The sequence below is a fragment of the Pseudomonas sp. MYb60 genome (assembly GCF_002979555.1).
Lineage (GTDB): Bacteria > Pseudomonadota > Gammaproteobacteria > Pseudomonadales > Pseudomonadaceae > Aquipseudomonas.
The window spans coordinates 1-56,374 of record NZ_PCOZ01000011.1; the positions used below are offsets into that span (position 1 = coordinate 1).

At 60.3% G+C, this 56,374-nt stretch carries 55 protein-coding genes, 1 tRNA gene and 1 pseudogene (1 of these 57 cut by a window edge); 31 read left to right on the forward strand and 26 right to left on the reverse strand.

The window, feature by feature from the left end; genetic code table 11:
• The 3 genes from CQ041_RS18365 to CQ041_RS18375 all read right to left on the reverse strand — a co-directional run.
• Positions 1–1,155, reverse strand: a 1,155-nt coding sequence (locus CQ041_RS18365; RefSeq protein WP_105649052.1) for a DUF4129 domain-containing protein, incomplete at its 3' end; no start/stop codon positions are given.
• Complete coding sequence (locus tag CQ041_RS18370) at positions 1,142–2,122, reverse strand: stage II sporulation protein M (protein ID WP_105524038.1); 981 nt, start codon at positions 2,120–2,122, stop codon at positions 1,142–1,144. The genes CQ041_RS18365 and CQ041_RS18370, both read right to left, overlap by 14 nt.
• Entirely contained in the window at positions 2,119–2,811 is a 693-nt protein-coding gene (locus CQ041_RS18375) for an RDD family protein (protein WP_105524037.1), read from the reverse strand. Before CQ041_RS18375 ends, CQ041_RS18370 begins: the two co-directional genes overlap by 4 nt.
• A 165-nt stretch (positions 2,812–2,976) precedes the next feature.
• Here CQ041_RS18375 and sbcB point away from each other — a divergent pair, with 165 nt between their 5' ends.
• Complete coding sequence (sbcB, locus tag CQ041_RS18380; protein WP_105524036.1) at positions 2,977–4,404, forward strand: exodeoxyribonuclease I; 1,428 nt, start codon at positions 2,977–2,979, stop codon at positions 4,402–4,404.
• A gap of 88 nt (positions 4,405–4,492) precedes the next feature.
• Here sbcB and mvaT read toward each other — a convergent pair whose 3' ends face one another.
• Complete coding sequence (mvaT, locus tag CQ041_RS18385; RefSeq protein WP_005790963.1) at positions 4,493–4,867, reverse strand: histone-like nucleoid-structuring protein MvaT; 375 nt, start codon at positions 4,865–4,867, stop codon at positions 4,493–4,495.
• A gap of 350 nt (positions 4,868–5,217) precedes the next feature.
• Here mvaT and purU point away from each other — a divergent pair, with 350 nt between their 5' ends.
• Together purU and CQ041_RS26405 are read left to right on the forward strand one after the other, a co-directional pair.
• Positions 5,218–6,066 (forward strand): formyltetrahydrofolate deformylase, encoded by an 849-nt coding sequence (gene purU, locus CQ041_RS18390; RefSeq protein WP_105524035.1) that lies wholly within the window; start codon positions 5,218–5,220, stop codon positions 6,064–6,066.
• A gap of 87 nt (positions 6,067–6,153) precedes the next feature.
• Positions 6,154–6,324, forward strand: coding sequence for a hypothetical protein (locus CQ041_RS26405; RefSeq protein WP_163001931.1), 171 nt, complete (start codon positions 6,154–6,156; stop codon positions 6,322–6,324).
• Between the two features lie 15 nt (positions 6,325–6,339).
• Here CQ041_RS26405 and CQ041_RS18395 read toward each other — a convergent pair.
• A pseudogene (locus tag CQ041_RS18395) lies at positions 6,340–6,549 on the reverse strand (chemotaxis protein); the annotation flags it as partial.
• Between the two features lie 114 nt (positions 6,550–6,663).
• Positions 6,664–6,807 (reverse strand): hypothetical protein, encoded by a 144-nt coding sequence (locus CQ041_RS26310; protein ID WP_156088631.1) that lies wholly within the window; start codon positions 6,805–6,807, stop codon positions 6,664–6,666.
• A gap of 203 nt (positions 6,808–7,010) precedes the next feature.
• Here CQ041_RS26310 and CQ041_RS18400 point away from each other — a divergent pair, with 203 nt between their 5' ends.
• Positions 7,011–8,489 carry a helicase HerA-like domain-containing protein gene (locus CQ041_RS18400; protein ID WP_105524042.1) on the forward strand — a complete coding sequence of 493 codons (1,479 nt, stop codon included), beginning with the start codon at positions 7,011–7,013 and terminating at the stop codon, positions 8,487–8,489.
• Positions 8,490–8,493: 4 nt separating this feature from the next.
• Here CQ041_RS18400 and CQ041_RS18405 read toward each other — a convergent pair whose 3' ends face one another.
• Entirely contained in the window at positions 8,494–8,949 is a 456-nt protein-coding gene (locus CQ041_RS18405) for a DUF721 domain-containing protein (RefSeq protein WP_105524034.1), read from the reverse strand.
• A gap of 305 nt (positions 8,950–9,254) precedes the next feature.
• Between CQ041_RS18405 and secA the strand changes: the two genes are divergently transcribed.
• The 3 genes from secA (at position 9,255) to CQ041_RS18420 (ending at position 14,296) form a co-directional block, all read left to right on the forward strand.
• Positions 9,255–11,990, forward strand: a complete 2,736-nt coding sequence (secA, locus tag CQ041_RS18410; protein WP_105524033.1) for a preprotein translocase subunit SecA — start codon at positions 9,255–9,257, stop codon at positions 11,988–11,990.
• Between the two features lie 123 nt (positions 11,991–12,113).
• Positions 12,114–13,331, forward strand: a complete 1,218-nt coding sequence (gene argJ, locus CQ041_RS18415) for a bifunctional glutamate N-acetyltransferase/amino-acid acetyltransferase ArgJ (RefSeq protein ID WP_105524032.1) — start codon at positions 12,114–12,116, stop codon at positions 13,329–13,331.
• A 20-nt stretch (positions 13,332–13,351) separates the two neighbouring features.
• Positions 13,352–14,296: a Nudix family hydrolase gene (locus tag CQ041_RS18420; protein ID WP_105524031.1), complete on the forward strand. Its 945-nt coding sequence runs from the start codon at positions 13,352–13,354 to the stop codon at positions 14,294–14,296.
• A 111-nt stretch (positions 14,297–14,407) separates the two neighbouring features.
• Here CQ041_RS18420 and CQ041_RS18425 read toward each other — a convergent pair whose 3' ends face one another.
• The 3 genes from CQ041_RS18425 to CQ041_RS18435 are packed head-to-tail and all read right to left on the reverse strand — an operon-like array spanning position 14,408 to position 17,989.
• On the reverse strand, positions 14,408–14,986 hold the full coding sequence (locus CQ041_RS18425; protein ID WP_105524030.1) for a cob(I)yrinic acid a,c-diamide adenosyltransferase: 579 nt from the start codon (positions 14,984–14,986) through the stop codon (positions 14,408–14,410).
• A gap of 2 nt (positions 14,987–14,988) precedes the next feature.
• A complete protein-coding gene (locus CQ041_RS18430) occupies positions 14,989–17,025 on the reverse strand; it encodes an ATP-binding protein (protein WP_105524029.1) in 2,037 nt (678 codons plus the stop codon).
• Between the two features lie 46 nt (positions 17,026–17,071).
• On the reverse strand, positions 17,072–17,989 hold the full coding sequence (locus CQ041_RS18435) for a putative 2-dehydropantoate 2-reductase (RefSeq protein WP_105524028.1): 918 nt from the start codon (positions 17,987–17,989) through the stop codon (positions 17,072–17,074).
• A 123-nt stretch (positions 17,990–18,112) separates the two neighbouring features.
• Here CQ041_RS18435 and CQ041_RS18440 point away from each other — a divergent pair, with 123 nt between their 5' ends.
• A complete protein-coding gene (locus CQ041_RS18440; protein ID WP_003175814.1) occupies positions 18,113–18,598 on the forward strand; it encodes a YajQ family cyclic di-GMP-binding protein in 486 nt (161 codons plus the stop codon).
• Positions 18,599–18,734: 136 nt separating this feature from the next.
• Positions 18,735–19,571, forward strand: a complete 837-nt coding sequence (locus tag CQ041_RS18445; RefSeq protein WP_105524027.1) for a mechanosensitive ion channel family protein — start codon at positions 18,735–18,737, stop codon at positions 19,569–19,571.
• 175 nt (positions 19,572–19,746) lie between these two features.
• On the opposite strand, the gene CQ041_RS18450 is transcribed toward CQ041_RS18445, so the two are convergent.
• The gene (locus CQ041_RS18450) at positions 19,747–21,045 is read right to left on the reverse strand and encodes an OprD family porin (protein ID WP_105524026.1); all 1,299 of its coding nucleotides are present in this window, start codon (positions 21,043–21,045) and stop codon (positions 19,747–19,749) included.
• A gap of 744 nt (positions 21,046–21,789) precedes the next feature.
• On the opposite strand from CQ041_RS18450, the gene CQ041_RS18455 reads away from it, so the two are divergent.
• Together CQ041_RS18455 and CQ041_RS18460 are read left to right on the forward strand one after the other, a co-directional pair.
• Positions 21,790–22,215 (forward strand): HIT domain-containing protein, encoded by a 426-nt coding sequence (locus CQ041_RS18455; RefSeq protein WP_105524025.1) that lies wholly within the window; start codon positions 21,790–21,792, stop codon positions 22,213–22,215.
• Between the two features lie 3 nt (positions 22,216–22,218).
• Positions 22,219–22,425 (forward strand): SlyX family protein, encoded by a 207-nt coding sequence (locus CQ041_RS18460; RefSeq protein ID WP_010208093.1) that lies wholly within the window; start codon positions 22,219–22,221, stop codon positions 22,423–22,425.
• 70 nt (positions 22,426–22,495) lie between these two features.
• On the opposite strand, the gene CQ041_RS26700 is transcribed toward CQ041_RS18460, so the two are convergent.
• On the reverse strand, positions 22,496–23,098 hold the full coding sequence (locus tag CQ041_RS26700) for a cold-shock protein (protein ID WP_105524024.1): 603 nt from the start codon (positions 23,096–23,098) through the stop codon (positions 22,496–22,498).
• Positions 23,099–23,439: 341 nt separating this feature from the next.
• Between CQ041_RS26700 and CQ041_RS18470 the strand changes: the two genes are divergently transcribed.
• The 19 genes from CQ041_RS18470 to nadA all read left to right on the forward strand — a co-directional run bounded on the left by CQ041_RS18470 (position 23,440) and on the right by nadA (position 38,545).
• The gene (locus tag CQ041_RS18470; protein ID WP_105524023.1) at positions 23,440–23,913 is read left to right on the forward strand and encodes a Dps family protein; all 474 of its coding nucleotides are present in this window, start codon (positions 23,440–23,442) and stop codon (positions 23,911–23,913) included.
• A gap of 182 nt (positions 23,914–24,095) precedes the next feature.
• Positions 24,096–24,398: a ribbon-helix-helix domain-containing protein gene (locus CQ041_RS18475; RefSeq protein WP_105524022.1), complete on the forward strand. Its 303-nt coding sequence runs from the start codon at positions 24,096–24,098 to the stop codon at positions 24,396–24,398.
• A 172-nt stretch (positions 24,399–24,570) separates the two neighbouring features.
• Complete coding sequence (locus CQ041_RS18480) at positions 24,571–24,792, forward strand: FmdB family zinc ribbon protein (RefSeq protein ID WP_105524021.1); 222 nt, start codon at positions 24,571–24,573, stop codon at positions 24,790–24,792.
• Between the two features lie 107 nt (positions 24,793–24,899).
• On the forward strand, positions 24,900–26,675 hold the full coding sequence (gene aspS, locus CQ041_RS18485; RefSeq protein WP_105524020.1) for an aspartate--tRNA ligase: 1,776 nt from the start codon (positions 24,900–24,902) through the stop codon (positions 26,673–26,675).
• A 135-nt stretch (positions 26,676–26,810) separates the two neighbouring features.
• On the forward strand, positions 26,811–27,557 hold the full coding sequence (locus CQ041_RS18490) for a YebC/PmpR family DNA-binding transcriptional regulator (protein ID WP_105524019.1): 747 nt from the start codon (positions 26,811–26,813) through the stop codon (positions 27,555–27,557).
• Positions 27,558–27,714: 157 nt separating this feature from the next.
• Complete coding sequence (gene ruvC / locus CQ041_RS18495; protein ID WP_065908840.1) at positions 27,715–28,239, forward strand: crossover junction endodeoxyribonuclease RuvC; 525 nt, start codon at positions 27,715–27,717, stop codon at positions 28,237–28,239.
• Between the two features lie 69 nt (positions 28,240–28,308).
• The gene (gene ruvA / locus CQ041_RS18500) at positions 28,309–28,920 is read left to right on the forward strand and encodes a Holliday junction branch migration protein RuvA (protein WP_105524018.1); all 612 of its coding nucleotides are present in this window, start codon (positions 28,309–28,311) and stop codon (positions 28,918–28,920) included.
• Complete coding sequence (gene ruvB, locus CQ041_RS18505) at positions 28,921–29,979, forward strand: Holliday junction branch migration DNA helicase RuvB (protein ID WP_015885611.1); 1,059 nt, start codon at positions 28,921–28,923, stop codon at positions 29,977–29,979.
• A gap of 151 nt (positions 29,980–30,130) precedes the next feature.
• Positions 30,131–30,586, forward strand: a complete 456-nt coding sequence (gene ybgC / locus CQ041_RS18510; RefSeq protein ID WP_105524017.1) for a tol-pal system-associated acyl-CoA thioesterase — start codon at positions 30,131–30,133, stop codon at positions 30,584–30,586.
• Between the two features lies 1 nt (position 30,587).
• On the forward strand, positions 30,588–31,283 hold the full coding sequence (gene tolQ, locus CQ041_RS18515) for a protein TolQ (RefSeq protein WP_010208111.1): 696 nt from the start codon (positions 30,588–30,590) through the stop codon (positions 31,281–31,283).
• 23 nt (positions 31,284–31,306) lie between these two features.
• Positions 31,307–31,759, forward strand: a complete 453-nt coding sequence (gene tolR / locus CQ041_RS18520) for a protein TolR (RefSeq protein ID WP_161979898.1) — start codon at positions 31,307–31,309, stop codon at positions 31,757–31,759.
• Positions 31,759–32,832 (forward strand): cell envelope integrity protein TolA, encoded by a 1,074-nt coding sequence (gene tolA / locus CQ041_RS18525; RefSeq protein ID WP_105524016.1) that lies wholly within the window; start codon positions 31,759–31,761, stop codon positions 32,830–32,832. Before tolR ends, tolA begins: the two co-directional genes overlap by 1 nt.
• 17 nt (positions 32,833–32,849) lie before the next feature.
• Positions 32,850–34,130: a Tol-Pal system beta propeller repeat protein TolB gene (gene tolB / locus CQ041_RS18530; protein ID WP_177429401.1), complete on the forward strand. Its 1,281-nt coding sequence runs from the start codon at positions 32,850–32,852 to the stop codon at positions 34,128–34,130.
• A gap of 55 nt (positions 34,131–34,185) precedes the next feature.
• Positions 34,186–34,686, forward strand: a complete 501-nt coding sequence (gene pal / locus CQ041_RS18535; RefSeq protein WP_029300299.1) for a peptidoglycan-associated lipoprotein Pal — start codon at positions 34,186–34,188, stop codon at positions 34,684–34,686.
• 6 nt (positions 34,687–34,692) lie between these two features.
• A complete protein-coding gene (gene ybgF / locus CQ041_RS18540) occupies positions 34,693–35,526 on the forward strand; it encodes a tol-pal system protein YbgF (protein WP_105524014.1) in 834 nt (277 codons plus the stop codon).
• 164 nt (positions 35,527–35,690) lie between these two features.
• On the forward strand, positions 35,691–36,338 hold the full coding sequence (gene queE, locus CQ041_RS18545; protein ID WP_105524013.1) for a 7-carboxy-7-deazaguanine synthase QueE: 648 nt from the start codon (positions 35,691–35,693) through the stop codon (positions 36,336–36,338).
• A 1-nt stretch (position 36,339) separates the two neighbouring features.
• Complete coding sequence (gene queC, locus CQ041_RS18550) at positions 36,340–37,029, forward strand: 7-cyano-7-deazaguanine synthase QueC (protein WP_105524012.1); 690 nt, start codon at positions 36,340–36,342, stop codon at positions 37,027–37,029.
• 63 nt (positions 37,030–37,092) lie between these two features.
• Positions 37,093–37,168, forward strand: a tRNA-Lys gene (locus CQ041_RS18555).
• A gap of 318 nt (positions 37,169–37,486) precedes the next feature.
• Positions 37,487–38,545, forward strand: a complete 1,059-nt coding sequence (gene nadA, locus CQ041_RS18560; RefSeq protein WP_105524011.1) for a quinolinate synthase NadA — start codon at positions 37,487–37,489, stop codon at positions 38,543–38,545.
• A gap of 88 nt (positions 38,546–38,633) precedes the next feature.
• Here nadA and CQ041_RS18565 read toward each other — a convergent pair whose 3' ends face one another.
• The 12 genes from CQ041_RS18565 to arcD (CQ041_RS18620) all read right to left on the reverse strand — a co-directional run bounded on the left by CQ041_RS18565 (position 38,634) and on the right by arcD (CQ041_RS18620) (position 52,938).
• Positions 38,634–39,122 carry an RDD family protein gene (locus CQ041_RS18565; RefSeq protein WP_105524010.1) on the reverse strand — a complete coding sequence of 163 codons (489 nt, stop codon included), beginning with the start codon at positions 39,120–39,122 and terminating at the stop codon, positions 38,634–38,636.
• 93 nt (positions 39,123–39,215) lie between these two features.
• Positions 39,216–39,428, reverse strand: a complete 213-nt coding sequence (locus CQ041_RS18570) for a cold-shock protein (protein ID WP_014339904.1) — start codon at positions 39,426–39,428, stop codon at positions 39,216–39,218.
• Between the two features lie 391 nt (positions 39,429–39,819).
• Entirely contained in the window at positions 39,820–40,944 is a 1,125-nt protein-coding gene (gene gcvT / locus CQ041_RS18575; RefSeq protein ID WP_105524009.1) for a glycine cleavage system aminomethyltransferase GcvT, read from the reverse strand.
• Between the two features lie 38 nt (positions 40,945–40,982).
• A complete protein-coding gene (locus CQ041_RS18580) occupies positions 40,983–42,359 on the reverse strand; it encodes an L-serine ammonia-lyase (protein ID WP_105524008.1) in 1,377 nt (458 codons plus the stop codon).
• A gap of 86 nt (positions 42,360–42,445) precedes the next feature.
• Positions 42,446–45,286 (reverse strand): aminomethyl-transferring glycine dehydrogenase, encoded by a 2,841-nt coding sequence (gcvP, locus tag CQ041_RS18585; RefSeq protein WP_105524007.1) that lies wholly within the window; start codon positions 45,284–45,286, stop codon positions 42,446–42,448.
• 10 nt (positions 45,287–45,296) lie between these two features.
• On the reverse strand, positions 45,297–45,680 hold the full coding sequence (gene gcvH / locus CQ041_RS18590; protein WP_105524006.1) for a glycine cleavage system protein GcvH: 384 nt from the start codon (positions 45,678–45,680) through the stop codon (positions 45,297–45,299).
• 325 nt (positions 45,681–46,005) lie between these two features.
• Positions 46,006–47,514 carry a sigma-54-dependent transcriptional regulator gene (locus CQ041_RS18595; RefSeq protein WP_105524005.1) on the reverse strand — a complete coding sequence of 503 codons (1,509 nt, stop codon included), beginning with the start codon at positions 47,512–47,514 and terminating at the stop codon, positions 46,006–46,008.
• A gap of 176 nt (positions 47,515–47,690) precedes the next feature.
• The gene (locus CQ041_RS18600) at positions 47,691–48,053 is read right to left on the reverse strand and encodes a DUF5064 family protein (protein WP_105524004.1); all 363 of its coding nucleotides are present in this window, start codon (positions 48,051–48,053) and stop codon (positions 47,691–47,693) included.
• An 18-nt stretch (positions 48,054–48,071) separates the two neighbouring features.
• Complete coding sequence (gene arcC / locus CQ041_RS18605; protein WP_105524003.1) at positions 48,072–49,001, reverse strand: carbamate kinase; 930 nt, start codon at positions 48,999–49,001, stop codon at positions 48,072–48,074.
• Positions 49,002–49,148: 147 nt separating this feature from the next.
• Positions 49,149–50,159, reverse strand: a complete 1,011-nt coding sequence (locus CQ041_RS18610; protein ID WP_105524002.1) for an ornithine carbamoyltransferase — start codon at positions 50,157–50,159, stop codon at positions 49,149–49,151.
• A 69-nt stretch (positions 50,160–50,228) separates the two neighbouring features.
• On the reverse strand, positions 50,229–51,485 hold the full coding sequence (gene arcA, locus CQ041_RS18615; RefSeq protein ID WP_105524001.1) for an arginine deiminase: 1,257 nt from the start codon (positions 51,483–51,485) through the stop codon (positions 50,229–50,231).
• A 25-nt stretch (positions 51,486–51,510) separates the two neighbouring features.
• Positions 51,511–52,938: an arginine-ornithine antiporter gene (gene arcD, locus CQ041_RS18620; RefSeq protein ID WP_105524000.1), complete on the reverse strand. Its 1,428-nt coding sequence runs from the start codon at positions 52,936–52,938 to the stop codon at positions 51,511–51,513.
• Positions 52,939–53,385: 447 nt separating this feature from the next.
• Here arcD (CQ041_RS18620) and arcD (CQ041_RS18625) point away from each other — a divergent pair, with 447 nt between their 5' ends.
• Positions 53,386–54,813, forward strand: a complete 1,428-nt coding sequence (gene arcD, locus CQ041_RS18625; protein WP_105649053.1) for an arginine-ornithine antiporter — start codon at positions 53,386–53,388, stop codon at positions 54,811–54,813.
• A 39-nt stretch (positions 54,814–54,852) separates the two neighbouring features.
• Here arcD (CQ041_RS18625) and CQ041_RS18630 read toward each other — a convergent pair whose 3' ends face one another.
• Together CQ041_RS18630 and CQ041_RS18635 are read right to left on the reverse strand one after the other, a co-directional pair.
• The gene (locus CQ041_RS18630; protein ID WP_105523998.1) at positions 54,853–56,202 is read right to left on the reverse strand and encodes a CoA transferase; all 1,350 of its coding nucleotides are present in this window, start codon (positions 56,200–56,202) and stop codon (positions 54,853–54,855) included.
• 40 nt (positions 56,203–56,242) lie between these two features.
• Positions 56,243–56,374 carry the 3' end of a HAMP domain-containing sensor histidine kinase gene (locus CQ041_RS18635; RefSeq protein ID WP_105523997.1) on the reverse strand. It continues 1,212 nt past the right edge of the window, so 132 of the gene's 1,344 nt are visible here — the last part of the coding sequence; its start codon lies off the right edge, out of view — the gene reads right to left on this strand; its stop codon occupies positions 56,243–56,245.

Consider the following 56,374-nt stretch of genomic DNA (forward strand, 5'->3'; position numbering starts at 1 on the left):
CGCTCGGGGTGGGCGCGGCCGGTGTCGACCGACAAACGTGCGCAGCCATTCCCTGTAGCGCCAGGCCAGCAGCGTCAGACCGGCGATCAGCAGGCTCCAGAGCAGGATCTCCAGCGCCAGGGCAATCTGTTTGAAAGCATCGCTGTTGAGGTTGGTCAGCAGTGCTTTAAGCCAAGCCGGAAGTTTGCCATCACTGTGCGGCTTGTTTTCAGTGGCCAGTTTGTCCTCACCAAAACGGTAGCGGGTGACCGTTTCCGGGTTCTTGAAGGGTGGCGCTTGCAGCAGTGTCTTTATCGATTGACTGGCGCTCTGGGTGCTCAGGGGCTTGGCGTCGTCAGCCATCGCAGGCTGGGTGAAAGGCACCAGCATCAATCCGATCACCATCAACAGCGTGGGTGCTACACCACTCAGGCGTTGGCGCAGGCGTCGGAAGACCAGTTCCAGATCCCAGGCTTCCAATACGGTACGGCGATTGAGGTACAGGCTGAAACCGCATGCGACGTAGATCGGTTCCCAGAACACCAGGATCAGCGCATAGAACGCATTGCCCAGGTGCTCAAGCCAGCGTGCATCCGCGCTGGCTACCTGTGCCAGGCGTTGCCAGTCCCAGCCTTGTTCAACGGCTTGGGGAATGAACAGGTAAAACAGTGCCATGCAGCCAAACCATAGCCCGATCTCCAGCACGACGCCGATGGTGGTCAGCCAGCGTGCGGCCCCGGCGTTGCGTTGCTGCAGTACGCCCAGGCGTTTTTGACGGGCCTCGCCAGCCAGGCCTTCGAGTTGGCTGACCGGCATGACGAAACTTCGGCTCAGGCTCAGCCGGCGCCAGGTCAGGCTCGCCAACAGTTGGCCGCTCAGCAGGCGTGGCCATTGGCGCACCGCGTGCTTGAGGCTGGGTGTTTCGCCGAACAGCGCTTTGGACAGTATGTGCAATGGCAGGCGGTCAAAAGCGGGCTTGAGCCACCAGAACAGAAAAAGGGCGATGGAGGGTGATTCCCATAGCAGCGCAGTGAGTACGGCAAATACCGGCAAGGTGATAATTGCCCAGCTACTCATCAACAGCAGGCGGTGTTGCCGAGCCATCAGCACGCCAAGATCCATGGCCTCCCAGGCGGTGCGTGGGCGGATCACGACGCTTGCATCACTCAGGCGCATGGCGAGACCTTCCTGCCAGGCTGAGGTAGGCGATTACCAGCAACCAGAGCGCGGCGCCCACCAGGTATTTGATCCTGGGGGTTATGCCTGTGGTCGATGACCAGTAGGCCTCTATGAACGCGGCAATCAACAGGAACAGCATCACCCCGCACAGCAGTTGCACGCTGCTGTGCGCCGCCAGCCGCAAAGCCTCGCCGCGCGTGAGCCGCCCGGGCGCGATCAGCGCCCAGCCCAGTTGCAAGCCTGCAGCACCGGCGAGGGCGATAGCCGTCAGTTCGAAGGCACCGTGGCCGATGACGAAGGACCAGAAGGTCTGCCCATAACCTATTTCGGTCAAATGCCCGGAGACGGCGCCGATTACCAGACCGTTGAAAATCAGGAAGAACACGCTGCCCAGGCCGAACAGCAAGCCGGCAGCGAACGTCTGGAAGGCAATACCGGTGTTGTGCATCACGTAGTAGCCAAACATCATCCAGTCTTCACTCGAGGCACGTTCGGCGGCACGGCCAAGGCGGCTGGCGGCCGGGTCGTACATGGCCTGCATTTCGGCAACCTGTTGAGGGCTGACGATGCTGTAGATCAGGTCTGGAAACAGGTAGACCAGCAATGCAATGCCCAGCAGGCTACCAAAGAACAGCAGGCTGGCCATCAGCACGAAACGCCACTGCTGGCGCACCACGCGAGGGAAATCGGCCAGCACGAAACCCAGCACCGTCGCTCCCAACTGGCGGCGATGACGGTAAAGCTGTTGATGGCCGCGCAGGGCCAGTTGTTGCAAGGGGTCAACCAGGTAGCTGCTGTAGCCGCGCTCCTGGGCCAAGGCCAGATGCTGGCACAGGCATCGATATTGATGGGGAAAGTCGACCACGTCCCCAGGCTTGGCCTTGCCTTGCTCCAACTGCTTCAGTTGTTCAGCGAAGGCGCGCCATTGTGCCTGGTAACGGCTTTCGAACAGGCTCTGCTTCATGTCGGCCCCAACAGGCCGCGGGCCACGCCATTGAGTTGTTCGACCGCACGGGTCGGGGATACCTGCAGGGGCGTGGCGAGGATCGACGCCAGTTCATGCACCCGTTCGGTGGAAAGCTCGCCCTGGCGCTCGGCAAAACCGAGGATGGCGCGCTGCTCGCTGAGCTCCAGCGCAAACGGCAAGCGCAGGGCCGTTGCCTGAGGCACAGTTGGAGGTGGTTGATGACGTTCGCGATAGATGACCAGGGTACCGCCGGCCAGATCGCCCAGGCGCTTGAAGTGAGGATGCTGCAGGCAACTGATGACGCCAAGGGCGTAGCCGAACGGCAGCATGTCGACAAAGCGCAGCAGGTTGCGGATGAGTGACGCGGACCAGCCGACGGGCGTGCCGTCGTCCTGCACCACTCGCAATCCCATGACCTGCTTGCCGGGCGAGCAGCCCTGGTTGAGCACCTCGAACAGCACCATGTACCACCAACTGATCAGGAACAGCAGCAACGAACCCAGGCCGATACCAATATTGCCCAGCAAGGCCAATGGCACCAGGAGAACGCCCATCACCACCCCGCGTACCCCCAGGTCAAAGGCAAAGGCCAGTGCCCGTGGTACCAGGCCGGCTGGGCGCAGGGGCAGATCAATGCCCTCCGGGGTTTCGATCTGGTAGAGGGTGTCCAATGGGGTCGATGGCATTGCGATCCTTGGCAGTGCGGAACAGGTGGAGACACGGATGCTAGCAGTGTCACGGGTGGAAGCAACCACTCAAGGTTTTACTGGATGTTTGTACAGGTAATCAGCGCTGGCCCCGGACGCTATTGAGCGCCTAGACTTTGCCAATCTTCAGCACAGGAATAGCCCGTGACCTCCATTTTCTGGTACGACTATGAAACCACCGGCATCAATCCGCGCAGCGATCGCCCGCTCCAGGTCGCCGGTATTCGTACGGACCTCGAACTCAACGAGATAGCTGCACCGGTCAATCTCTATTGCCAGCCCAGCGACGATATCCTGCCCCATCCGGCGGCGTGCGCAATCACTGGCATAACCCCCGCGATACTGGCGGAAAAAGGCCTGTACGAGGCCGATTTCATGACCCGGGTCCACGCCGAACTGGCGGCGCCAGGCACCTGTGGCGCCGGTTACAACACCCTGCGGTTTGACGATGAAATGACGCGCTACAGCCTGTACCGCAATTTTTTCGACCCTTACGCGCGGGAGTGGCAGGGCGGTAACAGTCGTTGGGACTTGATCGATGTGGTCCGCACCGCCTATGCGCTGCGCCCGGAAGGGATCGAATGGCCGCAACAGGACGGGCGGGTGACGCTCAAGCTGGAGCGCTTGACCCAAGCCAACGGTATTGACCATGGCCAGGCCCACGATGCGTTGTCCGATGTGCGCGCCACCATTGCCCTGGCTCGATTGGTCCGCGAGAAGCAGCCCAAGTTGTACGATTGGCTGTTTCAACTGCGCAGCAAACAGCGCGTGATGGACCAGGTCCGTTTGCTGCAACCGATGGTGCATATTTCCGGGCGCTTTTCCGCCGAGCGCCATTACCTGGGGATGGTGCTACCTCTTGCCTGGCATCCGCGCAATCGCAACGCGCTGATCGTCTGCGATCTGGGGCTGGACCCCCAGGGCTTGCTGGAGGTCGATGCCGAAACCTTGCGGCAGCGGCTGTACACACGCCGTGACCAACTGGCTGAAGGCGAACTGCCGGTACCTCTCAAGTTGGTGCACATCAATCGTTGCCCGGTGGTCGCGCCACTGGGTGTCCTGCGCCCCGAGGATCGTGAGCGGCTGCACTTGGACGTCAGTGTTTTTCAGGCGCGGGCACTGCGGCTAACTGACGCACAAGAACTTTGGCGGGACAAGTTGTCGGCTATTTATGCCGAAGAGGAATTCGCCCCGAACGATGACCCGGAACAGCAGCTTTACGATGGGTTTATTGGCGACCGCGACCGACGTTTATGCGAACAAGTGCGAACGGCGGAACCCGCACAATTGGCCCTTCAGCAGTGGCCTTTTGATGATCACCGATTGCCTGAATTATTGTTTCGCTACCGTGCCCGGAACTTTCCGGATACGTTGAGCGTTGAGGAGCAACAACGGTGGGAACTTTTCTGTCAGCAACGTTTGTCGGATCCTCAGTGGGGCGCACCGAATACCCTTGAGGCATTTAAACAGGCCCGCAATGAGTTGGCTGTTACTGCAACACCTTTTCAACGCCAGGTGCTGGATCAGTGGCAGGAATATGCTGATTCATTAGCGGCTCGCCTGCAGTTGTAATCCGGGGTGGGTAAAACATCTGGGCAATAAAAAACGCCAGCAAGCTGGCGTTTTTGATCTTCCGCGAATCACGCGGGATTGGCGACGCTTAGCCCAGCAGGGTAGCCCAGCCTTCAACCACATCGCCGCCCCACTTGGCTTTCCACTCTTTCAGGGTCTTGTGATTGCCACCTTTGGTTTCAATCACTTCACCGTTGTGCGGGTTCTTGTATTGCTTGACCTTGCGAGCGCGCTTGGTGCCGGTAGTTTTCACGGCGCCGCGTGGTGCTTTAACTTTCGACTCTGGGTCCAGCAGCGCGATGATGTCACGCAGGGACTTGGAATATTCACCCATCAGGGTGCGCAATTTGCCTTCAAATTCCAGCTCGGTTTGCAGCTTGTCGTCTTGGGACAGGTTCTTCAAACGGGCTTGCAGCTCTTTGATAGCTTCTTCGGTGGCACGGTATTCGTTGATCAGAGACATGTGGACTACCTTATGTAGAGCGCTGATTGTCAGGGGTAAGTAGCCCAATAATAGTCAGGCAGTTTCCTCAAGTAAACATTTAAAGGTCGTATTCGAGAGAATTACTTCAGATGTTTGAAGGCCGACTGCGCCTAGGAGTTAATTATTAGGTCATTGGCGTGGAAACAGCCCGCTTGAAACTCCGCTAAACGCCCGGAAGCGCCAGCGAATTCATATAGGTTGGGTAAAACCCCAAGCGATTAAGGGGTATGGCGCGCACCGGCGATCAGAATAAGCGTTAACGAATACTGCAGTTTTTCTGCGTAATCGCTAGAATGGCGGCCTTTGCGAAGTTCTGGAGTTTCCCCCTAATGCGCACTTTTCGGCTGGTGATTGCTTGCCCGGACCGGGTTGGCATCGTTGCCAAAGTCAGTAACTTTCTGGCCTCCCATAACGGCTGGATCACCGAGGCGAGCCATCACTCGGACAACCTCAGCGGTTGGTTCTTCATGCGTCACGAAATCCGTGCCGATTCGCTGCCCTTTGGTCTGGATGCCTTCCGCGAGGCGTTTGCGCCGATCGCCGAAGAGTTTTCGATGAGCTGGCACATCACCGACACCGAGCAGAAAAAACGCGTGGTGCTGATGGCCAGTCGCGAATCCCACTGCCTGGCCGACTTGCTGCATCGCTGGCACAGCGACGAGCTGGATTGTGAAATTGCCTGCGTGATCTCCAACCATGATGACCTGCGCAGCATGGTTGAATGGCACGGCATCCCGTACTACCACGTACCGGTCAACCCGCAGGACAAGGAACCGGCCTTTGCCGAAGTGTCCCGCCTGGTGAAGCAGCACGAGGCCGACGTCGTGGTGCTGGCGCGCTACATGCAGATCCTGCCGCCGGAACTGTGCCGCGAGTACGCAGGTAAAGTGATCAATATCCACCACAGCTTCCTGCCGTCGTTTGTCGGTGCCAAGCCCTACCACCAGGCCTCCCTGCGTGGCGTGAAACTGATCGGTGCAACCTGCCACTACGTCACCGAAGAGCTGGACGCCGGCCCGATCATCGAGCAGGACGTCGTGCGTGTCAGCCACAGCGACAGCATTGAAGACATGGTGCGTTTCGGCCGTGATGTCGAGAAGATGGTCCTGGCCCGTGGCCTGCGCTACCACTTGGAAGACCGCGTGCTGGTGCATGGCAACAAGACTGTGGTGTTTTGATACCACGCTTTCTGATTGAAGAATGAAGGGCCTGGGCGTTAAATCGTCCCAGGCCCTTTTTCTTTGCCTGCCGTTGAGGATTGATCGATGAGTGATCCGTTGGACAAAGCCACGTCAAAAGCCCCGGCGACCCTGGGGGAGGGGTGCTTGAGCCGCTATGACCCGGATGACCTCGACAGTGACGACGGCACCGAGTTTCCAGGTGCCGCCGAGTTGTGGGAGCGCGAGCAGGGCAAGTCCGAGCCTGCGCAGGAATAATGGCGTCGCAACGCGTCAGATGCGGAAACTGCCCACCAACTGTTTCAGGCGTCCGGCCTGTTGCTCAAGGTCAGCGCAGGCGCGCAACGTGGATTGAAGGTTTTCCACGCCTTCCTGGTTAAGGGTGTTGATCTCGGTGATGTCCATGTTGATCGACTCCACCACCGAGGTCTGCTCTTCGGTGGCGGTCGCCACCGACTGGTTCATCCCATCGACCACGCCGATGCTTTGGCCGCCCTTGGCGCTGGGGGGGGGCGATGGAGATGATCAGTTTGCCGGGGGCGGCGTCGATGTACGGCTCGGTCAGGGTTGAATGTTGCTGGCGGTAACATCGCTCATTTAGTGCAGGTAGCTATTGAGGTCGTCGCGAATTGCGTTGCGTTGCAGGTAGTCGTTGTAGAGGGTAAACAGCGCTAAAGCGGCAATAACGATAAGGGAGGCTGCAAGCAGGATTTTGTGGCTGAAGCGCAGATTTTTATTCATGGCTTGTAGTGTCCGCTAAGGTCTTAATGTCCGAGGCGCGTGCTTGTGAAAGGCGCAAATGGCAGCTTTGAAAAAGGTGTGATACTTCTTGTGACAGCTGCGCGGCTCCCTGCAGGAACTGTCTGACGTATTTTTTGACTTTGTGGGTCTCACATCTGCCTGTATCGACCTGGCGACATTAAAGATTAACCATGGGTGACGAAATGCCTGATTCCCAGCAACTTACTATCGGCGCCGACCTCAACGGCCAGCCAATCGCTCAGTCCATGCGCCTGGCCAACCGCCATGGCTTGATCGCCGGGGCCACGGGCACGGGCAAGACCGTCACATTGCAGCGCTTGGCAGAGGCGTTCAGTGATGCGGGCGTGGCTGTGTTTGCCGCTGATATCAAGGGCGATCTCTGTGGCCTGGGTGCCGCCGCCAACCCGCAGGGCAAGGTGGCCGAACGTATCGCGGGCATGCCCTTCCTTAATTACACGGCCAAGGCGTATCCGGTCACGCTGTGGGATATCCATGGCCAGTCGGGTCATCCCTTGCGCACCACCATCAGTGAAATGGGGCCCTTGCTGCTGGGCAGCCTGCTGGAACTGACCGACAGCCAGCAGTCGGCCCTGTATTCGGCATTCAAGGTGGCTGACCGCGAGGGCTTGCTGCTGCTGGACCTCAAGGACCTCAAGGCGCTGCTGAACCACCTGCGCTATCACCCGGAACTGCTCGGCGACGATGCCGCCCTGATGACTACCGGTTCGAGCCAGGCCCTGTTGCGTCGCCTGGCGGTGCTGGAGCAGCAGGGCGCCGAGGCCTTGTTTGGCGAGCCGGCCCTGCAGCTTGAAGATATCCTCCAGCCGGCAAGCGATGGACGTGGGCGTATCCACCTGCTGGATGCGAGTCGCCTGGTGCACGAGGCCCCCAAGGTGTATGCAACCTTCCTGTTGTGGCTCCTGGCTGAATTGTTTGAACAGTTGCCTGAGCGCGGGGATGCGGAAAAACCCCTGCTGGCACTGTTTTTCGACGAGGCGCACTTGCTGTTCGCCGACACCCCGAAGGCCTTGCAGGAGCGCCTGGAGCAAGTGGTGCGGTTGATTCGCTCCAAAGGCGTGGGGGTGTATTTCGTGACCCAGTCGCCGGGCGATTTGCCGGACAGCGTGTTGGCTCAGCTTGGGCTGCGTATCCAGCACGGGCTGCGCGCGTTCACGACCAAGGAACAGAAGTCGTTGAGGGCGGTGGCGGACGGCTTCCGGCCCAACCCTGCCTTTGAGGCCCTGGCGGTGCTGACCGAACTGGGCACGGGTGAGGCGCTGGTGGGCACCTTGCAGGAAAAAGGCACCCCGGAGGTCGTCCAGCGGGTGCTGGTCGCGCCACCGCAATCGCGGATCGGGCCGCTCAGCGAGGCCGAACGCGCCGCGTTGGTCGCCGGTTCACCGTTGCAAGGGCGCTATGACAAGCCGATTGACCGCGAATCAGCCTACGAAGTGCTGATGGCCAGGAAGGCGCTGGGGCCTGCCGAAGAGGCCAAGCCTGCCGCCGAGGAGCCCAGTTTCACTGACAAGGCCGGGGCGTTTCTTGGCACAACGGCAGGCAAGGCGCTCAAATCGGCGATGCAGCAGGCGGCCAATCAGATGGGCCGCCAGCTGGTGCGCGGTCTGTTGGGGTCGTTGCTGGGCGGCAGCAAGCGCAAGTAGCGCGTCAGGCCTTGGGCCTGGCATGCCCGGCCAGTCGCTCGAGGGCAGCGCGCAAGCGCGGATCGCTGATGCCATCGGCGGTTGCCTGGAGGGTTTCGGCCGCACTCGTTGACAGGTCCGGAGCATGCCCCACCACGCCGGGCTGGGTGGTGGGCGGTTGCACCTTGAACTGGATGCGCGTCAGGCCGGCGAACTCATCAAAGGCCATCAGTTGCCGTTGCAGGCGCTTTTGCTGATAGCGCAGACGAGTCGCCCAATGGCCATCGGTGACAATCAGCAACAGGTTACCTTCGCGCCAGGACGCCACGCGGCAATGTTCGCGGGCTGCCGGTTGCAGTTGGCTTTCGAGCAGGCGTTGCAGGTGGTCCAAGCGTTTGGCGTGGCCAAAAATCGCACGCAACGGCTTCGCGTCGCGAAGCAGCACGGCGGGCGCTCGGGCTGAAAGAGGGCGAAACGCCATTATTGGACACCTTAAGTAACAGAGCCGCCATCTTAGCAGAAAGCGCCTGTACGCCCCCGGGTAGCGCTTCGATGGGTCTTTGCCCATGAAATCAATAGGTAACTTCTGCATGCCATGGGTTGAAGTTCCAGGAAAAGCCCTTATTTTAAACAAGCCCTCTCACAGCACCATGCCAGCATCGGGGAACAACGCCACTTTCCTCACCCACGAATCCGGGTAGAATGCGCGTTCGCATGCGGCCGTGAGGGCTGCTCGGGCCACTCACGGTGCGCCCTCCATCCCTATGTGTGGAAGAACCTGCCGATATGTTTGCGCCTTTGTTAAAGAAACTTTTTGGAAGCAAGAATGAGCGCGAAGTCAAACGCATGCTCAAGACGGTGCAGCTGGTCAATGCCTTCGAAGAGCAGATGGTTGCCCTGTCGGACGAGCAATTGCGCGCCAAGACCCAAGAGTTCAAGGCCCGCATAGCCAAAGGTGAAACCCTCGACAAGCTGCTTCCAGAAGCCTTTGCGGTCGCCCGTGAAGCCGGTAAGCGTGTCATGGGCATGCGCCACTTCGACGTCCAGTTGATCGGCGGCATGACCTTGCATGAAGGCATGATTGCCGAAATGCGTACCGGTGAAGGCAAGACCCTGGTAGCTACCCTGGGCGTTTACCTCAACGCACTGTCCGGCAAGGGCGTGCACGTTGTGACGGTGAACGACTACCTGGCGCGCCGGGACGCCAACTGGATGCGCCCGCTGTATGAATTCCTCGGCCTGACCGTTGGCGTCGTATTGCCGTTCCAGCCGCCTGAAGAGAAGCGCGCTGCCTACGCGGCCGACATCACCTACGGCACCAACAACGAATTCGGTTTCGACTACCTGCGCGACAACATGGCGTTCAGCATGGAAGAGAAATTCCAGCGCGAACTCAATTTTGCCGTGATCGACGAAGTCGACTCCATCCTCATCGACGAAGCCCGTACCCCGCTGATCATCTCCGGCCAGGCCGAAGACAGCTCGCGCCTGTACACCGAAATCAACAAGTTGATTCCGCGTCTCGAGCAGCACATCGAGGAAGTGGAAGGCGTAGTGACCAAAGAAGGTCACTTCAGCATCGACGAGAAGACCCGCCAGGTCGAACTCAACGAAGCCGGTCACCAATTCGTCGAAGAGATGCTGACCCAGATCGGCGAGCTGGCCGAGGGTGAAAGCCTGTACTCGGCACACAACCTGGGCCTGTTGACCCACGTGTATGCCGGCCTGCGCGCCCACAAGCTGTTCCATCGCAACGTCGAATACATCGTGCAGGACGGTCAGGTCGTGCTGGTCGACGAGCACACCGGCCGTACCATGCCGGGTCGCCGCCTGTCCGAAGGCCTGCACCAGGCCATCGAAGCCAAGGAACACCTCAACATCCAGGCTGAAAGCCAGACGTTGGCGTCCACCACTTTCCAGAACTACTTCCGTCTGTACAACAAACTGTCCGGCATGACCGGTACGGCCGACACCGAAGCGTTCGAGTTCCACCAGATCTACAACCTGGCCGTGATGGTCATTCCGCCGAACAAGCCGTTGGCGCGTAAAGACTTCAACGACCTGGTGTTCCTGACTGCCGAAGAGAAATACGCGGCAATCATCAATGACATCAAGGATGGCATGGCCCAGGGGCGTCCGATCCTGGTGGGTACCGCCACCATCGAGACTTCCGAGCACGTATCGAACCTGCTCAACAAGGAAGGCATCGAGCACAAGGTCCTCAACGCCAAGTTCCACGAAAAAGAAGCCGAGATCATTGCCCAGGCCGGTCGCCCAGGCGCACTGACCATCGCCACCAACATGGCCGGTCGTGGTACCGACATCCTGTTGGGCGGTAACTGGGAAGTGGAAGTCGCGGCACTCGAAAACCCGAGCCCTGAGCAGATCGCCCAGATCAAGGCTGACTGGCAGAAACGCCACCAGGCCGTGCTGGAATCCGGTGGCCTGCAGGTGATCGCGTCCGAGCGTCATGAATCGCGCCGTATCGACAACCAGCTGCGAGGCCGTGCCGGTCGCCAGGGTGACGCCGGTTCCAGCCGCTTCTACCTGTCCTTGGAAGACAGCCTGATGCGCATCTTCGCCTCTGACCGGGTGAAGAACTTCATGAAGGCCCTGGGCATGCAGTCCGGTGAAGCGATCGAGCACCGCATGGTCACCAACGCCATCGAGAAGGCCCAGCGCAAGGTTGAAGGCCGCAACTTCGATATTCGTAAGCAACTGCTCGAGTTCGACGACGTCAACAACGAACAGCGTAAAGTGATCTATCACATGCGTAACACGTTGCTGGCCGCCGACAACATTGGCGAGACCATTGCCGATTTCCGTCAGGACGTGCTCAACGCCACCGTCAACGCGCACATCCCGCCACAGTCCCTGCCTGAGCAGTGGGATGTTGCCGGCCTGGAAGCGGCATTGAAGAGCGACTTCGGTGTGGACTTGCCGGTCCAGCAGTGGCTGGATGAAGACGACCACCTGTACGAAGAAACCCTGCGCGAAAAACTGATGGCCGAATTGCTGGCCGCGTACAACGAGAAAGAAGAGCAGGCGAGTGCCGAAGCACTGCGCACCTTCGAGAAGCAAATCGTACTGCGCGTGCTGGACGACCTGTGGAAAGATCACCTGTCGACCATGGACCACCTGCGTCACGGCATCCACCTGCGCGGCTACGCCCAGAAGAACCCGAAGCAGGAGTACAAGCGCGAGTCGTTCACGCTGTTCTCCGAGCTGCTGGATTCGATCAAGCGCGATTCGATTCGCGTGCTGTCCCACGTTCAGGTGCGTCGCGAAGACCCGATCGAGGAAGAAGCCCGCCTGCGTCAGGAAGCCGAGGCACTGGCTGCGCGCATGCAGTTCCAGCACGACGAAGCGCCTGGCCTCGAGCAACCCGAAGTGTTGGGTGAGGAGGTCGATGTGGCCCTGGCTCAAGCGCCGGTTCGCAACGATCAGAAGCTGGGCCGCAATGAGCTGTGCTACTGCGGCTCGGGCAAAAAGTACAAGCACTGCCACGGCCAGATCGAATAAGATTTTTGCCTGAGGCTGTAACACCCGCGCCGCGACCGGCTTTAGCCGTCGCGGCGTTTTGCCATTAATTTCACCGTCAATCACGACGGTACAGACATCACCTAATTTTTGAGGAGCGCATTCATGGCTGTTGGTCTTGGTCCTTTGCCCACATTGCACCCGGTTGCCGGCTTTGAACTCGGTATCGCTTCGGCCGGCATCAAGCGCCCGGGGCGTAAGGATGTGGTCGTGATGCGCTGTGCCGAAGGCTCGACCGTCGCCGGTGTGTTCACCCTCAACGCCTTTTGCGCCGCGCCGGTCATCCTGGCCAAGCAACGCGTTGCCGGTACTATCCGCTACCTGCTGACCAACACCGGCAATGCCAACGCTGGCACCGGCGAGCCTGGCCTGGTGGCGGCTGCACGCACCTGCGCCAAGCTGGCCCAACTGACCGGCGTCGATGCCAGCCAGGTCCTGCCGTACTCCACCGGCGTGATCGGCGAGCCGTTGCCAGTCGAGAAGATCGAAGGTGCGCTGCAAGCCGCGCTGGATGACTTGTCGGTGGACAACTGGTCGGCAGCTGCCACCGGCATCATGACCACCGACACCCTGCCAAAAGGCGCGAGCCGTCAGTTCGTGCACGACGGCGTGACGGTTACCGTGACCGGCATCAGCAAAGGCGCGGGCATGATCCGCCCGAACATGGCCACCATGCTCGGCTACATCGCTACCGATGCCAAAGTCTCCCGCGACGTGCTGCACAGCCTGATCCTCGACGGCGCCAACAAGTCGTTCAACCGCATCACCATTGATGGCGACACCTCGACCAACGACTGCTGCATGTTGATCGCCACGGGCCAGGCCAACCTGCCGGAAATCACCGAAGCCAGCGGCGCGCTGTTCGCCGCGTTGAAGCAGGCCGTCTTCGACGTGTGCATGGAAGTCGCCCAGGCCATCGTGCGTGACGGTGAAGGCGCGACCAAGTTTGTCACCGTTGAAGTCAACGGCGGCGGCAATCACCAGGAATGCCTGGACGTCGGTTATACCGTGGCCCACTCGCCGTTGATCAAGACCGCGCTGTTTGCTTCCGACCCTAACTGGGGCCGCATTCTCGCCGCCGTTGGCCGTGCCGGCGTGCCCGACCTGGACGTGAGCAAGATCGACGTGTTCCTGGGCGACGTGTGCATCGCCAGCCGTGGCGCCCGCGCCGAAACCTACACCGAAGCCCAGGGCTCGGCGGTGATGCAACAGGAAGAAATCACCATCCGCATCGAGCTGGGCCGCGGCGAGTGCAGCGAAACCATCTGGACCACCGACCTGTCCCACGAATACGTGAAGATCAACGCGGAATACCGGACCTGATCGCAGAGAGGATAAGCGCGGTGAAACGAGTGCATGTAGCAGCAGCGGTGATCCGCGGTGCCGACGGCAGGATCCTGCTGGCGCGCCGCGCAGACACTCAGCATCAGGGCGGTCTCTGGGAGTTTCCCGGTGGAAAGGTCGAGGCCGGTGAATCGGTCGCCACGGCGCTGTCCCGTGAATTGCAGGAAGAATTGGGCATTCAGGTCATTACGGCACGGCCGTTGATCAAGGTTCAGCACGATTACCCGGACAAGCAGGTGTTGCTGGATGTCTGGGACGTCTCGGCCTTTACCGGCGAGCCCCGGGGTGTCGAAGGGCAGCCGCTGGAATGGGTCGCCCCGCGGGATCTGATCAATTACGAGTTTCCGGCGGCCAATGCGCCAATTGTGGCGGCTGCGCGTTTGCCTGCGGAGTATTTGATCACCCCCGGCGAGCTGGAAACCCCGACGTTGCTGCGTGGCATTCAGAAAGCCATTGCGGGCGGCATCAAGCTGATTCAGTTGCGCGCACCCAATGGTTACGACCCCAAATACCGCGACCTGGCGGTGGATGCGGTCGGCCTGTGTGCGGGCAAGGCGCAATTGATGCTCAAGGGACCGTTCGAATGGCTGGGAGATTTTCCATCGGCCGGTTGGCACATGACGTCGGCGCAATTGCGCAAGTACGCGAGCAAAGGCCGGCCGTTGCCTAAAGATCGCTGGTTGGCGGCGTCTTGCCACAATGCCGAGGAGTTGGCACTGGCGCAAATGATGGACGTGGATTTCGTCACGCTGTCGCCAGTGCAGCCGACGCAGACCCATCCCGATGCACAGCCGTTGGGCTGGGAGCAGGCGGCTGAGTTGATCCGTGGGTTCAGCAAACCGGTGTTTCTGTTAGGTGGGGTCGGGCCCGCTGAGCGGGAAAAAGCGTGGGAGGCTGGGGCTCAGGGGGTAGCCGGGATCAGGGCGTTTTGGCCGGAAGTTTGATGGTGTTCTGAAGCGCCTTATCGCGGGCGGGCCCACTTCCACAGGTTGATTGCGTTCCATTGTGGGAGCGGGCTCGCCCGCTAAGAGGTCAGGCCAGGCACTGCATAATGGTCAGTGTGGCTTGGCCGCCGCCTGCCATAACACCTCAGCAACACCTTGGCGCTTGGCAATCACCCGCGCCGCTACAAACAGCAAATCCGACAGTCGATTGATATACGCCAGCCCAACCCCTTCCAACGGCTCCACAGTATTCAACTGCTGGCACCGCCGCTCCGCACTGCGGGCCAGGCTGCGGCACACATGGGCCTGAGCGATCAACGCCGAACCACCGGGCAGGATGAAGTTTTCCAACGGCCCCACTTCTTCATTCCAGCGATCGATCGCCGCTTCCAGGCGATTCACTTCGGCTGCATTCAGCGCCTTGTACACCGGCATTGCCAGTTCACCCCCGAGGTCGAACAGGCGGTGTTGGCAGGGTGTCAGCACCTCGATCACATCCAGCAGTTCCGGATGCTTGCCGCTGTGTTCTTCCAGGTTAGCCAACAGCAAGCCCAGCTGGCTGTTCAGCGTATCCACCTCGCCAATGGCTTCCACCCGCGGGTGGTCCTTGGGGACGCGGCGACCGTCACCCAGGCCGGTTTCGCCCTTGTCTCCGGTACGGGTGTAGATCTTCGACAGGCGAAAGCCCATGGTCAGTGCTCCAGTTGGGTGAGTTCGTAGGGGGGCAGTTGGCTGCCGGCCAGGGGCAGGCGCAGGGTGAAGCAGGTGCCTTGGCCGAGGGTGGAATGTACCTCCATCTGACCCTTGTGGTTGTTGGTGATGATGAAATACGACACCGACAGCCCCAGCCCGGTGCCCTGGCCGATTTCCTTGGTCGTGAAGAACGGCTCGAAAGTACGTTTGCGCACGTTTTCGCTCATGCCGATGCCGTTGTCTTCCACCTGGATCTCGGCCCACGGCGGGTTGAGGCGCGTGCGCAGGATAATGCGCCCTGGCTCGCTGTCGTCTTCACGCAGGTGAATGGCCTGGGCGGCGTTTTTCAGCAGGTTGAGCAACACTTGCTCAAGCTCGTTGGCCGTGCCGGGCACTGGGCCCAGTTGCGGATCGAATTGGCGGGTGATGGCCTGGCCCTTGAAGTCGAAACCGATCGCCAGGTCGAAGTCATTACCGGCGATTTCCACCGCCTGGTCAATCAGCGCCGGGAGGTCGCACGGCGCCATCTGCCGGTTGCTACGGCGGCTGAAGCTGAGCATGTGGGTGACGATCTTCGCCGCCCGCGCACCGGCCTGCTGGATGCCATCGAGCAGTTGCGGCACTTCACGGCCTTGCAGGTAACGGTTGACCGTTTCCAGCTCGATGCCTGCCATTTCCGCGTGTTCCAGGTTTTTGGGCAGCTCGGGGGACAGGCGCCGGCGAATGTTCTGCACGTTGTGCAGGATCGCCCCCAGTGGGTTGTTGATCTCATGGGCCATGCCGGCGGCCAGCCCGCCGACGGAGAGCATTTTCTCCGACTGCACCATCATTTCTTCCAGGGACAGCCGCTGGGTGATGTCATCGATCCGGATCACCACGCCGCGCCCCGCGCCGCCCATCAGCGGGTAGAACGTCAGGGCGTAATGCTTGGGCTCATCGTCCTTGACCCAGGTGACCCGCTCGATGCGTTCCACGGTGTGTTGCTCGACGGCGGCCTTGATCTGCGGCAGGTACGGCTTGAGCGGTTGGAAGGCCAGGTAGATCGGCTGGTTCAAGGCTTCATCCAGGCGCGTGCCGGACAGAGCGCTGGCCTCCTGGTTCCACTGGGTAACATAGAGCTGTTCGTCCAGGGCGATCAGGGCCGAGGGCATGGAGTCGATGATGCTGTTCAGATAATTCTGAAAGCCTGTGAGTTTTTTCTCGATCTTGCTGCGAACCTGAACTTCCAGTTCAAGCTTGCGATTGGTGTGGCGAGTCTCTTCGGCCAAACCCTGGGCCTGATCGTAAGCCGCCTGCGAGTCGTCCCGCGCGCGCTTGAGTTGCTGCTCGCGGGCTTCGATGCGCGACAGCATGGTATTGAAGGCTTCGGCCAGGCTGCCGATTTCATCGTGGTTGCCACGTCCGGCACGCAGGGCGTAGTTCTCTTCGCGGGTGACCTGGCGGGACAGTTCTTCCAACTCGTGGATCGGCCGGGTGATCAAGCGCTTGATCTGGCGCGCGATGATCAGCCACAGCAGCACGCTGAAAATCAGGATGCCCAGGCTGGCAGTCAGCGTGCCGGTATAGAACGCCACCGGCAGCTCACTGCTGGCGACCAGCAGTAAATGCCCGGCTGGCTGGTTGGCGCGGGGCAGGGTAATGATTTGGTTGCTGCGAAATTCGGTGACGCGCCAGGCTTCGATGTGCCGGTAGTGTTCCGGCAGCTGCAGGCGGTCGCCATGCTGCATCTGCGCCAGGCGGTTGCCTTCGCCGTCGTACAGGGCGGCGGCGCGCAGGGGCGAATAGCTGGTCAATTCATTGAGCAGGGCGTTGGCCTTGTCGGGCGACTCGAGCGCTTCGGCGGCCAGGCCGGGGTTGGACACCAGTCGACCAATGGCCTGCAACGCCTGGGGCGCCATACTTTCCTGGGAAATCCAGTAGGCGGCACTGATAAAGGTCAGGTTGGCCACCAGCAATACAGTGGTCAGCAACACCAGCAGGGCGGCCAGCAGTTTCTGCCCGACCGGTAGATTTTCTAGACGCTGGCGCAGCGGCATCAGGGCTTTCCCAGGAGATAGACAGGCGGGCAGGGTAGCGCGTGGCTCAGTCGCGGGGCAATCCGCGTGCGGTCAACTGCTCGACCAGGCGCACGTGCAGTTGTTGTAAATGTGGCAGGCTCAATTGGTGACGGGTCGCCGCCTCGCAAGCATAGCCCAACAGGTAGCTGATTTCGGTGCGCCGGGCGCTGGCCACGTCCTGGTACATGGAGGAGAAGTTGGCTGCGGTGGCCTGGATCACCCGTTCCACTTCGCTGTGGAGGTCTTGTGCTGCGCAGGGCTGGCCACAGCATTCAAGCAGCTCACTGAGTTCGGCGCAGAGGGTCGCGACTTCGCACTGATGATTTTGCAAGCCGCCGTTGCGGCATGCGTACAGCACGGTCAACGGGTTGATCGCGCAATTGAGCGCGAGCTTGCGCCACAGGCGCGTGAGAATGTCGGTGCTCCAGTCGTGGGGGATGCCGGCGGCGTGCAAGTCGTCCAGCCACAGGGGAGGCGTGGGATGGCTGGCATCCCCCAGCCAGGTGTAGCCGTGTCCGGCGAACACCACGCGCCAGTCGCCATCGCGAAATGCGCCTTCGGTGCTGGAAGCAAAGATGCAGCGGGCTTGGGGCAACCGGGCGGCGACGGCGTCCTGGCTGCCGAGGCCGTTTTGCAGCAGGATCAATTCTGCGTCTGGCGCAAGGCGCGGTTGCAGTTGGGCGACGGCGCGTTCGGCGTCGTAGGCTTTGCACGCCACGAGCAGGCGCTGTATGGGTTCCGGGCTGTCAGGTGTTTCGCCGGGTACCGGATAGGTGTGTGCCACGCCCTGTTCCACCAAGGTCAGGCCTTGCCCGGCGTTATAACTGGCCAGGCGCGCGTCATCACGAAGGATCAGCCGCACGGGCACTCCGGCACGCGCCAGCCGTGTGGCCCAGAGTGTGCCCAGGCTGCCGGCGCCGAGGATATGCCAGGTGGTCGACATCAGTTTGTACTCCGTTGGGGCGCCCGCAGTGAACCGGACGAAAGAACCGCTATAATGCCCCGGCATTTTAGCTCGGGCGCGCTCCATCTCTACTGAGCCCGCCCCTTATATTGGAGAAATGGCATGCCTTCGTTCGACGTGGTATCCGAACTGGACAAACACGAAGTCACCAACGCCGTCGAAAACGCCGTCAAGGAACTCGACCGCCGCTATGACTTGAAAGGCAAGGGCAGCTTCGAATTCAAGGAAAAGGAACTGACCGTCAACCTGACCGCTGAAGCCGATTTCCAGCTGGAAGCGATGATCGAGATCCTCAAGCTGTCCCTGGTCAAGCGCAAGATCGATGCCCAGTGCCTTGAAATCAAGGACGCCTACGCCTCCGGCAAGCTGATGAAGCAGGAAGCGGTACTCAAGGAAGGCATCGACAAGGAGCTGGCGAAGAAGATCGTCGCACACATCAAGGATGCCAAGCTCAAAGTCCAGGCCGCCATCCAAGGTGAGCAAGTGCGTGTCACCGGCAAGAAGCGTGACGACTTGCAAGAGGCCATTGCGGCCCTGCGCGCCAAGACCTTCGACATGCCGCTGCAGTTCAATAACTTCCGCGACTGATGGCACTGCGGGGAACCTGAGGGCGTTTTTGACGTCCCACGCCCCAGAAACAGTGCCTACACTTGAGCCCTACGGGGCTCATTTGCGTTTTTAGGCAGTCAATAAAGCCGCACATCCGCCACACAGGAGAAAATAGATGGATTTCAACGCTGAAGTGGATCACTTGATCAAGACCTCACAGTCGTGGGTGCCGATGATCATGGAATACGGCAGCCGCGTACTGCTGGCCGTCCTCACCTTGGCCATCGGCTGGTGGCTGATCAATATGCTGACCAATCGTGTGGGGCGTTTGCTGGCCCTGCGCAATGCGGACATGGCCCTGCAACACTTCATCACCAACCTGGCCAACATCGCGCTGAAAGTCATGCTGATGGTCAACGTGGCGTCGATGATCGGCGTGGCGACCACCTCGTTCGTGGCTGCAATTGGTGCCGCAACGCTGGCCATCGGTCTGGCATTGCAAGGCAGCCTGGCGAATTTCGCCGGTGGCGTGCTGATCCTGTTGTTCCGTCCGTTCCGTATTGGTGACTGGATCGAAGCCCAGGGCACATCGGGGACCGTGGACAGCATCCAGATCTTCCACACCGTGCTGCGCACCGGCGACAACAAGACGGTCATCATCCCGAACGGCAGCCTGTCCAACGGCATCATCACCAACACCAACCGCCAGCCTACCCGCAAGGTGGTGTTCGACGTGGGCGTGGACTACGAGGCCGACCTGCAGAAAGCCCGTGAAGTGCTGCTGGAACTGGCGAAGGACCCCCGCGTACTGGCCGATCCGGCTGCGGTAGCGGTGGTTTCGACCTTGGGTGACAGCTCTATTACGGTGTCCCTGCGTTGCTGGACGAAGACGGCGGATTATTGGGATGTGATGTTTATGCTCAATGAGCTGGCGCGCGACCGTTTAAAGGGAGCCGGTATTGATATTCCCTTTCCGCAACGCGTCATTCGTGTGGTTCAGGAAACAGCGTAAAAGTGCAGGCTCGTAACTTGACTGAAAGGTCATGTTCACGTCGAGGTATTCAACTTCGTTAGTTAGCTTGCTACTTGTGTAGATCTTGAAATAAAACTGCAATAAAAAAGCCGCTCCCTTGCTGACAGGGGAGCGGCTTTTTGTTTAAGGCCGAGGCCTTATGTCATCCTGATAATTACAGGATGTTCAACGGGTATTGCGCGATCAGACGCAGTTCGTCCAAGGACGGAGAGTTGTAGTAGACCGCATCGCTGGAACGGTAGGTGGCTTGACGCAGGCGCAGGCTCAGGTCTTTCGCTGGGCCCGACTGGATCACGTATTTAGCCTCGATGTCGCGTTCCCACTCTTTACCGTTGGAGGTCAGAGGGGTGTTCGCGCCGCTACCGTGTACGTAGCGAGTCATGAAGCTCAGGCCTGGGATACCGAAGGTAGCCATGTTGATGTCATAGCGAGCCTGGAACGATTTCTCACCTTCGGAGAAGAAGTCCGACCGGGCTACGGAGTTAGCCAGGAATACGGTGCCGCCGCCGTCTACGCCGTAGCCGTACTGGCCGTCGCCGGTGACTTTCTGGGCCGCCAGGGTGAAGGTATGCGCACCGATGGTGTAGGCACCCTGCAAGCTGAACGCCCGGTTGTCGAGCTTGGTAGTGCCGTCTTTGTCAGCACGTACCTTGCCTTCGCCGTCACTTTTGGTGTCGTAGATGTTGAAGTCGAATGCCAGGGACTGATCATCGCTCAGCGCGTGAGTCCAGTTGGCGTTGGCGTAGTATTTGCGCCAGTAGTCTTCGGTCTTCGCATAGTAAAGGCTTGTGGTGAATTCAGGCGTCCATGCATAGACACCGCCCACGAAGTCGGTTTTCTTCAGGCCAAGGCTGTCGTGGTAAGTCTGGTCTTGCGCAACGCTGGAGGTGAAGTGACCACCTTCGAGCTTGAGGCCTTTGATTTCGGTGCTGGTGATCGAAATACCCTGCGGCAGCTCGGGCAGCAGGCGGCTGTCGTCAGACGCATACACAGGAGCAGTGGTGTATTGGTCGCCGACCTTCAGGACCGTATTGGAGAAGCGGAACTTGATGGCCGCGCCGCCTTTGGAGTAATCATCCTGGGAGCGTCCATCGGAGCCTTTTGGAAACAGGCCGGTGCCAACGCGGCCCTTGCCGCTGTCCAACTTGATGCCCAGCAGGCCGATTGCATCCACACCGACACCGATGGTGCCTTGGGTGAAGCCCGACTCGTACAAGGCGTTGAAGCCCAGGCCCGACTCTTCCGAGCGGCTTTGGCGTTTGCCGTTGATGATGGTGTAGCCACCGCCCGGTTCATTGCGATAGTCGCGGCTGAAGTACAGAGCGCGAGTATTGATGCCGAAAGTACTGTCTTCAACAAAGCCTTTGGATTCGTCCTGGGCGGACGCCATTGCGAACTGCGAGGTGCCTGCTGAAACAGCCAGGGCGATCATGCTCCACTTCATCACGCGCATCGTGATTTGCTCCTTTGGTTTTAGGAAGAGTACTGCCGTCCCACCTGTATTTTTATCTGGGCGGCTCTTTCTTTATTGTGTCGGCGCAAAGGTATCTCACGCTGACGATCATTGGCGATAGTTGCCCATCTTTCCTTTCAGCTTCTTTACGAGGCTGTCGTAAATTGCTAGATCCATGTCGCAAATCCACAGTCCTCAATGCACCGGGACTGACAACTTCAATACTGTTTTCAAACGCGTTTATTAGTTTGAAACCGTCCGGGTATGTATTGAAACGCTACTGTTTTTATCGCGTAACACCTGCTTCCTGTCGGGTGTTGTTGCCGACGATAAACAGGTCAATGCAACAAGCGTGCACAAAGCGGTAACCGAATGTCATTTTTTCGTGAAAAATGTCGCCAGGATGTCAAAACCTCATAAGTACGGGCTTTTTGCGCCCTTTGGTTTGGTCATGAGGTGCGACCGTTGGGTCAGCCTTAAGGCGCCAAAACGCGGTTGCGATGGAAAACGTTACCGGTCGACCCTCACGAGTGGGTACTTGGCGGATCCCTATGAAGCACATGTGGGTCATTTTGGTGCATCCTGTCGAGGCCCGGATTAGCCTAGTCGAAATAATCGTCCGCATCGAAAAGGTGCAGGTTTTTTCATCGGCGTGTTTCGAGCGAGGCGCATTCGCCGTGAAGCCGGGGCCATTCGAAGGTATGCTGGGCGCCTGAAATCGACCTGCCGAATGGAGTGCCCGCGGTGTTCGCCTTAGACCAACGCCTGCAACAAGACACACTGGTCATCGGGGACTTCCCCTTGTGCCGCCTGCTGCTGTCCAATGATTCGAACTACCCCTGGTTCATCCTGGTGCCGCGTATCAACGCTATCAGCGAAGTGTTTCAACTGGGTGTCGCCGATCAGCAGACGCTGTGGCAGGAGACGACGGCCCTGGCTGAGCGCTTGAACGAGGGGTTCAACGCCGACAAGATGAACATCGGTGCGCTGGGTAATGTCGTCAGCCAACTGCACGTGCACGTGATCGTGCGCAAGCGCGAGGATGCTGCCTGGCCTGCGCCGGTCTGGGGCAAGCATCCGGCGCAGCCTTATACTGAAGAGCAAGTGGCGGTCATTCGTGCACAACTGCGCGACCTGTTGCCTGCCAACTTTATCTTTACCCAGGGTTGAATCATGGACCTGCAAGACCGCGTCAACGATCTGGAGAGCCGTCTGGCTTTTCAGGACGACACCATCGAGACCCTCAATGACATCCTCGTCACCCAGCAGCGGGCCGTCGAGCGCCTGCAATTGCAGATGACTGCGCTGCTCAAGCGCCAGGAAGAAATGGGCGGCCAGTTCGAAACCTCTGAAGAAGAAGCGCCGCCGCCTCACTACTGAGGTGCGGGCAATAAAAAACCGCGATCCAGCCAGTGCCGGGTCGCGGTTTTTTTTGCTGCGAAGGCTGGGATCAGCGACGCGGCAGTGCTGCGATCACGTCTTCGGCTTGCAGGCCTTTGTCGCGATTCATCACGGAGAACTCCACGCGCTGGCCTTCCACCAGGACGCGATGACCTTCGCCGCGAATGGCCCGGAAGTGGACGAAGATATCGTCGCCCGAATCACGGGAGATAAAGCCGAAGCCTTTGGACGTGTTGAACCACTTGACGGTACCGGTATCCCGATTGGTCATGTCGTAGTGTTGCGACGCGGCCGCTGGGGACGAACGGTAGAAGCTGATGGCCAGGTGCAGGACGATGGCCACTACCGCGATCACCAGGCTGAGCAGGATGGCCGGATGGCCGCCGACTTCAGGCATGGGCGCCAGGAGGGTGAGGGTTTGAACGACAACAGTCAGCACCAGCAGCGCGCTGACCAGGTTTTGCAGTTGATGACGTGTGCCTTTGTTCCAGTAAGGGATTACCGGTGCCAGCGTCAGGTTGAGAAGGCCGAACAAGGCCAGGTAGAGAGCGTCGTGTTGTTCCAGGTAGGGAGGACTTCCCTGTTGCAGGCTCGGTATAAAGGACAGCAGCAAAGCTGCAACGCCCGTTAGCAGGTGGACGATTTTCAACATTTTGATTAACTCACGTTTAGACGGATCACGAGGAAGAGCTGACGGGCACGGTTCGCTTCTGAACAATTGGAGGCGTTGGGCACGTGCACGGGTATCAGCCTATGCCGCTGCCGCGAAAAGTAACGGCGGCGACACGCCGCCTATTTAACAGCAAAGGCTGTGCCTACTCAAATCCCGCATTTATTGGGGCTGCAAGGGTCAGGTTGTTACTGCTTGAAACGCTTGTGCCAGATGGGGGCAGGGGCGATTTGCCGCACGTCGCCCGATGCGCATCGCGGCTGCGCTTGCTAGAGTGGTCCTGCACCTGATCAATGAATGCTTGTCAATTGAAGGGGATAAACATGGCAATCGATATCGGTATCAGTGAAGAAGATCGCAAATCCATCGTCGACGGGCTTTCGCGGCTGCTTTCCGATACCTATGTGTTGTACCTCAAGACCCACAACTTCCATTGGAACGTCACGGGCCCGATGTTTCGCACGCTGCACCTGATGTTCGAGGAGCAGTACAACGAGCTGGCGCTGGCGGTGGACTCCATTGCCGAACGTATTCGTGCCCTGGGTTTCCCGGCGCCGGGGGCTTACTCGATCTATGCCCGTCTGTCTTCCATCAAGGAAGAGGAGGGCGTACCCAGCGCTGAAGAGATGATCCGGCAACTGGTGGCCGGCCAGGAAGCGGTCACACGCACCGCGCGCGGTATCTTCCCGCTGCTCGATAAGGTCAGCGACGAACCAACGGCCGACTTGCTGACCCAGCGCATGCAGGTCCACGAGAAAACCGCGTGGATGCTGCGTTCCCTGCTGGAAGATAAGTAATTCGACATCCCCAAGTGGCGCCGTCTTGGCGCCACTTGCTTGTTTCCGCGCATTTCCTGGCGTTGTCCTACGCCGATCAACTCCGCGTCTTCTGGCCGCCTGTTCCTGCCTGCTGTTTGATAAGGCCATTGCCCGGTGGGAGATCCCCTGGGCTGCTGTTTGGCAATGGAGTGTCAGGTGTTATGGAGATGGGTGGTTGTCACAAGGTTAAGGTCGATCCATTTGAAAAAGGCTTCGACATGGGGCTGGCCAGGCCGTTGTCCCGGTCCGTCAGGCTCAACGGGTTTTCAACCTGCCTGCGGTTGGAGCAGATCTACTGGAATATCCTCGCGGAGATAGCCAGGCTCAATGCCTGCTCTGTCAGCGCATTGCTGTCCTACGTCGACCGGGAAGTGCATTTGCGCCATGGCGGGGTGAAAAATTTCAGCGGGCTGGTGCGGGTGGTGTGCGTGGCTCATGTACTCAAGGGCCGCATCGAAGCCTGAGGCGTGTCAGGCCGCCTGGAGCCCGCCCTCCGTCCTGGCGGGCACGGCTCCGGACAGAAAGCCGGCTGCGCTGCCTCGATTTACCAGATATAATCCCGCGCTTTGCTGCGCATGCCGGGCCTTTGCCGGAACAGGCGTGGCGCAGTAACGTTCTGATCGCCGAGACATCGCCATGCCCATGTACGACTATCAATGTGCTTCCTGTGGTCATCAGTTGGAAGCCATTCAGAAGATCAGCGCCGCGCCGCTGGTCGATTGCCCGGCCTGCCAGGCGCCGGAACTCAAGAAAATGTTGTCCATGCCGGGCTTCCGCCTGAGCGGCAGCGGCTGGTACGAGACCGATTTCAAGACCGGCGCGAAGAAGAATATCGCCGGCGGCGACAAAGCAGACTGAGTTGAACTCTACGCGCAGGCTCCTGCATTATCCGTCCCCTGCTTTAATGTACGGTGACGAGGCGGGCCTCCACCGAATTTCGAATTACGAGAAGTGAAACCACTACCATGATGCGCAGCCACTATTGCGGCCAACTGAACGAGACCCTGGAAGGTCAGGAAATCACCCTTTGCGGATGGGTTCACCGTCGCCGCGACCACGGCGGGGTGATCTTCCTCGATATCCGTGATCGTGATGGTCTGGCCCAGGTGGTGTTCGACCCGGACCGCGCTGAAAGCTTCGCTGCCGCCGACCGCGTGCGCAGCGAATACGTCGTGAAGATCACCGGCAAGGTTCGCCTGCGTCCGGCCGGTGCCGTGAACAAGAACATGGCGTCCGGCGGCATTGAAGTGCTGGGCTACGAGCTGGAAGTGCTGAACGAGTCGGAAACCCCGCCGTTCCCGCTCAACGAGTTCTCCGACGTGGGCGAAGAGACCCGCCTGCGCTACCGCTTCCTGGACCTGCGTCGTCCGGAAATGGCCGAGAAGCTGCGCCTGCGTTCGCGCATGACCACCAGCATCCGCCGCTTCCTCGACGAAAACGGCTTCCTCGACGTAGAAACCCCGATCCTGACCCGGGCCACCCCGGAAGGTGCACGTGACTACCTGGTGCCGAGCCGCACCCACGCGGGTTCGTTCTTCGCCTTGCCGCAATCGCCGCAGCTGTTCAAGCAACTGCTGATGGTCGCCGGCTTCGACCGTTACTACCAGATCGCCAAGTGCTTCCGTGACGAAGACCTGCGCGCCGACCGTCAGCCGGAATTCACCCAGATCGACATCGAGACCAGCTTCCTCGATGAAAAAGAGATCATGGGCCTGACCGAGCAGATGATCCGCAACCTGTTCAAGGAAGTGCTGGACCTGGAATTCGGCGATTTCCCGCACATGACCTTCGAAGAGGCCATGCGCCGCTACGGTTCCGACAAGCCAGACCTGCGCAACCCGCTGGAACTGGTGGACGTGGCCGACCAGCTCAAGGAAGTCGACTTCAAGGTGTTCAGCGGCCCGGCCAACGACCCTAAATGCCGCATTGCCGCCCTGCGCGTACCTGGCGGCGCGAGCATGCCGCGCAAGCAGATCGACGACTACACCAAGTTCGTCGGCATCTACGGTGCCAAGGGCCTGGCGTACATCAAGGTCAACGAGCGCGCCAACGGTGTTGACGGCCTGCAATCGCCGATCGTGAAAAACATTCCGCTGGACAACCTCAACGCGATCCTCGACCGCGTTGGCGCGGTTGACGGCGACATCGTGTTCTTCGGTGCCGACAAGGCCAAGATCGTCAGCGAGGCCCTGGGCGCGCTGCGGATCAAGCTGGGTCACGACCTGAACCTGCTGACCTGCGAATGGGCCCCGATGTGGGTCGTTGACTTCCCGATGTTCGAAGAGAACGACGACGGCAGCTTCAGCGCCTTGCACCACCCGTTCACCGCGCCGAAGTGCTCGCCGGCCGAGCTCGAAGCCAACCCGGCGGGCGCACTGTCGCGTGCCTACGACATGGTGCTCAACGGCACTGAGCTGGGTGGCGGTTCGATCCGTATCCACCGCAAGGAGATGCAGCAAGCGGTGTTCCGCCTGTTGGGCATCAACGAAGCGGAACAGGAAGAGAAGTTCGGCTTCCTGCTCGACGCCCTGAAGTACGGCGCACCGCCGCACGGTGGCCTGGCGTTCGGCCTGGACCGTCTGGTGATGCTGATGACCGGCGCCCAGTCGATCCGTGAAGTGATCGCCTTCCCGAAAACCCAGAGTGCTGCGGACGTCATGACCCAGGCTCCGGGTGTCGTGGATGCCAAGGCACTGCGCGAGCTGCACATCCGCCTGCGCGAGACGCCGAAGGCTGAGTAAGGCTGCTGCGTGAAAGCGCATTGAGTTATACGCAGTCTAAAAAGGCGCATCTTCGGATGCGCCTTTGCGTTACAAGGGTTGCATCCTGCCTGGGGCAGGGTTGACAAGGTTTCTACAGAATTTCGGAGTTGTGTTATGGCTGGCCATTCCAAGTGGGCGAACATCAAGCACCGCAAAGAGCGTCAGGATGCCAAGAAAGGCAAGATCTTCACCAAGTGGATCCGCGAACTGACCGTCGCTGCCCGTCAGGGCGGTGGTGACCCGGGTTCCAACCCGCGCCTGCGGCTGGCGCTGGACAAGGCGCTTGGCGCCAACATGAGCCGCGACATCATCGACCGGGCCGTTGCCCGCGGTGCCGGTGCGGCCGATACCGACGACATGGTCGAGCTGACCTACGAAGGCTACGGCCCGGGCGGCGTGGCGGTGATGGTCGAGTGCATGACCGACAACCGCAACCGTACTGCAGCTGCGGTGCGCCACGCGTTCAGCAAGTGCGGCGGCAACCTCGGTACCGACGGTTCGGTGGCTTACCTGTTTGAGCGCAAGGGGCAGATTTCCTTCGCGCCGGGCACGGACGAAGACGCACTGATGGAAGCGGCGATGGAGGCGGACGCCGACGACGTAGTCACCCACGAAGACGGTTCCATCGACGTGTTTACCTCGTTTGCCAGCTTCTATGCCGTGCGTAATGCACTGGAAGCCGCCGGCTTCAAAGGCACTGACGCTGAAATCGTGATGCTGCCGACCACCAGCGCCGAGCTGGACCTGGAGGGCGCGCAGAAGGTGCTGAAGCTGCTGGATATGCTCGAAGACCTGGATGATGTGCAGAACGTGTATTCCAATGCCGACATCCCAGAGTCCGTTGCCGAACAGCTAGGCTGAAGGGTGACAGGGCTCCAAATGTGGGAGGGGGCTTGCCCCCGATGGCGGTGTGTCAGTCATGGATCAGTTGGCTGAACCACTGCTATCGGGTGCAAGCCCCCTCCCACATTGGATCTTCGCAGTATCAAAAATTGTGTTTACCCAACCCGCAGGCGTTATGACTTTAATCCTAGGTATCGACCCCGGTTCGCGCATCACCGGTTTTGGCGTGGTGCAGCAAACCCCGCGCGGCTGCATCTACGTCGCCTCGGGCTGCATTCGCACCGGCGCGGGCGAGCTGGCCGAGCGTCTGCAGATTGTCTATCGTGGTGTGCGTGAAGTGATCCAGACCTACGGGCCGGTGACCATGGGCATCGAAAAAGTGTTCATGGCGAAAAACGCCGACTCGGCATTGAAGCTCGGTCAGGCCCGGGGCGCTGCCATCGTCGCTGGCGCCGAAGAGGGCATGGAGATCGCCGAGTACACTGCGACCCAGGTCAAGCAGGCCGTGGTCGGCACGGGTGCGGCCAATAAGGAGCAGGTGCAGATGATGGTCATGCACATGCTCAAACTTACCGCAAAACCGCAAATCGACGCCTCTGACGCCCTGGCCATTGCCATTTGCCACGCGCACACCCGTTCCAGCCTGCTGCCTCATGGGTTGGGAACCGCACGCAGTCGTGGCGGGCGGCTGCGTCTCTGATAGCATCAGCGCAATCGTTTTTCCCGGTCAGGCCTTTCAACTGACCCTCAAGCTTTAAGGATTTGAACCGTGATTGGACGCTTGCGCGGCACCCTGGCTGAAAAACAGCCGCCGCACCTGATTCTGGATGTAAACGGGTTGGGGTATGAGCTCGAAGTGCCCATGACCACGCTTTATCGCCTGCCGCCGGTCGGCGAGCCGATTACCCTGCACACTCACTTGGTGGTGCGCGAAGATGCGCAATTGCTCTATGGTTTCATTGGCAAGCGCGACCGTGATTTTTTCCGCGAATTGATTCGCCTCAATGGCGTAGGGCCCAAACTGGCCCTGGCCCTGATGTCGAGTCTTGAAGTGGATGAGCTGGTACGTGCCGTTTCAGCGCAGGATACCTCCGCACTGACCAAGGTGCCGGGTGTGGGCAAGAAGACCGCCGAGCGCCTGCTGGTGGAACTCAAGGACCGTTTCAAGGCCTGGGAAGTGGTGCCGAGCATGTTTGCCCTGGTGCCGAACCAGCCGGACATGCCGGCAGCCCAGGTTGCCAGCGCCGAGAGCGATGCCGTCAATGCACTGATTTCACTGGGCTACAAACCTCAGGAAGCCAGCAAGGCGGTGTCGGCCATCAAGGACAAGAACCTGAGTGCCGAAGACATGATTCGCCGCGCCCTGAAGGGAATGATTTAAGTGATTGAAGCTGATCGTCTGATCGCGGCCACCGGCCCGCGCGACCGTGAAGAAGTCCAGGACCGCGCCATCCGGCCCCTGAGTCTGGCCGACTACATCGGCCAGCCCACCGTGCGCGAGCAGATGGAGTTGTTCATCCAGGCCGCGCGCGGGCGCAGTGAGTCCCTCGACCACACGCTGATCTTCGGCCCGCCGGGGCTGGGCAAGACCACGCTGGCCAATATCATCGCCCAGGAAATGGGCGTGTCGATCAAGTCCACCTCCGGTCCGGTGCTGGAGCGGCCCGGCGACCTGGCGGCCCTGTTGACCAATCTCGAGCCCCACGACGTGCTGTTCATCGACGAGATCCACCGGCTTTCGCCCATCGTCGAAGAAGTGTTGTACCCGGCCATGGAGGACTTCCAGCTCGACATCATGATCGGCGAAGGCCCGGCGGCCCGCTCGATCAAGCTCGACCTGCCGCCGTTCACCCTGGTGGGTGCCACCACGCGCGCAGGCATGTTGACCAACCCGCTCCGAGACCGTTTCGGCATTGTTCAACGTCTAGAGTTCTATAGCACGGCGGACCTGGCGACCATCGTCAGTCGTTCGGCGGGCATTCTGGGCTTGCCCCTGGATCCCGAAGGCGCGTTCGAGATCGCGCGCCGGGCCCGTGGCACGCCGCGGATCGCCAACCGATTGCTGCGCCGGGTGCGCGATTTTGCCGAAGTGCGGGCCAAGGGGCATATCACCAAGGCCGTGGCCGATCTGGCGCTCAACCTTTTGGACGTGGACGAACATGGCTTCGATCACCAGGACCGGCGTCTACTCTTGACCATGATCGAGAAGTTCGACGGTGGCCCGGTCGGCGTCGACAGCCTGGCGGCGGCCATCAGCGAGGAGCGGCATACCATCGAGGACGTGCTGGAACCGTACCTGATCCAGCAGGGCTACATCATGCGGACGCCGCGGGGCCGGGTAGTGACGCGCCATGCTTACCTGCACTTTGGGTTAAACATTCCGTCACGATTGGGCGAGATGCCTGTAGTAGACGAATTCCTCGATGCAGTGGACGATTAAAAGCTTAACGCCAGACGATTTATCCGAGGTTTGTGCTGTCCTAGTGGCTGGTGTCGTCATTCAGTCGTTGGAAATATTCTGCAGAATGCAGCGCGAGAATGAAAAAACAGTTGTGGGCCCGATTGGCAACCTGAGGAGTAAGCACTAGAGTATGCGCGCGCAAAACGGGGATCAGTCGTTCGCACATCGCTGTCGCGTTTATTACGAGGACACCGATGCTGGCGGCATCGTGTATTACGTCAACTACCTCAAGTTCATGGAGCGGGCTCGAACCGAACGGCTGCGGGCGCTGGGCTTTGCCCAGTCCGAGTTGGCAGGGGAGGATCTGTTGTTCGTCGTGCATTCCAGCGAGGCGCGGTATCACGCGCCGGCGCGGCTTGACGACGAATTGCTGGTAAGCGCTGAAGTCATCGAATTGAACCGTGTCAGCCTGCGCTTCAAACAGCAGGTCAGGCGGGCTACGGATGCAACGCTGCTCTGTGAGGGGCAGTTCCTGGTGGCCTGTGTGCGCACCAATAGTTTGAAACCCCGGGCCATTCCCGAAGCTTTACGTGCGGCCTTTGCCGGCGTAAGCGGCGCGGGTAAACAATCAAAGCAGGAGATTTAGCGTGGAACCTACCGTCGTCGACCATTCCTCCATGTGGAGCCTGGTCAGCAATGCCAGTGTCGTGGTTCAACTGGTCATGCTGACCCTGGTAGCCGCATCGGTTACTTCCTGGGTCATGATTTTTCAGCGCAGCAACCTGCTGCGCGCCGGTCGACGTGCCCTGGAGAGCTTCGAAGAGCGCTTCTGGTCGGGTATCGACCTGTCAAAGCTGTATCGCCAGGCTGGCAGCAACCCGGACCCGGATTCGGGCGTCGAGCAGATCTTCCGTGCCGGTTTCAAGGAATTCTCCCGTCTGCGCCAGCAGCCTGGTGTTGACCCGGAAGCGGTGATGGAAGGCGTGGCCCGTGCCATGCGCGTTGCCATCTCCCGCGAAGAAGAGAAGCTTGAGCAAAGCTTGCCCTTCCTTGCCACCGTAGGTTCCGTGAGCCCGTACATCGGTCTGTTCGGTACGGTGTGGGGCATCATGAACTCCTTCCGTGGCCTGGCCCAGGCACAACAAGCGACCCTGGCCACTGTGGCCCCGGGTATCGCCGAAGCCCTGATTGCCACCGCGATCGGCCTGTTCGCCGCCATCCCGGCCGTTATCGCCTACAACCGCTTTGCTGCGCGCGGCGAAAACCTGATTGGCCGTTACTACACCTTCGCCGATGAATTCCAGGCGATCCTGCACCGTAAAGTGCACACCAGCGAAGAATAAGCAGGTACTCCCCGATGGCTTTAATCACTCGAGCTCGAACCAAGCGCAAGCCGGTCGCCGAGATGAACGTAGTGCCTTACATCGACGTGATGCTGGTGCTGCTGGTGATCTTCATGGTGACCGCGCCGATGCTCAACCAGGGTGTGAAGGTTGATCTGCCCAAGGTTTCCAGCGAAGCCTTGCCGCAGGACAACAACACCCAGGTGCTGACCATTTCGATCAAGTCCGACAAGACCTACTACTGGAACCTTGGCAGCGAAGTCGACACCCAGAAGCAGCAGGACAAAGCCCTGACGCTGCCAGCGATGACGGATGCGGTGACCAAGATCATCCGTTCGGGCAACGAAGGCGGCAAGCACACCCAGGTCTTCATCCGCGGTGACAAGTCGGTCGACTACGGCTCCGTCATGGGTGCCATGGGCGGGCTGCAGAAGGCCGGCGTCGGTAACGTTGGCTTGATTACCGAGGCGCCCTGATGCAGCAACAGCGAGAGCCGTCCGCCTCGGAAAGCTACTTCTGGCCTAGCGTCTGGGCAATTGCCCTGCACGTCCTGGTGTTTGGCATGCTGTTCGTCAGCTTTGCCATGACCCCGGACCTGCCGCCAGCCAAGCCGATCGTGCAGGCGACCCTGTATCAGCTGAAATCGAAAAGTCAGGCCACCACCCAGACCAATCAGAAGATTGCGGGTGAGGCCCAGAAGTCGGCTGCGCGCCAGACTGAAGTCGAACAGATGGAACAGAAGAAGGTCGAGCAGGAAGCGGTGAAGGCTGCTGCGGAACAAAAGAAAGAAGAGGCGGCTCAAAAGGCCGAGGAATCGAAAAAGGCTGACGAAGCGAAGAAGGCCGACGAGGCGAAAAAGGCTGATGAAGCCAAGAAAGCCGAGAAAGCTGCCGAAGCCAAAAAAGCCGAAGAGAAACAATTGGCTGATATAGCCAAGAAGAAAACTGAAGAAGAAGCCAAGAAAGCTGCCGAAGAAGAGGCCAAGAAAAAGGCCGCTGAAGAGGCCAAGAAGAAAATAGTCGAAGACGCGAAGAAGAAAGCCGCCGAAGACGCCAAGAAAAAAGCTGAAGCAGACGAGGCGAAGAAGAAAGTCGCCGATGACGCGAAGAAGAAAGCTGCCGCCGATGCCAGCAAGAAAAAGGCTCAGGAAGCAGCGCGCAAATCCGCAGAAGACAAAAAGGCTCAGGCCTTGGCAGATTTGCTTTCCGACACGCCTCAGCGTCAGCAGGCCTTGGCCGATGAACGGGGTGACGAAGTCGCGGGCAGTTTCGACGACCTGATTCGGGCACGGGCAGCAGAAGGCTGGACACGTCCACCTTCGGCACGCAAAGGCATGACAGTCGTGCTGCAGATCGGCATGTTGCCGGACGGTACGGTGACGTCGGTCAGCGTGGCCAAGGGCAGTGGCGATCCATCGTTTGACAGTTCAGCGGTTGCAGCGGTCAAGAACATTGGTCGTTTGACCGAGATGCAGGGAATGAAACCAAGCGACTTCGCTCCCTATCGTTCATTCAAGATGACATTCACACCTGAGGATCTAGCCTTGTGAGAAACCTTCTTCGAGGAATGCTTGTCGTTATTTGCTGTATGGCAGGGATAGCGGCGGCGGATGAAAAGAACATCCTGGTCACCAGCGGTAGCGATCGGGCCACCCCGATCGCTGTAGTACCGTTCGGCTGGCAGGGCGGCTCCGTGCTGCCGGACGACATGGCCCAGATCGTCAGCGACGACCTGCGCAACTCCGGTTACTACGCGCCGATTCCGAAGGGCAACATGATCAGCCAGCCGAACCAGGCGAGTGAAGTCGTGTTCCGTGACTGGAAAGCGGTGGGCGCGCAATACCTGATGGTCGGTAACATCGTACCGGCCGGCGGTCGCCTGCAGATCCAGTACACCCTGTTCAACGTCGCGACCGAGCAGCAAGTGCTGACCGGCAGCGTTTCGGGAACTGCCGAGCAACTGCGTGACATGGCTCACTACATTTCGGACCAGTCGTTTGAAAAGCTCACCGGTATCAAGGGTGCTTTCTCGACGCGTCTGCTGTATGTGACGGCCGAACGTTTCTCCGCCAACAACACCCGTTACACCTTGCAGCGTTCGGACTACGACGGTGCGCGGGCTGTGACGCTGCTGCAATCCCGTGAGCCGATCCTGTCGCCACGCTTTGCACCAGACGGCAAGCGCATTGCCTATGTGTCGTTCGAGCAGAAGCGTCCGCGCATTTTTGTCCAGCACATCGATACGGGCCGTCGTGAGCAAATCACCAACTTCGAAGGCCTGAACGGTGCGCCAGCCTGGTCTCCGGATGGTTCACGCCTGGCGTTCGTGCTGTCCAAGGACGGCAACCCGGACATCTACGTGATGAACATGGGTTCGCGTGCGATCAGCCGTGTGACCAGCGGCCCAGGTATCAACACCGAGCCGTTCTGGGGTAAGGATGGTTCGACCATCTACTTCACCTCCGACCGCGGTGGCAAGCCACAGGTCTACAAGACCAGCGTCGGCGGCGGCGGTGCAGAGCGCGTGACCTTTGTCGGCAACTACAACGCAAATCCCAAGCTTTCGGCTGATGAAAAGACCCTGGTGATGATCCATCGCCAGGAAGGCTTCACTAATTTCAAGGTCGCGGCCCAGGATTTGCAGCGCGGAAGCGTAAAAATACTGACAGACAGCACTCTTGATGAGTCGCCTACTGTTGCGCCCAACGGCACCATGGTAATCTACGCCACCCGCCAGCAGGGCCGGGGAGTCTTGATGCTCGTGTCCATTAATGGACGCGTAAGGCTCCCGCTTCCTACCGCACAAGGCGAAGTCAGAGAACCGTCCTGGTCCCCTTACCTGAACTGACGCGGCGCTACAAAAAGAAGTACTTAACACACTGGGGTTCATTAGGAGTTTCACGATGGAAATGCTGAAGTTTGGTAAGTTTGCTGCTCTGGCTCTGGCTCTGTCCGTAGCCGTTGGTTGCTCGTCTAAAGGCGGCGACAATGCCGGTGAAGGCGCAGCTGTTGATCCAAACGCTGGTTACGGCGCTAACACTGGTGCAGTTGACGGCTCCCTGAGCGAAGAAGCTGCTCTGCGCGCGATCACCACTTTCTACTTCGAATACGACAGTTCGGACCTGAAACCAGAAGCCATGCGCGCTCTGGACGTTCACGCGAAAGACCTGAAAGGTAACGGCGCTCGCGTTGTTCTGGAAGGCAACACCGACGAACGTGGTACCCGTGAGTACAACATGGCACTGGGCGAGCGTCGTGCGAAAGCCGTTCAGCGCTACCTGGTACTGCAAGGTGTTTCCCCAGCTCAGCTGGAACTGGTTTCCTACGGTGAAGAGCGTCCAGTTGCTACCGGCAACGACGAGCAATCCTGGGCTCAAAACCGTCGCGTCGAACTGCGTAAGTAATTCGTCATGCGAACGTGCCGTCGTGCTCTAACTGTATTGGCTCTCAGCCTGGCACCGCTTTCGGTGTGGGCTGCGGTTCCTGTGGAAGATAGCAATTCTGGCTATAACAATAGCGGGAGCAGCTATCCGCCAGCAGGTTATGGCACGAACGGCGCCTATGCTGGGGGGGCGGCTACGGCCGCTCCTTCGGCACAGGGCGAACTGTTCAACCAGCTGCAACGCATGCAGGATCAATTGGCGCAGCAACAAGGCACCATTGAAGTTCTGCAGAATGAAGTGCGCCAGCTGAAGCAAGAAGGCCTGGAGCGTTACCAGGATCTTGATCGACGTATTGGAGCCGGTGTTCAACCTGCCGCAACTCCTGATAATTCTTCTGCCGGTGGTGCGCCAAGTGCGGCCGCCGGTGGTGCAGCAGCGGGCGCGGCCTCCAGCCAAGCCCCTGCCGCGAGCAGCGAACCGGGTGATCCGGCTAAAGAAAAGCTGTATTACGATGCAGCTTTCGACCTGATCAAGGCCAAGGATTTCGACAAGGCCAGCAAGGCCTTTACCGCATTTCTCGGCCGCTACCCCAATAGCCAGTACGCGGGCAACGCCCAGTATTGGTTGGGTGAGGTAAACCTGGCAAAGGGTGATTTGCAGGGAGCGGGCCAGGCATTTGCCAAGGTCAGCCAGCTGTACCCCAAGCACGCCAAGGTGCCTGACTCGCTGTACAAACTCGCCGACGTAGAGCGCCGCCTGGGTCACGCGGACAAGGTCAAAGGCATTCTGCAGCAGGTAGTCGCCCAGTATCCGGGGACTTCCGCTGCCCAGTTGGCCCAACGGGACCTGCAGCGCTTGTAAGCATTGCAACCCGTTTGGAAGAAACCCGCGCCTGGCGCGGGTTTTTTCGTTAGAATCCACGCCCTTTTATGAAACACGCTCCTTGGAGCCTGCGCGTTGGCGGGGTTCCTTGAAGTGCCTGACGGAGGCGGACAGCCTGTTTAGCTGTTACGCCCGTGGCGACTATGCAAGACACATTACGTATTACCGAAGTTTTTTACTCGTTGCAGGGTGAAACGCGCACCGCTGGCCTGCCCACAGTCTTTGTGCGCCTGACCGGCTGCCCGTTGCGTTGCCAATACTGCGACAGCGCCTACGCCTTCAGTGGCGGCACGGTGCGCACCCTCGATGACATCCTGGAGCAGGTTGCCGGTTATCGGCCGCGCTACGTCTGCGTGACGGGCGGTGAGCCCCTGGCGCAGCCCAATGCCATTCCTTTGCTCAAGCAGCTGTGTGACGCCGGCTACGAGGTATCCCTCGAAACCAGCGGTGCCCTGGATATCTCTGCGGTAGACCCGCGTGTAAGCCGCGTGGTGGATCTCAAGACCCCAGACTCTAAAGAGTCGCATCGCAATCGCTACGAGAACATGGACTTGCTGACGGCCAACGATCAGGTCAAGTTCGTTATCTGTTCACGTAACGATTACGACTGGGCCAATTCCAAGCTGATCCAATATGGCCTTGACCGTCGCGCTGGCGAAGTATTGTTCTCCCCAAGCCACCACGACCTGAATGCACGCGACCTCGCCGATTGGGTGGTCGCGGACAATTTGCCGGTGCGCCTGCAATTGCAGTTGCATAAATACCTTTGGAACGACGAGCCGGGACGCTGATATGACTGACCAAACCACTGATCAAAAACGCGCCGTGATCCTGCTGTCCGGTGGCCTTGACTCCGCCACCGTGGTGGCCATGGCCCAGGCCGAAGGTTACAGCTGCTACACCATGAGTTTCGATTACGGCCAGCGTCACCGCGCCGAACTGAATGCCGCTGCCCGAGTCGCCCGCGACATGGGTGTGGCCGAGCACAAAGTGATTGGCCTGAACCTCAACGGTATTGGCGGATCCGCGCTGACCGACAGCAGCATTGATGTGCCGGAAACCCCAGGTGAAGGCATTCCTGTTACCTACGTGCCGGCACGTAACACCGTATTCCTGTCCCTGGCCCTCGGCTGGGCTGAAGTGCTCAACGCTCGCGACATCTTCATCGGTGTCAATGCCGTGGATTATTCCGGCTACCCGGACTGCCGTCCGGAGTTCGTCGAATCATTCGAGCGCATGGCCAACCTGGCGACAAAAGCGGGCGTGGAAGGGCAGGGCTTCCGCATCCTGGCGCCGCTGCAAAACCTCAGCAAGGCCGATATCGTGAAGGCTGGCGTAGGACTTGGCGTCGACTATTCGCTGACTGTTTCCTGCTACCAAGCAGACGATGACGGCCGTGCGTGTGGGAAATGCGACAGCTGCCGACTGCGTGCAGAAGGCTTCCAGGCGGCCGGAATTAAGGACCCAACGCGTTATTTTTGATTTATTTAAAATAAGGTGTTGAATAATCCTTAGAAATCAGTATTATACGCGCCACCACACAGCGGGTCGTTAGCTCAGTTGGTAGAGCAGTTGGCTTTTAACCAATTGGTCGTAGGTTCGAATCCCACACGACCCACCATTTTTGGCGGTTTAGAAAATCCGGAAGGCCCACGCAAGTGAGGATTTCCGGGTTTTTTTTTTGCCTGTTTGAAAACCTGAGAAGCCAAGGCAGATGCAAAGCCTGTGGCTTTTTTGCGTGGACTGAATGCACCTGCCGGGCGCCGCTCTGAAACTCAGATTAGGCTTTTGAATCCATTCGATATTCTGTAGCCTTGCGCAGCTTCAGTTTATTCCCGTGCTTGATGAACAAAAACACTTCGTCCGGCGGCGCCCGAAGGGCTCCAGAGCCGGTGGTACACTCGACTTTCGCGCTACTGCGCCTGCAGGTCTTGCGAACATGACGCAAATCTCTGAACGCCTTCTGGTACAAGCCCACCTCGACGCCAAGCACCCCAAGGCCCTGAGCGCCGACGAAGAGGCGAGCTTGCGCGCCGCCATCGCCGACGAGCTCAAAGCCCAGGATGCGGTGCTGGTTGCCCACTTCTATTGCGACCCGGTTATCCAGGCCCTGGCCGAAGAAACCGGCGGCTGTGTCTCCGACTCCCTGGAGATGGCCCGCTTCGGCGCTGCTCACCCGGCCAAGACCGTGCTGGTCGCCGGCGTGCGCTTCATGGGTGAAACCGCCAAGATCCTCACCCCGGATAAACGCATTCTCATGCCCACCCTCGAAGCCACGTGCTCCCTGGACCTGGGCTGCCCGGTGGAAGAGTTCTCGGCGTTCTGCGACCAGCATCCCGAGCGCACGGTGGTGGTGTATGCCAACACGTCGGCAGCGGTGAAGGCTCGCGCTGATTGGGTGGTGACGTCGAGCTGCGCACTGGAAATCGTCGAAACCCTGATGGACAACGGCGAGACCATCATCTGGGGCCCGGACAAGCACCTGGGTACCTACATCCAGCGCCAGACCGGTGCCGACATGCTGTTGTGGGACGGTGCGTGCATCGTCCACGAGGAGTTCAAGTCCAAGCAGCTTGAAGACATGAAGGCGCTGTACCCGGATGCGGCAATCCTGGTGCACCCGGAGTCCCCGACTTCGGTGATCGAACTGGCGGACGCCGTGGGTTCCACCAGCCAACTGATCGCGGCGGCGCAGCGCCTGCCGAACAAGACGTTCATCGTGGCCACCGACCGCGGCATTTTCTACAAGATGCAGCAGCTGTGCCCGGACAAGGTCTTCATCGAGGCGCCAACTGCCGGCAATGGCGCGGCGTGCCGCAGTTGCGCGCACTGCCCATGGATGGCGATGAACACGCTGGAGCGCACGTTGCAGTGCCTGCGTGAGGGTAGCAACGAGATCTTCGTCGAGCCGTCGCTGATCCCACATGCCGTGCGGCCGCTCAAACGCATGCTGGACTTTACCCAGGCGGCACGCCTGAAGCTCGCTGGTAATGCCTGACCCAGGGCTGGTCAGCTCAAAAGGTGGGAGGGGCGGTGCGACGATTCGACTTGCCCCTCCCACATTTGAATCTCCAGTGTTCTTGGGATCACTTCTTCTGCTTGGGAATCCGCACCAGTTGCGTATCTGAATAGATGTCATGCCAGGTGCGTTTGCGCTTATCGAACAGCGACCAGATAAACCCCAACCCCACGCACAACCACGACGCAATCGACACCACGAAGCGCAGCAACGCCTGCCACAGGCTGATGCGTGAACCGTCGGCGTTTTGCACGCGTACGCCCCACACCTGCATGCCCAGGGTCTGCCCAGAATGGGTCCAGAACTTGGCGAAGAAGCCAAACAGCACAAACAGCAGAATCGTCGACAGCAATGGGTCTGCGTCGAGTGCGCCGGATTCGGTGAGGGTGCGCATCCTGGCCTCACCGATGAAGGCAATCCAGATGAGTTTGTAGAGGAACGCCGTGACGATCAGCAGGGCGGTGCACAGCAGGAAATCGTAGAACATCGCTGCCAGACGACGACCCAGGCCAACGGCGGGAAAGTCGCCTTGGGGGCTCAGCAAGCGGTTGGACATGGCTGGTTCTCGGCGGAAAAAACCCATAGTACGAAATAACGCCCAAAAAAAAGCCCCTGATGTCATGTCAGGGGCTTTTTGTCGCAAAAAGGATCAGCCTTCTGCTTGTACCTCGTCAGCCTGCATGCCTTTCTGGCCTTGCACGGCAACGAAGGTCACTTTCTGGCCTTCTTTCAGGCTCTTGAAGCCGTTGCCCTGAATCGCGCGGAAATGCACGAACAGATCCGGACCGCTTTCTGGAGTGATAAAACCAAACCCTTTCTCGTCGTTGAACCACTTGACGGTACCGCTCTGACGATCAGCCATTTTCTTATTTCCTTGACGCTATAAATTAATGACAGCCCCTTTCACACGAAAGAGTACTGGGCTGGAATGCAGGAAAGTAAGAGACGTCGAACGGGTTGTAGCACAACTACTTCAGCTACTGCCCAGGTCCATGTTCAAAGCGACCCATGCAAACACAGTGGGCAAACTCTACGCCAACTAATACAGAAAAAACAAGCCCTGCCGCAAGCCCAGCGTTTGCTGGGCTTGCGGCCGGTTGAGGGTAAAATTAAATCCCACTTATTCGATAGACTCGGTCACTTGTTATAGGTGGGCTCCTATAAAAAAGACTATCGTCAGTGCACTGTTTTATGGCGGTTACGTTACAGATTAGTGCACGCAAGGCAACTGCGTTACTTATAGAAACAGTGAATCAGCCGCGGAAGTAACGCTGCGGTACGAATGGCATTTTACTTACACGCAGTGGTACCTTTTTCCCACGTACTAATGCCGAGACTTCGGTATCCAGTGCGGTGAATGCACTGTCCAGATAACCCATCGCCAACGGGCCACCCAGGGTTGGACCGAAACCGCCGCTGCACACGCTGCCGATGACGGTGCCGTGTTCGTCAACGATCTCTGCGCCTTCACGTACCGGTGTACGCTCTTGCGGCAGCAGGCCGACGCGCTTGCGGCTCACACCGGTCTGTTGTTGGGTGAAGATACGATCGGCACCCGGGAACCCGCCCGCTCGCGCGCCGTCGGCACGTCGCGTCTTGGAGATTGCCCACAGCAGGCTCGCTTCGATAGGCGTGGTCTGGGTGTTCATGTCGTGGCCATACAAGCACAGGCCGGCTTCCAGGCGCAGGGAGTCGCGGGCGCCCAGGCCGATGGGTTGTACTTCGGTTTCGGCCAGCAGGCTGCGGGCCAGGCTTTCGGCGTTGGCAGCGGGCACGGAAATTTCGAAGCCATCCTCGCCGGTATAGCCCGAACGGCTGACATAGCAGTCCACGCCCAGCAGGCGCAGGGTCGCGAACTGCATGAAGGTCATCTTGGTGACTTCCGGCGCAAGGCGCGCCAGCACTTTTACCGCTGCCGGGCCTTGCAAGGCCAGCAGGGCGCGTTCCTCGAACAGCGGCTCGATGCTGCACTGCTCGCCGATGTGCTGGCGCAGGTGGGCCAGGTCCTGGTCCTTGCAGGCAGCGTTGACCACCAGGAACAGCTCGTCGTTGCCCAGGTTGGCCACCATCAGGTCGTCGAGGATGCCGCCTTGGTCGTTGGTGAACATTGCGTAGCGCTGCATGCCTACCGGCAGGTCGATGATGTCGACCGGCACCAGGGTTTCCAGGGCCTTGGCGGCGTTGGCGCCGGTGAGGCGGATCTGGCCCATGTGGGACACGTCGAACAACCCGGCCTGATCACGGGTGTGTTGGTGTTCCTTCATCACGCCCAGCGGGTATTGCACCGGCATGTCGTAGCCGGCGAAGGGCACCATGCGCGCGCCGAGCTCGATGTGCAGCGCGTGCAGAGGGGTTTTCAACAGGGTTTCGGTGGACATATTCAGCTCCTGAAAAACGTGCTGGCGCGCCTTGGGCGTCAGCACTCGATAATGTTGACCGCCAAACCGCCACGGGCGGTTTCCTTGTATTTGCTTTTCATGTCGGCGCCGGTCTGGCGCATGGTGCGGATGACCTTGTCGAGGGACACAAAGTGCTGCCCGTCACCGCGCAGGGCCATGCGCACCGCGTTGATCGCCTTCACCGAACCCATCGCGTTGCGCTCGATGCACGGCACCTGCACCAGCCCGCCAATCGGGTCGCAGGTGAGGCCGAGGTTGTGTTCCATGCCGATCTCGGCGGCGTTTTCCACTTGGGAAACCGTGCCGCCCAAGACTTCGCACAACGCGCCGGCGGCCATCGAGCAGGCCACGCCGACTTCACCCTGGCAGCCCACTTCGGCACCGGAGATCGAAGCGTTTTCCTTGTACAGAATGCCGATGGCGGCCGCGGTGAGCAGGAAGCGCACCACGCCGTCCTCGTTCGCGCCCGGGATGAAGCGCATGTAGTAATGCAGCACCGCCGGCACGATCCCGGCCGCACCGTTGGTTGGCGCGGTGACCACGCGGCCGCCGTTGGCGTTTTCTTCGTTGACCGCCAGCGCGTACAGGTTGACCCAGTCCAGCACCGACAGCGGATCGCGCAGCGCCGATTCCGGGTGCTTGCACAGTTGGCGATGCAGGGCCGCGGCGCGACGCTTGACCTTCAAGCCGCCGGGCAGAATGCCTTCGTTGCGACAGCCCGCATCTACGCAGTCCTGCATCACTTGCCAGATTTTCAGCAACCCGGCGCGGGTTTCCGCCTCCGGGCGCCAGGCACTTTCGTTGGTCAGCATCACCTGGCTGATGGACAGCCCGTAAGTGGTGCAGTGGCCGAGCAAGTCCTTCGCGTGCTTGAAGGGAAACGTCAGCGGCGTGGCGTCTTCGACGATGCGGTCGGCGCCCGCGGCGTCTTCATCCACCACAAACCCACCGCCCACCGAGTAGTACTCGCGGCTGCGGATCTGGATGTTGGCGGCGTCGAAGGCACGGAAAATCATGCCGTTGGGATGGTAGGCGAGGGGTTTTCGAATCATCGCCAGGTGTTCTTTCTCGTTGAACGCAATGCGGTGTTCGCCGAGCACATTCAGGTGGCCGTCCTTGCGCATTTGCGCCAGGCGGGTTGCCACGGTTTCGGTATTCACGGTGTCCGGGTGTTCGCCTTCCAGGCCGAGCAATACGGCCTTGTCGCTGCCGTGCCCTTTGCCGGTGGCGCCCAGTGACCCATAGAGTTCCACCTTGATGCCGGTGGTGGCGCTCAACAGGTTGTCACGCTTGAGGCCTTCGACGAATCGGGCTGCTGCGCGCATCGGGCCGACGGTGTGGGAGCTGGAAGGGCCGATGCCAATCTTGAACAGGTCGAACACGCTCAGGGACATGGTTGTTCTCCGGTTTCTTATTATTGGACTCGGTCAGTGTGGGAGGGGGCTTGCCCCCTCCCACAGGGGACCGAGTTGATCTTTGGTTAGGCGTAGCTCTCGATCGACGGGCAGGCGCACACCAGGTTGCGATCGCCAAACACGTTGTCCACCCGCCCAACCGGCGGCCAGTACTTGCCTTCGATCAACGACGGCACCGGGTACACCGCCTGTTCGCGGGTGTAGGGATGGGTCCACTCACTCACCAGTTCAGCAGCGGTGTGCGGCGCGTTCTTCAATGGATTGTCGTCCTTGTCCAGCGTGCCGTTTTCCACCGCGCGGATTTCTTCGCGGATGGCGATCATGGCGTTGCAGAAGCGGTCCAGTTCTTCCTTGGATTCGCTTTCGGTCGGTTCGATCATCAGGGTGCCGGCCACCGGGAACGACATGGTCGGCGCATGGAAACCGAAGTCGATCAAGCGCTTGGCCACGTCATCAACGCTGATGCCGCTGCTGTCTTTGAGTGGGCGCAGGTCGAGGATGCATTCGTGCGCCACCAGGCCGTTGCTGCCGGTATAGAGCACTGGGTAGTGCTCCTCGAGGCGACGGGAAATGTAGTTGGCATTCAGGATCGCCAACTGCGAAGCGCGCTTGAGGCCCGCGCCGCCCATCATGGTGATGTACATCCAGGTGATGGGCAGGATGCTGGCGCTGCCGAACGGCGCCGCGCACACGGCGCCTTCCTTGCGCTCCATGGCCGCGTGGCCGGGCAGGAACGGCGTCAGGTGCGATTTGACGCCAATCGGGCCAACGCCCGGGCCGCCGCCGCCGTGGGGAATGCAGAAAGTCTTGTGCAGGTTCAGGTGGGACACGTCACCGCCGAACTTGCCCGGTGCGCACAGGCCAACCATGGCGTTCATGTTGGCACCGTCGATGTACACCTGGCCGCCGTTGTCGTGGATGATCCCGCAGATTTCGCGGATACCTTCTTCGAACACGCCGTGGGTGGACGGGTAGGTGATCATCAATGCCGCGAGGTGATCGCGGTGCTCGACGGCCTTGGCGCGCAGGTCTTCGATATCCACGTTGCCACGTGCATCACAGGCGGTGACCACCACGCGCATGCCGGCCATGTTGGCAGTGGCGGGGTTGGTGCCGTGGGCCGACGACGGGATCAGGCAGATGTCGCGGCGCTCATCGCCACGGCTCTGGTGATAGGCACGGATGGCCAGCAGGCCTGCGTATTCACCCTGGGAGCCGGCGTTCGGTTGCAGGGAGATCGCGTCGTAGCCGGTGGCCGCGCAGAGCATGGCCTCGAGGTCGGAGGTCAGTTCCAGGTAGCCGGCGCTTTGCTCTGCCGGGGCGAACGGGTGCAGGGCACCGAACTCGGCCCAGGTCACCGGGATCATTTCGCTGGCGGCGTTGAGTTTCATGGTGCACGAACCCAGCGGAATCATGGTGCGGTCCAGCGCCAGGTCCTTGTCGGCCAGCTTGCGCAGGTAGCGCATCAGCTCGGTTTCAGAGTGATAGCGGTTGAACACCGGGTGGCTCAGGACGGGCGACTGGCGCAGCAGCGCGGCGGGCAGTGTGGCGTCGACCTTGGCATTGAAATCCGGCAGGGCTTTGCCCTCAGCGAAGATCGCCCACAGGGTTTCGATATCGGCCTGGGTCGTGGTTTCGTCCACCGATACACCAAGACGCTCACCGTCGACCACACGCAGGTTGATGCGCTCGGCCCGGGCCTTGTCGTGCAGGGCGGCGGTGTTGGCGCCGGTGTTGAGGGTGATGGTGTCGAAGAAGTTTTCCTGTTCGACTTTCAGGCCCAGGCTGCTGAGGCCGGTCGCCAGGATCGCGGTGAGCTGATGCACACGCTGGGCGATCTGGGTCAGGCCTTTGGGGCCGTGGTACACGGCATACATGCTGGCGATGTTGGCCAACAACACCTGGGCGGTGCAGATGTTCGACGTGGCTTTCTCGCGGCGGATATGTTGCTCGCGTGTCTGCATAGCCAGGCGCAGGGCCGGCTTGCCGAAACGGTCGACCGACACACCCACCAGGCGGCCCGGCATGTCGCGCTTGAACGCATCCTTGGTCGAGAAGTACGCCGCGTGCGGGCCACCAAAGCCCAGCGGCACGCCGAAGCGTTGCGCGCTGCCGATGGCCACGTCGGCGCCGAATTCACCCGGTGGGGTCAGCAGGGTCAGGGCCAGCAAGTCGGCGGCCACGGCGACCAACGCGTTGGCGGCGTGGAAGCGCTCGGTCAGTGCGCGGTAGTCGAATACGTCACCGTTGCTGGCCGGGTATTGCAGCAGGGCGCCGAAGAACGCACTGACGTCGGTCAGTTCGCGTTCATCGCCCACCACCACGTCGATGCCCAGTGGCTCGGCACGGGTGCGCAGCACGTCGAGGGTTTGCGGGTGGCTGTGGATCGAGGCGAAGAAGGCGTTGCTGCCCTTGTTCTTGCTCAGGCGCTTGCAGAAGGTCATGGCTTCGGCGGCGGCGGTGGCTTCGTCGAGCAGCGAGGCGTTGGCGATCGGCAGGCCGGTGAGGTCGCTGATCAGGGTCTGGAAGTTCAGCAGCGCTTCCAGGCGGCCTTGGGAAATCTCGGGTTGATACGGGGTGTAGGCGGTGTACCAGGCCGGGTTTTCCAGCAGATTGCGCAGGATCGGCGACGGCGTGTGGCAGTTGTAGTAGCCCTGGCCGATGTAGGTCTTGAACAGTTGGTTCTTGCCAGCGATGGCCTTGATCTTGGCCAGGGCCTGCGCTTCGCTCAGGCCGTCTTCCAGGCCGAGCACGCTGGTACCCTTGATGCTTTCCGGGATGACGCTGGCGCTCAGGGCTTCCAGGGAGTCAAAGCCAAGGCTGGCGAGCATGTGCTGCTCGTCGTCCGCGCGTGGGCCGATGTGGCGGGCGATGAATTCGTTGGCGGTCGTGAGATTAACAGTCATGGCGCGCTCCTCAGGCTTCGGCGTTGGCTTTGATCAGGCGGTCGTACGCGTCCTGATCCAAGAGTTTAGCTACCGCCCCGGCATCGGCCGGTTTAAAGCGGAAGAACCAGCCTTCGCCCAGAGGGTCTTCGTTGACCAGTTCGGGGCTGTCGCTCAATTTGTCGTTCACTTCCAGCACTTCGCCCGTCAGGGGCATGTACACGCCGCTGGCAGCCTTGACCGATTCCACGGTGGACGCTTCAGCGCCCTTGTCGTAGGCCTGCAACTCCGGCAGTTGCACGAAAACCACATCACCCAACGCGTTCTGCGCGAAAGCGGTGATACCCACGGTGACGCTGCCATCGGCTTCGGCGCGCAGCCATTCGTGATCTTCAGTGAAACGCAACTCGCTCATGGAAACTCCTCGGTGCCAGCATTCGTCTGGTGGACGGGATTGGAATAATGAGGAATTGATTAGCAAGATTGCGGCCAATGTTTATAAGCCGTTGTAAATCAAGGACTTATAAGAAACGGTTATAGCGTTATGCGCCTTGACTGTAGCGATTTCGCTACAGTCAGAGCCGAGAAAAAAAGCCTATGTGGATCAACGCCTTGCATGGCACGCAAAAAACAGGACTGTAGCGATATCGTTACGCTGTAGCGCTATCGGTACAGCCAATGTCGTTCCTGGACCAAATACTTGGAATGCATCCAGTCATTTGATTGCATTCCACAGTGAGTCAGGGTTTGTTGGGGATGCCGTATTTACGCAGGCGATGGGCAATCGCTGTGTGTGAGGTCTGCAACCGGCTGGCCAGTTGGCGGGTGGAGGGATAGTTGGCGTAGAGTTTTTCCAGCAGGCTGCGTTCGAAGTCCTCCACGGCCTGTTCCAGGCTGTCGACTTCGTTGTCGCTTTGGCGCGCCACCGAGGTGCCGGCGATGTCCAGGTCGCCGATGTCCACCAGGTTGCTTTCACAAATGGCGGCCGCGCGGAAGATCACGTTTTGCAGTTGCCGCACGTTGCCGGGCCAGGGGTTGCCCAGCAGCGCCGGGTAAGTGCCGGGCGCCAGGCGGCAGACCGGGCGCTGGATCTGCGCGCAGGCCTGCTGCATGAAGTAGCGGGCCAGCAACAGGATGTCCTGGCCACGCTGGCGCAGCGGCGGCACTTCGACGTTGAGCACGTTGAGGCGGTAGAACAGGTCTTCGCGGAAGGTGCCTTCACTGACCATTTTTTCCAGGTCGCGGTGGGTGGCGCTGAGGATGCGCACGTTGACCTTCACTTCACGGTCGCCACCGACGCGACGGAAGCTGCCATCGTTGAGAAAACGCAGCAATTTGGCCTGCAGGTACGGCGACATCTCGCCGATCTCATCCAGGAACACCGTGCCTTGGTTGGCCAACTCCATCAGCCCCGGCTTGCCACCCCGTTGCGCACCGGTAAACGCGCCCGGCGCATAGCCGAACAACTCGCTTTCGGCGAGGTTTTCCGGCAATGCCGCGCAGTTCAACGCCAGGAACGGCGCACTGTGGCGCGCACTGGTGGCATGGCAGGCACGGGCCACCAATTCCTTGCCGGTGCCGGTTTCGCCCTGGATCAGCAACGGCGCGTCCAGCGCCGCCACCCGCTGCGCGCGCGCCTTGAGGGTGCGGATCACCGGCGACTCGCCGAGCAGCGCATCGAAGCCTTCGGCGTGGTCATGGTGCAGTGCCGACAGTTGCTCGCCGATTCGGTTGGGCGGGTAGAGGGTGAGCAAGGCGCCGGCATCGGTGATGGGGGTGGCGTCCAGCAATAGGGTCTGGCCGTTGACGCTGATCTCGCGCAGCGGCAGGCGAAAACCGTGCTCCAGCAAGGTCTCCAGCAGCGGCGGGTCGTTGAACAATTCGCTGATGCTTTCCCCGGCAGGTTCACGACCGTAAAGGGCGATCAGCGCCGGGTTGGCCAGCAGGATCTTGCCCGCGCTGTCCAGGGCCAGCACCGGGTCGGTCATGGCGGCGAGCAGGGCGTCGAGTTGCAGGTGGCGGCGTTGGCCGGGGAGTATGTCCACCACGGTGACGGCTTGCACACCGTGCACGCTGAACAGGGCGTCGCGCAGTTCCTCGAGCACGTCCGCGCTCAGGGTCGGCGCGTCGATATAGACGTTGGGCGGCACCATCTCCACGGCATCCAGATTGAGATTGCGCCCACCGAGCAGGGCCAGGACTTCCTGGGTGATGCCGACGCGGTCGATGAAGCTGACGTGGATACGCATGGGGCTGCTGACAATTCTGGGGAGCTGGAGGCGGCAAGTATGCCTTGCAGATGTTGGAGATCAAAATGTGGGAGGGGGCTTGCCCCCGATGGCGGTGTGTCAGTCAGCCAATTTTTAACTGATGCACGGCTATCGGGGGCAAGCCCCCTCCCACTGTTGAAGCTGAGTTGTGACCTTTATTCCAGGTGTTCAGGCTTGACCGGATCCCCAGACTTGACATCCAGTTGATGCCGCACATCCTCGAACATCAGGTCGTACTGTTTGTGCATCGAGCCATTCAACACGGCGATCTTCGGCATCCCGTACTTTTGCGCGATCTTCATCGCATGCCGGGCAAAGTCGAACGCCTGGTCCTTGGGCAAGAAGAACTCTTCCTTGAGGTCCTTGCCCTGCACCGAGCCATGCAGCTTGAACAGCATCCCCTTGCCTTCCTTGGGGTCCTGGCTGACTTCATAGTCGATGCACAGGTTGTAGCTGTAATCCTGGGCATTGAGCGCATGACGTTCGACGTGCAAGTGTCCCGGTTCAAAGGTTGCCATAGGCGTCTCTCCTCTACTTCACAGATAGGTGATGCCAGGGGTTGCCGTGCTGATGCGTGTTCCGGCGCTGCCCTGGACGATGGCTTCGATGTCCGAGAGTGAACCGATGACTGCGGTTTTGCCAGTCTGGCGGGCAAACTCGCAGGCGGCCTGCACTTTGGGGCCCATGGAGCCGGCGGCGAAGCCGAGTTTTTCGATTTCATCCGGGTGCGCCTGGCCGATGGCTTTCTGGGTAGGCTTGCCAAAGTCGATGAAGGCCGCGTTGACGTCGGTGGCGATCACCAGCAAGTCGGCGTCCAGTTGCGAAGCCAGCAGCGACGAGCACAGGTCCTTGTCGATAACGGCTTCGATGCCACGCAGCTTGCCATCCTCGCCATACATCGTCGGAATGCCGCCGCCGCCGGCGCAGATCACGATGCTGCTTTTTTCCAGCAACCACTTGATCGGGCGGATTTCAAAGATGCGTTTAGGCCGGGGGCTGGCGACCACACGGCGGTATTTGTCGCCGTCCGGCGCAATCGCCCAGCCTTTTTCGGCCGCGAGTTTCTCCGCCTCGGCCTTGGAATACACGGGACCGATGGGTTTGGTGGGGTTCTGGAAAGCGGGGTCCTTGGCGTCCACTTCCACCTGGGTGAGCAGAGTGGCGAAGGGCACCTCGAAGTCCAGCAGGTTACCCAGTTCCTGTTCGATGATGTAACCGATCATGCCTTCGGTCTCGGCGCCGAGCACGTCCAGCGGGTATGGCAACACCTGGGTGTAGGCCGCGGCCTGCAACGAAAGCAGCCCGACCTGCGGGCCATTGCCGTGGGCGATCACCAGCTCGTTGCCGGGGTGGACCTTGGCAATCTGTTCGGTGGCGATCCGGATATTGGCGCGTTGGTTGTCCGCTGTCATGGGTTCACCACGGCGGAGCAGGGCGTTACCGCCCAGTGCAACGACGATGCGCATATAGATTGTCCTTCCATAAATTCTGATGCAGGAACGCGGTCAATGTGGGAGCCGGGCTTGCCCGCGATGGCATCACCTCGGTCTACCTGAACGACCGAGTTGCCTGCATCGCAGGCAAGCCAGCTCCCACATTGACGGTGTCGTGCCTTAGAGGTCAGCCAGGGTCGAAACCAAAATCGCCTTGATGGTGTGCATGCGGTTCTCCGCCTGCTCGAAGGCGATGCAGGCCGGCGACTCGAACACGTCGTCGGTCACTTCAATGCCATTGGCGAGGTGCGGATACTGCTCGGCAATCTGCTTGCCCACCTTGGTGTCGCTGTTGTGGAAGGCCGGCAGGCAGTGCATGAACTTGGTGCGTGGGTTGCCGGTGGCCTTCATCAGCTCGGCGTTCACCTGGTAGGGCAGCAACTGCTCGATACGCTCGGCCCAGGCTTCAACCGGTTCACCCATGGATACCCACACATCGGTGTGGATGAAGTCCACGCCCTTGACCGCCGCTTTCGGGTCTTCGGTGAGGGTGATGCGTGCGCCGCTTTCTTCCGCGTATTTCTTGCAGCGACCGACCAGATCGTCATGGGGCCACAGGGCCTTTGGCGCGCAGATGCGCACGTCCATGCCGAGCTTGGAGCCGACCAGCAGCAGCGAGTTGCCCATGTTGTTGCGGGCGTCACCCAGGTACGCGTAGCTGATCTCATGGATCGGCTTGTCGGCATGTTCGCGCATGGTCAGCACGTCGGCGATCATCTGGGTGGGGTGGTATTCATCGGTCAGGCCGTTGAACACCGGCACACCGGCGAACTTGGCGAGTTCCTCGACGATCTCCTGCTTGAAGCCCCGGTATTCGATGGCGTCATACATGCGCCCGAGCACGCGGGCAGTGTCCTTCATGCTTTCCTTGTGACCGATCTGCGAGGAGCCAGGGTCGATGTAAGTGACGTTGGCGCCCTGGTCATAGGCCGCCACTTCGAAGGCACAGCGGGTGCGTGTCGAGGTTTTTTCGAAGATCAGCGCGATGTTGTTGCCTTTGAGGTGTTGCTGTTCGGTGCCGGTGTACTTGGCGCGCTTGAGGTCGCGGGACAGGTCCAGCAGGTAGCGCAGCTCGCGCGGGGTGTGGTGTTCCAGGCTGAGCAGGCTGCGGTTGTGAATGTTGAACGCCATGATGATTCTCCTTGGATTCGGTCATCGGCCCAGTCGGCACCTCATGAGTGCCGCCGGGGGGTGGGTCACTTAGTAGTCGATAGGGTCGCGGATGATCGGGCAGGTCATGCAGTGGCCGCCGCCGCGGCCCCGGCCGAGTTCACCGGCGCTGATGGTGATGACTTCCACGCCGGCCTTGCGCAGCAGGGTGTTGGTGTAGGTATTGCGGTCGTAGCCGATCACCACGCCAGGCTCGACGGCCACCACGTTGTTGCCGTCGTCCCACTGCTCGCGTTCGGCGGCGAAGGCGTTGCCGCCGGTTTCCACCACGCGCAGGGCCTTGAGGTTGAGGGCGGTGGCGACCACGTCGAGGAAGCTGGCGTCTTCACGGCGTACATCGATGCCGCCTGGCTTGCTCTCGTCAGGGCGCAGGCTGAAGGCGACGATCTGCTTGACCACTTCCGGGAAGATCGTGACGAGGTCGCGGTCGCAGAAGCTGAACACGGTGTCCAGGTGCATCGCTGCACGGGATTTCGGCAGGCCGGCAACGATTACGCGTTCCACCGCCTTGTGTTTGAACAGGTTCAGCGCCAGTTGGCCGATGGCTTGGCGCGAAGAGCGTTCGCCCATGCCGATCAATACCACGCCGTTACCGATGGGCATCACGTCGCCGCCTTCCAGCGTGGCGTTGCCGTGCTCCTGGTCGGGGTCGCCGTACCAGACCTGGAAGTCGGCTTGGGTGAACTCAGGATGGAATTTATAGATGGCGGTGGTCAGCAGGGTTTCCTGACGTCGCGCCGGCCAGTACATCGGGTTGAGCGTGACGCCGCCGTAGATCCAGCAGGTGGTATCGCGGGTGAACTGGGTGTTGGGCAGCGGCGGCAGGATAAAGCTCGAATGCCCGAGGAAGTCGCGAAACATCTCGATGGTCTTACCGCCGAAGCTGGTGGGCAGGTCATCGGCCGACACGCCGCCGATCAGGTACTCGGCGACTTTGCGCGGCTCCAGGCTGCGCAGCCACGAACCCACTTCGTTGACCAGGCCGAGGCCGACCTGGTTGGCGGTGATCTTGCGTTGCAGAATCCAGTCCAGCGCGTCGGGTAGGGCGACGATGTCGGTGAGCAGGTTGTGCATTTCCAGCACATCAATGTCCCGCTCGCGCATCTTGGTCACGAAGTCGAAATGGTCGCGCTTGGCCTGGGCCACCCACAGCACGTCATCGAACAGCAGTTCATCGCAGTTGTTGGGGGTCAGCCGCTGATGGGCCAGGCCAGGGGAACACACCATGACTTTGCGCAGTTTGCCGGCTTCGGAGTGGACGCCGTACTTCACTTTTTCCGTGGTCATTACAGATCCTCCAGTGAACAACGAATTACAAGGTCAGGAAGCCGTCGTAGAGCCCATAGGCCGCCACGAGGGCGCCAATGACCACTGCGGCGAAAATCAGCTTCTCGACGTGGGTGAAAATCGGTTTGCCCAGTTCACGCTTGGCCTTGGCGAACAGGATCGCGCCGGGGGCGTAGAGCAGGGCGGAGAGCAGCAGGTATTTGGTGCCACCGGCGTAGAGCAGCCAGATCGCGTAGATCAGGGCGATGGCGCCGATGAACAGGTCTTTCTTGCGTTCGCGCAGGGCGTTTTCGTAGGTTTCGCCGCGTACTGCCAGCAACAGGGCGTAGGCCGCCGACCACAGGTAAGGCACCAGGATCATCGAGGTGGCGAGGTAGATCAGCGACAGGTAGGTACTGGCGGAAAACAGCGTGATGATCAGGAACAGCTGCACCATCGCATTGGTCAGCCACAGCGCGTTGACCGGCACGTGGTTGGCGTTTTCCTTGCGCAGGAACGCCGGCATAGTGTGGTCCTTGGCGGCGGCGAACATGATCTCCGCACACAGCAGCACCCAGGACAGCAATGCCCCCAGCAACGAGATGATCAGGCCGACGCTGATCAGCACCGCGCCCCAGTGGCCCACCACATGCTCCAGCACGGCGGCCATCGACGGGTTCTGCAACTTGGCCAGCTCCGGTTGGGTCATGATCCCCAGGGACAGCACGTTCACCAGCATCAGGAACAGCAGCACGGTGATAAAGCCGATCACGGTGGCCTTGCCCACGTCGGAACGTTTTTCGGCGCGGGACGAGAAGATGCTCGCGCCCTCGATGCCGATGAACACCCACACGGTGACCAGCATCATGTTGCGTACCTGGTTCATCACACTGCCCAGGTCCGGGTTTTTGACGCCCCAGATGTCGGCGGTGAAGATCTCCAGCTTGAACGCGAACAGCGCGATCAACACGAACAGCACCAGTGGCACGACCTTGGCGACGGTGGTCACCAGGTTGATGAACGCCGCTTCCTTGATCCCGCGCAGTACCAGAAAGTGCACGGCCCACAGCAGCACCGATGCGCCGATCACGGCGGCCGGTGTGTTGCCTTCGCCGAAAATCGGGAAGAAATAACCCAGGGTGCTGAACAGCAACACGAAATAGCCGACGTTGCCCAGCCAGGCGCTGATCCAGTAGCCCCAGGCCGATGAGAAGCCCATGTAATCGCCGAAGCCGGCCTTGGCGTAGGCGTACACGCCGCCATCGAGGTCGGGCTTGCGGTTGGCCAGGGTTTGGAAGACGAAAGCGAGGGTCAACATGCCGATGGCAGTGATGAACCAGCCAATCAACACCGCGCCGACATCGGCACTGGCGGCCATGTTTTGCGGCAGTGAAAAGATCCCGCCACCAATCATCGAACCCACGACAAGTGCAACCAACGCGCCCAGCCGAAGTTTTCCGGGAGTTTCAGACATTGCATGACTCCAATGCAGGAGAAGAGAGACCACAGAATAATTCTGTGCGCCAAACAAACAGCTGACTCAGATCACTTCATTGGCACATTCCATTGTGAATTAATGACTTGGCGTGGAAAATCGCGGGCGATAAAGTCCTCGGAAATGCGCGTCGCAGACGCGTTTCTCCATTTGTGGTTAATCATTTAGTCAGGTCTATGGAGGGTTGAAGCTAGCCCTTTTTTACAGATGTGCAACTTTTTTGAGCGAAGTTTCACCGAACGTCTATAACCCCTTGGCAAGCAGAAGTATTTAAAAAACAAATAAGCCAGAACATGAATAAATTGACATGCCATTCGGTTATGAGTGTCCAGGTTTTATCGCAATCGCTAATAAACGCTACACTCGCTGAGTTAATGAGTTGAGTGCACGATTGTTGGCTCAATCGCTTATTGTTCAGGAGTGCCCATGACCCAGCCGGCTCAGAAACTTCGTCTCAGCGCCTTGATCGCCCTGGTGGTGGGTTCGATGATCGGCGGCGGGATTTTTTCCCTGCCGCAAAATATGGCGGCCCGTGCCGAAGTGGGCGCGGTGTTGATTGGCTGGTTCATCACTGCCATCGGCATGCTGACGCTGGCGTTCGTGTTCCAGACCCTGGCCAATCGCAAGCCTGAATTGGATTCCGGCGTGTACGCCTACGCCAAGGCGGGGTTTGGCGATTACATGGGGTTCTCATCGGCGTGGGGTTACTGGATCAGCGCGTGGATGGGCAACGTGGGCTACTTCGTGCTGCTGTTCAGCACCCTCGGTTACTTTTTCCCGGTGTTCGGTCAGGGCAATACGCCGGTGGCCATTGGCTGTGCGTCGCTGCTGTTGTGGGCTGTGCATTTTCTGGTGATGCGCGGGATCAAGGAAGCGGCGTTCATCAACCAGATCACCACCGTGGCGAAGATCGTGCCGTTGCTGATGTTCATCGTGATCGCCGCGGTGGCGTTCAAGGCGGATATTTTCACCCGCGACATCTGGGGCCTGGGCAACCCGCAGATCGGCAGCGTGGTGGACCAGGTGCGCAACATGATGCTGGTCACCGTGTTTGTGTTCATCGGCATCGAAGGCGCGAGCGTGTACTCGGCGCGGGCCGAAAAACGTTCGGACGTGGGGCGGGCGACGGTGATTGGGTTTCTGGGGGTGCTGGCACTGTTGGTGCTGGTGAACGTGCTGTCCCTGGGGATCATGAGCCAGCCGGCATTGGCGGGTTTGCAAAACCCGTCCTTGGCGGGGGTGCTGGAACACATCGTCGGGCCCTGGGGAGCGATCGCGATCAGCATCGGGCTGGCAGTGTCGCTGCTCGGCGCCTTGCTGTCCTGGGCGCTGCTCTGTGCTGAAATCCTCTACGCCACTGCTCGGGACAAGACCATGCCGGCTTTCCTGACGAAGGAAAATGCCAACCAGGTACCGGTCAATGCGTTGTGGCTGACCAACGTGATGATCCAGTTCTTCCTGGTGATCACGCTGTTTTCCCACAGCACGTACACCACGCTGATTTACCTGGCATCGTCGATGATCCTGGTGCCTTACCTGTGGTCGGCGGCCTATGCAGTGCTGTTGTGTGCCCGTGGCGAAACCTACGAAACCGCACCGGGGCGGCGCTCCAAGGATTTGCTGGTCGGGCTGATTGCCCTGGGCTATGCCGTGTGGTTGTTGTACGCCGGCGGCTTGAAATACCTGCTGTTGTCGGCGTTGTTGTATGCGCCGGGGGTGATTTTGTTTGCGCTGGCCAAGCGTGAGCAGGGCCAGCCGTTGTTCACCGCGGTGGAGAAGGGCATTTTCAGCTGCGTGATCGCGGGAGCGGGGTTGGCGGCATACGGGTTGTACAGTGGGGTGTTGTCGTTGTGATGGCGGTGTATCCACTTGCCCCCGATAGCGGCCTGAAGGTCACCACTGAGCCCGATGTGCTCCCAATTCTCCCGCCGGTAAATCCCACTGCAGCGGCGTGCCGCTGATACTCACCGGTGTCAGCAACCGGTGGGCCGGCCCCCAGGCCGTTTGCTCCACCAACAACCCTTGATCGTTCGTTTCCTCCGGGCGCAACGCCGCCTGCTCCGGCACCTGCCCGGCCGCCATCAGCAAGGCGGCCGTACGCGCCAACGACAACCGCGCCGACCCACCCCGCCCGGATTTCAGCCGCTCGCTCAAGGCCCGAAGCGCACTGGCCGCCACCAGATACCCCGTGGCGTGATCCAGCGCCTGCAATGGCAGTGGCACGGGTTTGTCCGCCTGTTTCCAGGCCATGCCCGCGTCGGCGATGCCGCAGCTCATCTGCACCAGGCTGTCGAACCCCCGGCGATTGCGCCACGGGCCGCTCCAGCCGTAGGCGTTGAGGCTCGCGTCGATCAGGCCGGGGGCGAGGGTTTGCAGCGCGCTCGGCGTATAGCCCAGGTGCTCAAGGGCATCGGCGCGGTAGCCGTGGATCAGAATGTCGGCGTCCTTGAGCAGGCGTTCAAATTGCTGCCGGCCTTTGGCGCTCTTCAGGTCCAGGCGGGCGCAGCGTTTACCCAGGGTCATTTCCGGGACGACGCCGGGTTCGTTCCAGTTCGGCGAGTCGATGCGCAGCACCTCGGCGCCCAGCCCGGCGAGAAACCGACTGGCCACGGGACCGGCCAGCACGCGGGTGAGGTCGAGCACCCTGATCCCTGCCAGTGGCCGCGCCACGGAACCGAGCCAGGGTTTATCGCGGCTGTTGCGATGGGTTTCGCGCTGCACCAATGGCTCGGCATTCACCGCCAGCCCCTGAGGATGGGCTTGCCAGGCCTGCCATGTGCGCATCTGTGCGGCGCATCCGCCCTCATCGACAATCGCCTGTTCCAGCTCGGCCGCCTGCCACGCAGCGACGTTGCCCGCCATTTCGGCGCGGTCAGCGACCTTGCCCAGCACCCGCTCTGCGGCAGCTCGATGATGGGGCGCGTTGGTGTGCAGGCGAATCCAACCGTCGGCGCTGGCGTAGTCGCCGGCCACCGGGTCCCACAGCGGCGGCATTTGCCAGCCCACCGGGCGGATCGAGGACGAGAACCAGAACGACGCCAGGCGCCGGTCCACACTGACCATGGGCAGGCGCCCGGTCTGTTGCAGGATCAACTGCGCCACGGCCTGGCCGGCGGCGCCAATGCTGGCGCTGGCCAGGTCGGTGACGGCAAAGGTCGAGGGCAGGGCGCCGGCTTCGGTGAAGATCGGCGGCGTGAGGGGGAGATCGAGTGCGGCTTGGATGGATGTCAGCAGGTCAGTCATCAAAGGCCCTCCGTAAGAGAAGGGCCACTATAGAAGATCATCAGGCGGGTGTGACAACCCCGGGTTCCAATGGCAGGTCGATGCTGGCGACAAAACCGCCATCCGGATGATTGGCCAGGATCAGGCTGCCACCATGGCGTTCGGCGGCACGGCGTGCGATTGCCAGGCCCAG

Coding starts and splice junctions, on each gene's coding strand:
- CQ041_RS18370 (WP_105524038.1), bottom strand. CDS start 2,122: ATGAAGCAGAGCCTGTTCGAAAGCCGTTACCAGGCACAATGGCGCGCC.
- CQ041_RS18375 (WP_105524037.1), bottom strand. CDS start 2,811: ATGCCATCGACCCCATTGGACACCCTCTACCAGATCGAAACCCCGGAG.
- mvaT (WP_005790963.1), bottom strand. CDS start 4,867: ATGTCTCTGATCAACGAATACCGTGCCACCGAAGAAGCTATCAAAGAG.
- purU (WP_105524035.1), top strand. CDS start 5,218: ATGCGCACTTTTCGGCTGGTGATTGCTTGCCCGGACCGGGTTGGCATC.
- CQ041_RS26405 (WP_163001931.1), top strand. CDS start 6,154: ATGAGTGATCCGTTGGACAAAGCCACGTCAAAAGCCCCGGCGACCCTG.
- CQ041_RS26310 (WP_156088631.1), bottom strand. CDS start 6,807: ATGAATAAAAATCTGCGCTTCAGCCACAAAATCCTGCTTGCAGCCTCC.
- CQ041_RS18400 (WP_105524042.1), top strand. CDS start 7,011: ATGCCTGATTCCCAGCAACTTACTATCGGCGCCGACCTCAACGGCCAG.
- CQ041_RS18405 (WP_105524034.1), bottom strand. CDS start 8,949: ATGGCGTTTCGCCCTCTTTCAGCCCGAGCGCCCGCCGTGCTGCTTCGC.
- secA (WP_105524033.1), top strand. CDS start 9,255: ATGTTTGCGCCTTTGTTAAAGAAACTTTTTGGAAGCAAGAATGAGCGC.
- argJ (WP_105524032.1), top strand. CDS start 12,114: ATGGCTGTTGGTCTTGGTCCTTTGCCCACATTGCACCCGGTTGCCGGC.
- CQ041_RS18425 (WP_105524030.1), bottom strand. CDS start 14,986: ATGGGCTTTCGCCTGTCGAAGATCTACACCCGTACCGGAGACAAGGGC.
- CQ041_RS18430 (WP_105524029.1), bottom strand. CDS start 17,025: ATGCCGCTGCGCCAGCGTCTAGAAAATCTACCGGTCGGGCAGAAACTG.
- CQ041_RS18435 (WP_105524028.1), bottom strand. CDS start 17,989: ATGTCGACCACCTGGCATATCCTCGGCGCCGGCAGCCTGGGCACACTC.
- CQ041_RS18440 (WP_003175814.1), top strand. CDS start 18,113: ATGCCTTCGTTCGACGTGGTATCCGAACTGGACAAACACGAAGTCACC.
- CQ041_RS18445 (WP_105524027.1), top strand. CDS start 18,735: ATGGATTTCAACGCTGAAGTGGATCACTTGATCAAGACCTCACAGTCG.
- CQ041_RS18450 (WP_105524026.1), bottom strand. CDS start 21,045: ATGCGCGTGATGAAGTGGAGCATGATCGCCCTGGCTGTTTCAGCAGGC.
- CQ041_RS18460 (WP_010208093.1), top strand. CDS start 22,219: ATGGACCTGCAAGACCGCGTCAACGATCTGGAGAGCCGTCTGGCTTTT.
- CQ041_RS26700 (WP_105524024.1), bottom strand. CDS start 23,098: ATGTTGAAAATCGTCCACCTGCTAACGGGCGTTGCAGCTTTGCTGCTG.
- CQ041_RS18470 (WP_105524023.1), top strand. CDS start 23,440: ATGGCAATCGATATCGGTATCAGTGAAGAAGATCGCAAATCCATCGTC.
- CQ041_RS18475 (WP_105524022.1), top strand. CDS start 24,096: ATGGAGATGGGTGGTTGTCACAAGGTTAAGGTCGATCCATTTGAAAAA.
- CQ041_RS18480 (WP_105524021.1), top strand. CDS start 24,571: ATGCCCATGTACGACTATCAATGTGCTTCCTGTGGTCATCAGTTGGAA.
- aspS (WP_105524020.1), top strand. CDS start 24,900: ATGATGCGCAGCCACTATTGCGGCCAACTGAACGAGACCCTGGAAGGT.
- CQ041_RS18490 (WP_105524019.1), top strand. CDS start 26,811: ATGGCTGGCCATTCCAAGTGGGCGAACATCAAGCACCGCAAAGAGCGT.
- ruvC (WP_065908840.1), top strand. CDS start 27,715: ATGACTTTAATCCTAGGTATCGACCCCGGTTCGCGCATCACCGGTTTT.
- ybgC (WP_105524017.1), top strand. CDS start 30,131: ATGCGCGCGCAAAACGGGGATCAGTCGTTCGCACATCGCTGTCGCGTT.
- tolA (WP_105524016.1), top strand. CDS start 31,759: ATGCAGCAACAGCGAGAGCCGTCCGCCTCGGAAAGCTACTTCTGGCCT.
- tolB (WP_177429401.1), top strand. CDS start 32,850: ATGCTTGTCGTTATTTGCTGTATGGCAGGGATAGCGGCGGCGGATGAA.
- pal (WP_029300299.1), top strand. CDS start 34,186: ATGGAAATGCTGAAGTTTGGTAAGTTTGCTGCTCTGGCTCTGGCTCTG.
- ybgF (WP_105524014.1), top strand. CDS start 34,693: ATGCGAACGTGCCGTCGTGCTCTAACTGTATTGGCTCTCAGCCTGGCA.
- queE (WP_105524013.1), top strand. CDS start 35,691: ATGCAAGACACATTACGTATTACCGAAGTTTTTTACTCGTTGCAGGGT.
- queC (WP_105524012.1), top strand. CDS start 36,340: ATGACTGACCAAACCACTGATCAAAAACGCGCCGTGATCCTGCTGTCC.
- nadA (WP_105524011.1), top strand. CDS start 37,487: ATGACGCAAATCTCTGAACGCCTTCTGGTACAAGCCCACCTCGACGCC.
- CQ041_RS18565 (WP_105524010.1), bottom strand. CDS start 39,122: ATGTCCAACCGCTTGCTGAGCCCCCAAGGCGACTTTCCCGCCGTTGGC.
- CQ041_RS18570 (WP_014339904.1), bottom strand. CDS start 39,428: ATGGCTGATCGTCAGAGCGGTACCGTCAAGTGGTTCAACGACGAGAAA.
- gcvT (WP_105524009.1), bottom strand. CDS start 40,944: ATGTCCACCGAAACCCTGTTGAAAACCCCTCTGCACGCGCTGCACATC.
- CQ041_RS18580 (WP_105524008.1), bottom strand. CDS start 42,359: ATGTCCCTGAGCGTGTTCGACCTGTTCAAGATTGGCATCGGCCCTTCC.
- gcvP (WP_105524007.1), bottom strand. CDS start 45,286: ATGACTGTTAATCTCACGACCGCCAACGAATTCATCGCCCGCCACATC.
- gcvH (WP_105524006.1), bottom strand. CDS start 45,680: ATGAGCGAGTTGCGTTTCACTGAAGATCACGAATGGCTGCGCGCCGAA.
- CQ041_RS18595 (WP_105524005.1), bottom strand. CDS start 47,514: ATGCGTATCCACGTCAGCTTCATCGACCGCGTCGGCATCACCCAGGAA.
- CQ041_RS18600 (WP_105524004.1), bottom strand. CDS start 48,053: ATGGCAACCTTTGAACCGGGACACTTGCACGTCGAACGTCATGCGCTC.
- arcC (WP_105524003.1), bottom strand. CDS start 49,001: ATGCGCATCGTCGTTGCACTGGGCGGTAACGCCCTGCTCCGCCGTGGT.
- CQ041_RS18610 (WP_105524002.1), bottom strand. CDS start 50,159: ATGGCGTTCAACATTCACAACCGCAGCCTGCTCAGCCTGGAACACCAC.
- arcA (WP_105524001.1), bottom strand. CDS start 51,485: ATGACCACGGAAAAAGTGAAGTACGGCGTCCACTCCGAAGCCGGCAAA.
- arcD (WP_105524000.1), bottom strand. CDS start 52,938: ATGTCTGAAACTCCCGGAAAACTTCGGCTGGGCGCGTTGGTTGCACTT.
- arcD (WP_105649053.1), top strand. CDS start 53,386: ATGACCCAGCCGGCTCAGAAACTTCGTCTCAGCGCCTTGATCGCCCTG.
- CQ041_RS18630 (WP_105523998.1), bottom strand. CDS start 56,202: ATGACTGACCTGCTGACATCCATCCAAGCCGCACTCGATCTCCCCCTC.